The organism is Tardiphaga sp. OK245 (assembly GCF_900108575.1).
Classification (GTDB): domain Bacteria; phylum Pseudomonadota; class Alphaproteobacteria; order Rhizobiales; family Xanthobacteraceae; genus Tardiphaga; species Tardiphaga robiniae.
Genome location: NZ_FNWZ01000009.1, coordinates 1 through 53,336 on the forward strand (window position 1 = coordinate 1; position 53,336 = coordinate 53,336).

Annotated in this window: 66 protein-coding genes and 2 tRNA genes (1 of these 68 running past the window's edge); 35 read left to right on the forward strand and 33 right to left on the reverse strand. The window is 61.0% G+C overall.

Annotated features, from left to right (window positions below; translation table 11 throughout):
• Positions 1–211: hypothetical protein (locus BLW80_RS30655; RefSeq protein ID WP_210185362.1), on the forward strand; the 211-nt coding region annotated here is incomplete at its 5' end.
• Between the two features lie 459 nt (positions 212–670).
• Here BLW80_RS30655 and BLW80_RS28980 read toward each other — a convergent pair.
• Positions 671–1,378, reverse strand: coding sequence for a hypothetical protein (locus tag BLW80_RS28980; protein ID WP_093762013.1), 708 nt, complete (start codon positions 1,376–1,378; stop codon positions 671–673).
• A gap of 229 nt (positions 1,379–1,607) precedes the next feature.
• On the opposite strand from BLW80_RS28980, the gene BLW80_RS28985 reads away from it, so the two are divergent.
• Positions 1,608–1,937, forward strand: coding sequence for a DUF6949 family protein (locus BLW80_RS28985; RefSeq protein ID WP_093762015.1), 330 nt, complete (start codon positions 1,608–1,610; stop codon positions 1,935–1,937).
• A 48-nt stretch (positions 1,938–1,985) separates the two neighbouring features.
• Positions 1,986–2,516, forward strand: a complete 531-nt coding sequence (locus tag BLW80_RS28990; RefSeq protein ID WP_089264916.1) for a gamma carbonic anhydrase family protein — start codon at positions 1,986–1,988, stop codon at positions 2,514–2,516.
• 124 nt (positions 2,517–2,640) lie between these two features.
• On the opposite strand, the gene BLW80_RS30560 is transcribed toward BLW80_RS28990, so the two are convergent.
• The 3 genes from BLW80_RS30560 to BLW80_RS29000 are packed head-to-tail and all read right to left on the reverse strand — an operon-like array spanning position 2,641 to position 3,351.
• Complete coding sequence (locus BLW80_RS30560) at positions 2,641–2,814, reverse strand: hypothetical protein (RefSeq protein WP_170849843.1); 174 nt, start codon at positions 2,812–2,814, stop codon at positions 2,641–2,643.
• The gene (locus BLW80_RS28995) at positions 2,783–3,061 is read right to left on the reverse strand and encodes a hypothetical protein (RefSeq protein ID WP_093762017.1); all 279 of its coding nucleotides are present in this window, start codon (positions 3,059–3,061) and stop codon (positions 2,783–2,785) included. Before BLW80_RS28995 ends, BLW80_RS30560 begins: the two co-directional genes overlap by 32 nt.
• Positions 3,062–3,069: 8 nt before the next feature.
• The gene (locus tag BLW80_RS29000) at positions 3,070–3,351 is read right to left on the reverse strand and encodes a hypothetical protein (RefSeq protein ID WP_093762019.1); all 282 of its coding nucleotides are present in this window, start codon (positions 3,349–3,351) and stop codon (positions 3,070–3,072) included.
• A gap of 109 nt (positions 3,352–3,460) precedes the next feature.
• Between BLW80_RS29000 and BLW80_RS29005 the strand changes: the two genes are divergently transcribed.
• The 3 genes from BLW80_RS29005 (at position 3,461) to BLW80_RS29015 (ending at position 4,589) form a co-directional block, all read left to right on the forward strand.
• On the forward strand, positions 3,461–3,757 hold the full coding sequence (locus BLW80_RS29005; protein ID WP_093762021.1) for a hypothetical protein: 297 nt from the start codon (positions 3,461–3,463) through the stop codon (positions 3,755–3,757).
• Positions 3,758–3,912: 155 nt separating this feature from the next.
• Positions 3,913–4,284 (forward strand): hypothetical protein, encoded by a 372-nt coding sequence (locus BLW80_RS29010; RefSeq protein ID WP_089264912.1) that lies wholly within the window; start codon positions 3,913–3,915, stop codon positions 4,282–4,284.
• Positions 4,285–4,349: 65 nt separating this feature from the next.
• A complete protein-coding gene (locus tag BLW80_RS29015) occupies positions 4,350–4,589 on the forward strand; it encodes a hypothetical protein (RefSeq protein ID WP_093762023.1) in 240 nt (79 codons plus the stop codon).
• A gap of 249 nt (positions 4,590–4,838) precedes the next feature.
• On the opposite strand, the gene BLW80_RS29020 is transcribed toward BLW80_RS29015, so the two are convergent.
• The 3 genes from BLW80_RS29020 to BLW80_RS29030 all read right to left on the reverse strand — a co-directional run bounded on the left by BLW80_RS29020 (position 4,839) and on the right by BLW80_RS29030 (position 7,115).
• Entirely contained in the window at positions 4,839–5,462 is a 624-nt protein-coding gene (locus BLW80_RS29020) for a transglutaminase-like cysteine peptidase (RefSeq protein WP_093762025.1), read from the reverse strand.
• A 331-nt stretch (positions 5,463–5,793) separates the two neighbouring features.
• Positions 5,794–6,408, reverse strand: coding sequence for a PilZ domain-containing protein (locus BLW80_RS29025; RefSeq protein ID WP_093762168.1), 615 nt, complete (start codon positions 6,406–6,408; stop codon positions 5,794–5,796).
• A 149-nt stretch (positions 6,409–6,557) separates the two neighbouring features.
• Positions 6,558–7,115: a PAS domain-containing protein gene (locus BLW80_RS29030; protein ID WP_093762027.1), complete on the reverse strand. Its 558-nt coding sequence runs from the start codon at positions 7,113–7,115 to the stop codon at positions 6,558–6,560.
• A gap of 588 nt (positions 7,116–7,703) precedes the next feature.
• Here BLW80_RS29030 and BLW80_RS29035 point away from each other — a divergent pair.
• Together BLW80_RS29035 and BLW80_RS29040 are read left to right on the forward strand one after the other, a co-directional pair.
• On the forward strand, positions 7,704–8,477 hold the full coding sequence (locus tag BLW80_RS29035; RefSeq protein WP_231080204.1) for a rhomboid family intramembrane serine protease: 774 nt from the start codon (positions 7,704–7,706) through the stop codon (positions 8,475–8,477).
• 237 nt (positions 8,478–8,714) lie between these two features.
• Complete coding sequence (locus BLW80_RS29040; protein WP_093762031.1) at positions 8,715–9,143, forward strand: CBS domain-containing protein; 429 nt, start codon at positions 8,715–8,717, stop codon at positions 9,141–9,143.
• Between the two features lie 11 nt (positions 9,144–9,154).
• On the opposite strand, the gene BLW80_RS29045 is transcribed toward BLW80_RS29040, so the two are convergent.
• On the reverse strand, positions 9,155–10,207 hold the full coding sequence (locus tag BLW80_RS29045) for a patatin-like phospholipase family protein (protein WP_170849844.1): 1,053 nt from the start codon (positions 10,205–10,207) through the stop codon (positions 9,155–9,157).
• 226 nt (positions 10,208–10,433) lie between these two features.
• On the opposite strand from BLW80_RS29045, the gene BLW80_RS29050 reads away from it, so the two are divergent.
• Positions 10,434–11,504 (forward strand): RgsD C-terminal domain-containing protein, encoded by a 1,071-nt coding sequence (locus BLW80_RS29050; RefSeq protein WP_439072266.1) that lies wholly within the window; start codon positions 10,434–10,436, stop codon positions 11,502–11,504.
• A 239-nt stretch (positions 11,505–11,743) separates the two neighbouring features.
• Positions 11,744–14,212 carry a putative bifunctional diguanylate cyclase/phosphodiesterase gene (locus BLW80_RS29055; RefSeq protein ID WP_093762033.1) on the forward strand — a complete coding sequence of 823 codons (2,469 nt, stop codon included), beginning with the start codon at positions 11,744–11,746 and terminating at the stop codon, positions 14,210–14,212.
• Positions 14,213–14,219: 7 nt separating this feature from the next.
• On the opposite strand, the gene BLW80_RS29060 is transcribed toward BLW80_RS29055, so the two are convergent.
• The 3 genes from BLW80_RS29060 to thrS all read right to left on the reverse strand — a co-directional run bounded on the left by BLW80_RS29060 (position 14,220) and on the right by thrS (position 17,161).
• The gene (locus tag BLW80_RS29060) at positions 14,220–14,786 is read right to left on the reverse strand and encodes a nitroreductase family protein (protein ID WP_093762034.1); all 567 of its coding nucleotides are present in this window, start codon (positions 14,784–14,786) and stop codon (positions 14,220–14,222) included.
• 124 nt (positions 14,787–14,910) lie between these two features.
• Positions 14,911–15,123: a hypothetical protein gene (locus tag BLW80_RS29065; protein ID WP_093762036.1), complete on the reverse strand. Its 213-nt coding sequence runs from the start codon at positions 15,121–15,123 to the stop codon at positions 14,911–14,913.
• A 4-nt stretch (positions 15,124–15,127) separates the two neighbouring features.
• Positions 15,128–17,161 (reverse strand): threonine--tRNA ligase, encoded by a 2,034-nt coding sequence (gene thrS / locus BLW80_RS29070; RefSeq protein ID WP_093762038.1) that lies wholly within the window; start codon positions 17,159–17,161, stop codon positions 15,128–15,130.
• A gap of 197 nt (positions 17,162–17,358) precedes the next feature.
• Here thrS and BLW80_RS29075 point away from each other — a divergent pair, with 197 nt between their 5' ends.
• The gene (locus tag BLW80_RS29075) at positions 17,359–18,483 is read left to right on the forward strand and encodes an MFS transporter (protein WP_093762040.1); all 1,125 of its coding nucleotides are present in this window, start codon (positions 17,359–17,361) and stop codon (positions 18,481–18,483) included.
• Here the strand turns inward: BLW80_RS29075 and BLW80_RS29080 are convergent.
• Positions 18,480–18,806, reverse strand: a complete 327-nt coding sequence (locus tag BLW80_RS29080; protein ID WP_093762042.1) for a GrlR family regulatory protein — start codon at positions 18,804–18,806, stop codon at positions 18,480–18,482. The genes BLW80_RS29075 and BLW80_RS29080 overlap by 4 nt on opposite strands.
• 139 nt (positions 18,807–18,945) lie before the next feature.
• Here BLW80_RS29080 and BLW80_RS29085 point away from each other — a divergent pair, with 139 nt between their 5' ends.
• Positions 18,946–19,380, forward strand: coding sequence for a DUF3574 domain-containing protein (locus BLW80_RS29085; protein WP_244528491.1), 435 nt, complete (start codon positions 18,946–18,948; stop codon positions 19,378–19,380).
• Here the strand turns inward: BLW80_RS29085 and yidD are convergent.
• Positions 19,377–19,715: a membrane protein insertion efficiency factor YidD gene (yidD, locus tag BLW80_RS29090; RefSeq protein ID WP_093762046.1), complete on the reverse strand. Its 339-nt coding sequence runs from the start codon at positions 19,713–19,715 to the stop codon at positions 19,377–19,379. The genes BLW80_RS29085 and yidD overlap by 4 nt on opposite strands.
• Positions 19,716–19,952: 237 nt before the next feature.
• Here yidD and BLW80_RS29095 point away from each other — a divergent pair, with 237 nt between their 5' ends.
• Complete coding sequence (locus tag BLW80_RS29095) at positions 19,953–20,891, forward strand: COG3904 family protein (RefSeq protein ID WP_244528500.1); 939 nt, start codon at positions 19,953–19,955, stop codon at positions 20,889–20,891.
• An 11-nt stretch (positions 20,892–20,902) separates the two neighbouring features.
• Here the strand turns inward: BLW80_RS29095 and BLW80_RS29100 are convergent, their stop codons facing one another.
• Entirely contained in the window at positions 20,903–21,367 is a 465-nt protein-coding gene (locus BLW80_RS29100) for an iron-sulfur cluster assembly scaffold protein (RefSeq protein WP_093762048.1), read from the reverse strand.
• Positions 21,368–21,622: 255 nt separating this feature from the next.
• Positions 21,623–22,153, reverse strand: a complete 531-nt coding sequence (locus BLW80_RS29105; protein ID WP_093762174.1) for a hypothetical protein — start codon at positions 22,151–22,153, stop codon at positions 21,623–21,625.
• Positions 22,154–22,640: 487 nt separating this feature from the next.
• Between BLW80_RS29105 and folE the strand changes: the two genes are divergently transcribed.
• On the forward strand, positions 22,641–23,363 hold the full coding sequence (gene folE / locus BLW80_RS29110; RefSeq protein ID WP_089264896.1) for a GTP cyclohydrolase I FolE: 723 nt from the start codon (positions 22,641–22,643) through the stop codon (positions 23,361–23,363).
• Positions 23,364–23,466: 103 nt separating this feature from the next.
• On the forward strand, positions 23,467–23,907 hold the full coding sequence (hisI, locus tag BLW80_RS29115; RefSeq protein WP_093762050.1) for a phosphoribosyl-AMP cyclohydrolase: 441 nt from the start codon (positions 23,467–23,469) through the stop codon (positions 23,905–23,907).
• Positions 23,908–23,925: 18 nt separating this feature from the next.
• On the opposite strand, the gene BLW80_RS29120 is transcribed toward hisI, so the two are convergent.
• Positions 23,926–24,612, reverse strand: coding sequence for a hypothetical protein (locus BLW80_RS29120; RefSeq protein WP_093762176.1), 687 nt, complete (start codon positions 24,610–24,612; stop codon positions 23,926–23,928).
• 226 nt (positions 24,613–24,838) lie between these two features.
• On the opposite strand from BLW80_RS29120, the gene BLW80_RS29125 reads away from it, so the two are divergent.
• Positions 24,839–25,828, forward strand: a complete 990-nt coding sequence (locus tag BLW80_RS29125) for a transglycosylase SLT domain-containing protein (RefSeq protein ID WP_093762052.1) — start codon at positions 24,839–24,841, stop codon at positions 25,826–25,828.
• Positions 25,829–26,114: 286 nt separating this feature from the next.
• Complete coding sequence (locus tag BLW80_RS29130) at positions 26,115–27,287, forward strand: DUF2336 domain-containing protein (RefSeq protein WP_093762054.1); 1,173 nt, start codon at positions 26,115–26,117, stop codon at positions 27,285–27,287.
• 168 nt (positions 27,288–27,455) lie between these two features.
• On the opposite strand, the gene BLW80_RS29135 is transcribed toward BLW80_RS29130, so the two are convergent.
• From BLW80_RS29135 to BLW80_RS29160, 6 genes are all read right to left on the reverse strand, one after another.
• Positions 27,456–28,037: an Hpt domain-containing protein gene (locus BLW80_RS29135; RefSeq protein ID WP_093762056.1), complete on the reverse strand. Its 582-nt coding sequence runs from the start codon at positions 28,035–28,037 to the stop codon at positions 27,456–27,458.
• A gap of 22 nt (positions 28,038–28,059) precedes the next feature.
• Entirely contained in the window at positions 28,060–28,605 is a 546-nt protein-coding gene (locus BLW80_RS29140; protein ID WP_068731951.1) for a response regulator, read from the reverse strand.
• A gap of 58 nt (positions 28,606–28,663) precedes the next feature.
• Positions 28,664–29,407, reverse strand: coding sequence for an alpha/beta hydrolase (locus tag BLW80_RS29145; protein ID WP_093762058.1), 744 nt, complete (start codon positions 29,405–29,407; stop codon positions 28,664–28,666).
• 31 nt (positions 29,408–29,438) lie between these two features.
• Positions 29,439–30,218 (reverse strand): NAD kinase, encoded by a 780-nt coding sequence (locus tag BLW80_RS29150; protein WP_093762060.1) that lies wholly within the window; start codon positions 30,216–30,218, stop codon positions 29,439–29,441.
• Positions 30,219–30,340: 122 nt separating this feature from the next.
• The gene (locus BLW80_RS29155) at positions 30,341–31,729 is read right to left on the reverse strand and encodes a serine hydrolase domain-containing protein (protein WP_093762062.1); all 1,389 of its coding nucleotides are present in this window, start codon (positions 31,727–31,729) and stop codon (positions 30,341–30,343) included.
• Between the two features lie 115 nt (positions 31,730–31,844).
• A complete protein-coding gene (locus BLW80_RS29160) occupies positions 31,845–32,405 on the reverse strand; it encodes a tetratricopeptide repeat protein (protein WP_093762064.1) in 561 nt (186 codons plus the stop codon).
• Between the two features lie 104 nt (positions 32,406–32,509).
• Between BLW80_RS29160 and BLW80_RS30885 the strand changes: the two genes are divergently transcribed.
• From BLW80_RS30885 to BLW80_RS29185, 4 genes are all read left to right on the forward strand, one after another.
• Positions 32,510–32,983, forward strand: a complete 474-nt coding sequence (locus BLW80_RS30885; RefSeq protein WP_244528493.1) for a His-rich protein BRANT — start codon at positions 32,510–32,512, stop codon at positions 32,981–32,983.
• Positions 32,984–33,196: 213 nt separating this feature from the next.
• Positions 33,197–33,628 carry a hypothetical protein gene (locus BLW80_RS29170; protein WP_244528494.1) on the forward strand — a complete coding sequence of 144 codons (432 nt, stop codon included), beginning with the start codon at positions 33,197–33,199 and terminating at the stop codon, positions 33,626–33,628.
• Positions 33,629–33,950: 322 nt separating this feature from the next.
• Positions 33,951–34,670, forward strand: coding sequence for an outer membrane protein (locus tag BLW80_RS29175; protein WP_089264886.1), 720 nt, complete (start codon positions 33,951–33,953; stop codon positions 34,668–34,670).
• Positions 34,671–35,955: 1,285 nt separating this feature from the next.
• A tRNA-Thr gene (locus BLW80_RS29185) sits at positions 35,956–36,030 on the forward strand.
• Between the two features lie 60 nt (positions 36,031–36,090).
• Here the strand turns inward: BLW80_RS29185 and BLW80_RS29190 are convergent.
• Positions 36,091–36,402 (reverse strand): hypothetical protein, encoded by a 312-nt coding sequence (locus BLW80_RS29190; RefSeq protein WP_093762070.1) that lies wholly within the window; start codon positions 36,400–36,402, stop codon positions 36,091–36,093.
• A gap of 467 nt (positions 36,403–36,869) precedes the next feature.
• On the opposite strand from BLW80_RS29190, the gene BLW80_RS30125 reads away from it, so the two are divergent.
• The gene (locus BLW80_RS30125) at positions 36,870–37,091 is read left to right on the forward strand and encodes a hypothetical protein (RefSeq protein ID WP_139285969.1); all 222 of its coding nucleotides are present in this window, start codon (positions 36,870–36,872) and stop codon (positions 37,089–37,091) included.
• Between the two features lie 9 nt (positions 37,092–37,100).
• On the opposite strand, the gene BLW80_RS29200 is transcribed toward BLW80_RS30125, so the two are convergent.
• Together BLW80_RS29200 and BLW80_RS29205 are read right to left on the reverse strand one after the other, a co-directional pair.
• Positions 37,101–37,304 carry a hypothetical protein gene (locus tag BLW80_RS29200; protein ID WP_089264883.1) on the reverse strand — a complete coding sequence of 68 codons (204 nt, stop codon included), beginning with the start codon at positions 37,302–37,304 and terminating at the stop codon, positions 37,101–37,103.
• 93 nt (positions 37,305–37,397) lie between these two features.
• Positions 37,398–37,661: a hypothetical protein gene (locus BLW80_RS29205; RefSeq protein ID WP_093762074.1), complete on the reverse strand. Its 264-nt coding sequence runs from the start codon at positions 37,659–37,661 to the stop codon at positions 37,398–37,400.
• Positions 37,662–37,948: 287 nt separating this feature from the next.
• Between BLW80_RS29205 and BLW80_RS29210 the strand changes: the two genes are divergently transcribed.
• Positions 37,949–38,374, forward strand: coding sequence for a hypothetical protein (locus BLW80_RS29210; protein ID WP_093762178.1), 426 nt, complete (start codon positions 37,949–37,951; stop codon positions 38,372–38,374).
• Between the two features lie 50 nt (positions 38,375–38,424).
• Entirely contained in the window at positions 38,425–39,057 is a 633-nt protein-coding gene (locus tag BLW80_RS30890; protein WP_244528495.1) for a hypothetical protein, read from the forward strand.
• Positions 39,058–39,180: 123 nt separating this feature from the next.
• Here the strand turns inward: BLW80_RS30890 and rlmB are convergent, their stop codons facing one another.
• Entirely contained in the window at positions 39,181–40,044 is an 864-nt protein-coding gene (gene rlmB / locus BLW80_RS29220; RefSeq protein WP_139285970.1) for a 23S rRNA (guanosine(2251)-2'-O)-methyltransferase RlmB, read from the reverse strand.
• 245 nt (positions 40,045–40,289) lie between these two features.
• On the opposite strand from rlmB, the gene BLW80_RS29225 reads away from it, so the two are divergent.
• Positions 40,290–40,375: transfer RNA gene (locus BLW80_RS29225), tRNA-Tyr, on the forward strand.
• A gap of 484 nt (positions 40,376–40,859) precedes the next feature.
• Here BLW80_RS29225 and BLW80_RS29235 read toward each other — a convergent pair.
• A complete protein-coding gene (locus BLW80_RS29235) occupies positions 40,860–41,225 on the reverse strand; it encodes a hypothetical protein (RefSeq protein ID WP_093762078.1) in 366 nt (121 codons plus the stop codon).
• 471 nt (positions 41,226–41,696) lie between these two features.
• On the opposite strand from BLW80_RS29235, the gene BLW80_RS29240 reads away from it, so the two are divergent.
• The 3 genes from BLW80_RS29240 to BLW80_RS29250 all read left to right on the forward strand — a co-directional run bounded on the left by BLW80_RS29240 (position 41,697) and on the right by BLW80_RS29250 (position 43,791).
• The gene (locus BLW80_RS29240) at positions 41,697–42,746 is read left to right on the forward strand and encodes a YeeE/YedE family protein (RefSeq protein ID WP_093762080.1); all 1,050 of its coding nucleotides are present in this window, start codon (positions 41,697–41,699) and stop codon (positions 42,744–42,746) included.
• A gap of 133 nt (positions 42,747–42,879) precedes the next feature.
• Positions 42,880–43,308, forward strand: a complete 429-nt coding sequence (locus BLW80_RS29245) for a DsrE family protein (protein ID WP_244528496.1) — start codon at positions 42,880–42,882, stop codon at positions 43,306–43,308.
• Positions 43,309–43,338: 30 nt separating this feature from the next.
• Positions 43,339–43,791 (forward strand): DsrE family protein, encoded by a 453-nt coding sequence (locus tag BLW80_RS29250; RefSeq protein ID WP_093762084.1) that lies wholly within the window; start codon positions 43,339–43,341, stop codon positions 43,789–43,791.
• Positions 43,792–43,797: 6 nt separating this feature from the next.
• On the opposite strand, the gene BLW80_RS29255 is transcribed toward BLW80_RS29250, so the two are convergent.
• From BLW80_RS29255 to BLW80_RS29265, 3 genes are all read right to left on the reverse strand, one after another.
• Complete coding sequence (locus BLW80_RS29255) at positions 43,798–44,907, reverse strand: YeeE/YedE family protein (protein ID WP_093762086.1); 1,110 nt, start codon at positions 44,905–44,907, stop codon at positions 43,798–43,800.
• Between the two features lie 69 nt (positions 44,908–44,976).
• Positions 44,977–45,354 carry an ArsR/SmtB family transcription factor gene (locus tag BLW80_RS29260; protein WP_068731992.1) on the reverse strand — a complete coding sequence of 126 codons (378 nt, stop codon included), beginning with the start codon at positions 45,352–45,354 and terminating at the stop codon, positions 44,977–44,979.
• 35 nt (positions 45,355–45,389) lie between these two features.
• Positions 45,390–45,788: a thioredoxin fold domain-containing protein gene (locus tag BLW80_RS29265; protein ID WP_170849845.1), complete on the reverse strand. Its 399-nt coding sequence runs from the start codon at positions 45,786–45,788 to the stop codon at positions 45,390–45,392.
• 49 nt (positions 45,789–45,837) lie between these two features.
• On the opposite strand from BLW80_RS29265, the gene BLW80_RS29270 reads away from it, so the two are divergent.
• The gene (locus tag BLW80_RS29270; RefSeq protein WP_170849846.1) at positions 45,838–46,581 is read left to right on the forward strand and encodes a cytochrome c biogenesis CcdA family protein; all 744 of its coding nucleotides are present in this window, start codon (positions 45,838–45,840) and stop codon (positions 46,579–46,581) included.
• A gap of 21 nt (positions 46,582–46,602) precedes the next feature.
• Entirely contained in the window at positions 46,603–47,190 is a 588-nt protein-coding gene (locus BLW80_RS29275; RefSeq protein ID WP_093762088.1) for a SoxW family protein, read from the forward strand.
• A gap of 13 nt (positions 47,191–47,203) precedes the next feature.
• Here the strand turns inward: BLW80_RS29275 and BLW80_RS29280 are convergent, their stop codons facing one another.
• Genes BLW80_RS29280 through soxA form a run of 3 tightly spaced genes read right to left on the reverse strand, consistent with a single transcriptional unit; the run spans position 47,204 to position 49,185 of the window.
• Positions 47,204–47,704, reverse strand: coding sequence for a GlcG/HbpS family heme-binding protein (locus BLW80_RS29280; protein WP_093762090.1), 501 nt, complete (start codon positions 47,702–47,704; stop codon positions 47,204–47,206).
• Between the two features lie 22 nt (positions 47,705–47,726).
• On the reverse strand, positions 47,727–48,350 hold the full coding sequence (gene soxX, locus BLW80_RS29285) for a sulfur oxidation c-type cytochrome SoxX (protein ID WP_093762092.1): 624 nt from the start codon (positions 48,348–48,350) through the stop codon (positions 47,727–47,729).
• A 10-nt stretch (positions 48,351–48,360) separates the two neighbouring features.
• Positions 48,361–49,185, reverse strand: a complete 825-nt coding sequence (gene soxA, locus BLW80_RS29290) for a sulfur oxidation c-type cytochrome SoxA (protein WP_093762094.1) — start codon at positions 49,183–49,185, stop codon at positions 48,361–48,363.
• Between the two features lie 165 nt (positions 49,186–49,350).
• Between soxA and soxY the strand changes: the two genes are divergently transcribed.
• From soxY to BLW80_RS29315, 5 genes are all read left to right on the forward strand, one after another.
• Positions 49,351–49,815 (forward strand): thiosulfate oxidation carrier protein SoxY, encoded by a 465-nt coding sequence (soxY, locus tag BLW80_RS29295; protein WP_068732003.1) that lies wholly within the window; start codon positions 49,351–49,353, stop codon positions 49,813–49,815.
• A 48-nt stretch (positions 49,816–49,863) separates the two neighbouring features.
• Positions 49,864–50,193, forward strand: coding sequence for a thiosulfate oxidation carrier complex protein SoxZ (gene soxZ, locus BLW80_RS29300; protein WP_089264796.1), 330 nt, complete (start codon positions 49,864–49,866; stop codon positions 50,191–50,193).
• 102 nt (positions 50,194–50,295) lie between these two features.
• Positions 50,296–51,993 carry a thiosulfohydrolase SoxB gene (soxB, locus tag BLW80_RS29305; protein ID WP_093762096.1) on the forward strand — a complete coding sequence of 566 codons (1,698 nt, stop codon included), beginning with the start codon at positions 50,296–50,298 and terminating at the stop codon, positions 51,991–51,993.
• A 40-nt stretch (positions 51,994–52,033) separates the two neighbouring features.
• A complete protein-coding gene (gene soxC / locus BLW80_RS29310) occupies positions 52,034–53,314 on the forward strand; it encodes a sulfite dehydrogenase (protein ID WP_093762098.1) in 1,281 nt (426 codons plus the stop codon).
• Positions 53,298–53,336, forward strand: partial view of a c-type cytochrome gene (locus BLW80_RS29315; RefSeq protein WP_093762100.1) — the start only. Its footprint extends 663 nt past the window's final position; the window shows 39 of its 702 coding nt (coding positions 1–39); its start codon is at positions 53,298–53,300; the stop codon falls past the right edge of the window. Before soxC ends, BLW80_RS29315 begins: the two co-directional genes overlap by 17 nt.

The following is a 53,336-nucleotide window of genomic DNA, read 5'->3' on the forward strand; positions in this document are numbered from 1 at the left end:
GGCCGATCTTCGGATAGACAAACCCCTGGACAGTGTGACGGACGACCAAGTCAAAACGCGTTCGGCCAAGTGCTTTGCGGCTACCCTGTCCCTCCGCCCTGGGACATTAATTTTGGTGATGGGACCGTTCGCCATGGCAGATGTGCAAGCAACCGAAAAAACACCGCAGGCGGAACGTCGGGCACTTGCTCGGCGCCTCCGAAAGTCCTGATGCACACTACTCTGCGGAAGACCGCATTCGCATCAGGCCCAAGGGTGCAACGGGCACCCGGCGTTCCGCACGCCCTCTCACAGGGGGCAGGGAATGCAAAGACGACGGCGCCCCCGCGCCGCAAACAATGGGGGCGATGACGCATGTCTGAAGAACAGTGGCTGTTTGATAGTTGAATCTGTGATGGCGCGATGAAGGCGCCGCCCCCACAGGTGTCATCCCCGGGCTTGACCCGGGGATCCAGCTTGGCCCGCACACCGTCGCACAAGACAAGGTGGATGGCCGGGTCAAGCCCGGCCATGACGTGGGGAGAGGCCTGGGATTATTGCGAAGCTCGCTTCGCGCTATCCGGCCGATGACGACGGAGAGGGTTACGCAAGATCGTGGGATGAGCGAGCGCAGGCGCATCGCGCTGACGCTCACCCCATCCTACGATCAGCGTAATCACGACGAGGGCGTTTACCGCAGCCCGCTGAGCTGCATCGTCAGTCGATCCATCGCATTGCCCACGTCGCGCCATTGCGCAAGCCAGCTACGCGGAAAGCGGAAAATGAGATCGGCGCCGCCGATGCGGCGTTCGCTCATGCACATGCCTTCCGTGGCACCGTCGCGCGTGCAGCGCGCCAGCAGCGCCGGCGTTGTGCCGAGAAACAGATCTTCATTGCTGTAGGGCGAGTTGTCGCGGAATGGTTGCGTGGTCAAGCCGTCTTCGCTTGATGTCGCACGGTCGATATAGCGCGGATAGATCGTGCGCAAGCGGGTGTCCGGCGAGGTTGCATCGTGATGCGCCGAGATCGAGACGAAGATGCGATCGATCGGCTGTGCGTTCTCATCGAAATTCTCGACGCTGACATGCCTCGGCAGGTTGCTCGCTTCGAGCGAGGGATAGACATAGCTCAGATCGACGCGTTCCTGCGGCCCTGAATGTTTCTGCACCTTACGGCGAAACGCATGGGTCGGGACGTTGAACAGTGTGGCGCCCACGCTCACCGGGATGCGGTCGGGATCGCCGGGCTTCTGGCTCTGCCAGGTCGGCCACAACAGATAGGCCACCACTGCGATAGCGGGGGCTGCAAGCGCTGCACCGATCAGCATCGGTACGACGTGGTTGCGGCGGTGGCGGCGCCGCGGCCGCGTCGTCGGGTGGGTCGGAAACAGCAGAGACATGCGCACGCTAAATTGGAACTGGGACGGTGTACCGGGTGGGCGAATCAACCGCGAATATGCCAGCCGATGGTTAACGGCCTCGCGCACCTCGCCGCAGGCGGTATCCGGGAGCCATGCACCGCGCGCGGTTCCCGACCGTGCCGTTAACCCTTTATTAACGTTATGCTGGCGGGGAGCCTCGCGTTTTGCGATGCAGGGCGGTGTTTGTATGTGCCGTGAAAGAGCTTCGATGTCCCCCGATGCGTTGAATTCATTCTTCCAGCTATGCATTGGCTTCGCGCTCGCAGGCGCCATTGCAAGCGCCTATCAGGCATTTGCCAAACGTCCCCCGAGCTTCAGCCTGCTGCAGCAGGGGCCGTCCCCTGAAGCCTTCGCAGCCGTGCCGCTGCTGGTCTTCACGGCGCCTTTCATCATCATGCGCAACACGCTCCGAAACGGTGCAGCCGAGCAGCATCGCATTCAGTTCGTGATGATCGCGACGGTGCTGTCGGGCATCTGGAGCCTGATGTCGGGCACCTTGATCGTGATGACCCTGGAAGCGCTGGGCATACTGGCCTAAGCGCAAGAATCCGTGGCAGTGTCTCCCGCAAAGGGAGACCACTAAATCATGGCAATCTACGAACTCGACGGGCAGGGACCGGATCTTCCGGCTAGCGGAAATTACTTCATCGCCGACACGGCCGATGTGATCGGCAAGATTCGTTTGCTGGAGCAGGCGAGTGTCTGGTTCGGCGCGGTGCTGCGCGGCGACAACGAATGGATCGAGATCGGTGAAGGCTCCAATGTGCAGGACAACTGCACGTGCCATACCGACAAGGGCTTTCCCCTGACCATCGGCAAGAACTGCACCGTCGGCCACAATGTCATCCTGCACGGCTGCACGATTGAAGACGGCGCGCTGATCGGCATGGGCTCGATCGTGATGAACGGCGCAAAAATTGGCAAGAACAGCATCGTGGGCGCCGGCTCGGTGATCACCGAGGGCAAGGAATTTCCGGAGAATTCGCTGATCATCGGATCGCCGGCGCGCGTCATTCGCACGCTGTCGCCGGAGCAGGTGACGGCGATGGGCAGCGCCGCGCGATTCTATGCGGCGAACGGCCCGCGCTTTCAGAAAGGTCTCAAGAAGATCGGCTAGAGCGTTTTCGAGCGAACCGGGGACCGGTTTGCATCAAGAAAACGCGTCTCAACAAAAAGCCAGAGCCTCGGTTCTGTTTCTATCAGAACCGAAAAGGCTCTAGACGTGATCGTGCTGCGCGCGATCACGTCCCTTCGGACTCATTGGCTTCTGTTTCGCCGGCCACGCGCTCGTGGCCGGCGCTCCATAGCGAATGCTCCTCGGTGCCGTCCTGATAGGGATTGGCCTCGGCAGGAATGCCCTCGCTGGCGGCACGCTCGCCTTCCTCAAATGGATCTTTTTGCGGATCGTTTGGCATGGGCCTTCTTCCTTGCTGGACGTGACGAGGCGGGGCGCATCGCAGTGTTGCGGCTTGATGCGGATGATGGACCGGCGGCTTTCACGCTCTTGCGGAGTGCATCCTTGAGATCGATCGGAACGCCGTGCTTCTTCAGGAGGTCGGCGAAGGCTTCATCCGCAAGTTCTTGCGTCGTCGCCATGCGGTCGCGACCGAGCTGGATGAGCTTGTCGAGGGTCTCGTCGTCGAAGTCGATCAGCTTGCGCATGACATCTGCTAACTGAGGCCCGGCTTGCGCCAGCGCGATCGCTTGCGCGTCGGGTCGAATACTTTCTCCTGATGGCGATGCAGTGCCTGTGCAACGCCGAGCCGCGCGAAACTGATGGGGCCGCCGTAGTCGGCCGCCTCGATCAGGCAATGCATCGCGGTCTGCCACTCCTTTGCATCGTGTTCAGATGGTGACAGCTGTGTGATGTAAGCGCCGGCGTCGCGCAGCGACACCAGCGTGTTGCCGTCGGGCAATTCGATCGGTTCGCGAAACGGCTTGTCCCAGGACACGCAGGCTTCTCCTCGGCAATGTCAGGGGATTCAAGCCGCCGGCTCCAAATTCGTTCCCGCAACGGAACCCGTTTCCGCTGGTCTCGTTGAACGCCAAAGGAGATTTCCAATGGCGCATTCCTCGAAACTCATCGCGACTGTAACGGCTACCGTCCTGTTGTCTGCAGTCGCGGCGTTCGCCCAATCCGGCAGTGCAGGTGGCGGCGCGGCGGGCGGCGCTGCGGGCACCAATAGTGCAGGCACGGCGAATGCGAGTGGTGGACGCGCCGCGACCGGGATCACGGCAGGCGCGAGCGGGACCGGACAGGCGTCGCCGGATGGCAAGCCGGCGACAGGCGATGCAGCGGTCGATGCGCAGGATCGTGCCGTCGATCGCAAGGTGAAGAGCATCTGCAAGGGGTGCTAGCGCAACGTTGCGCGACAGGCTTTCAGCAACACACCGTAACCGACAGTCGCGAACAAGTGACGGCTATTGATCGTCACACCGTGGCGGTTCACGAACGAAAGAGCTACCTATCTGACAGGGGCGCGCTGTGAGTGACCCGTGACGGAGTGTAGTTGATGTTACGCAAATTGGTGTTTGGTCTGTTGACCCTTGCCGCAGTCGCGCTGGTCGCGCCGACAGCCGCATCGGCGCGCGGTGGCGGCGGGCATGGTGGCGGCGGATTCCACGGCGGTGGATTCCATGGTGGTGGTGGCTGGCATGGCGGCGGCTTCGGCCGTGGATTTCGCGGTGCTGGAATAGGATTGGGATTTGGCCTCGCCGGCGCCGGTCTTTATGGCGGCTACTACGGCTACGGCCCCTATGCGTATTACGGTGGGTACCCCTACGCTTATGGCGGTTATGATGACGAAGGCGGATGTTACATAACGCGTAAGCGCGTACGGACACCGGCTGGATATCGGGTGCGTCGTGTCGAGGTTTGTGACTGATTGGCCTTGAGCGACGCCACCTGATTACCTCGTCGACTCCAGCATAGCTGTGCTGGAGCCACATCATGGCTGGTCAGATTGTCTGGTACGCGTTTTGCAAAATCGAAACGATGACCATGAACCTCGACATTGCCAATCTCACGCTGCTGTTTGTCACCACCGTCTTTGCGCTGGTGATGGCTTTCGTCTGGATGTTCTGTGAGTTCGAACGCCGGTTCGGAAAGCGGTTGACAGCGATTGCACTCGTGCGCTTCGGCTATCGGCCCGACGGCACCATCGACCGAAACGCAAATCGCCGCGACTAGCGCGGCGATTTTCTTGTCTGTTCGTGTTTCTTGGACGTCAGTCCGGGATCAGCCAGGCACTTTGTAGTTCGTCAGCCAAGCCTGCATCCGTTTCCACCCATTGTCGGCCGCTTCCTGTCGGAAGCTGCGCGAGCATCACCCCCAAAAAGTTGCGGCCGAACCTTGGGGGAGGTTCGGCCGCGCGCGATCCGGTCTGGGACGGGGAGGGGTGGGGATGTGACCGGGTCGCGTGTCTCGAATTCGTGTTGTTTAGCGATCCCGCGCGCTGGCCGTAGCCACTGCAGGACGGTTGTCGCCGAGCGAGACCCACACATTCGGATCGCTCTGTGACTGACGTTTGACGAAGCGGTAACCGGTCTCGGTCCAGGCGAGGACGTTCTCATTCTGGTTGTCCAGAACGTATTCGCCCTTGTCCGTCTTCACCGTGAGCACGGCGTGGCCTTCGCCCTTCTTGTCACGCACAACGGTGATCAGCAGCGCCTCACGTGGCCAGCCTGCTTCGATCAGCATCTTGCGCTTAAGGAGCACATAGTCTTCGCAGTCACCGTAACCATCTGATGGCAGCGACCACTTTTCGATCACGCCCCAATGATCCATGTCGGTCATTGGCTTGATGGTCTCGTTGACCCAGCGATTGACCCGCACTAGATCCTTCCACGCAGTCTGCGTGATGACGATGTCACGTGCTTGCGTCGCACCGCCGCGGCAGTCGGTCGGATTGTCTGAACAGAATTCGACCCAGCCGATCGGTGCGCGCGTGCTGTCGCCCAGGCTTGCGTAGAGTTTTTCGTTGCCGGCACGTGCCGACGAAGTCACTCCAAGAAGGACTGCTAAAACGGCCAGTCCGAAGTATCGCCCCTTGTTACCAAACATTGTGGCCCCCGTTTTCTTGTTGGGACCATGTTTCGCACAAAGGATTTTCGTCGCCGCTAAATCGCTCAAGTACAATTGAAGCGATTACAAGTAAAAGGCGCGGCGAATTCGAACTATACTTGAATCGAATGTGATTCAAATTTTAGCTAATTGTATTTGATTCAAATTTTACGCGTTAATGGCTTGAATGCTGCAATTCAGGAACTTGCGTGCGCAAAGCGGCGTGAAATTAACTCGTCGCGACCGCCTGCAGATGACGAGCAACGGTATCCGCTGACGCGTATAGCGCCTTCAGAGCATTGAAAAACGAGGATCGGGGACGTTCGGCCGTTTACCGGGCGTTGACGCTGTCTTCGAGCGTCTCCGCCAACTGCTCGTGGAAGAACTCCAGCGCGAAGCCTTCTTCGAGATGGCGGACCACACGGGACTGGATTCGGCCGAGCATGACAATCGAGTTCAGCGGGGGACGCTTCTCTGCCGCAATGGCGGCGCCGGACAGCGACAGGTCGATAATGCGGCCGTTCATCTGGACGCCATCCTCGAGCGTGAGGAGCACCATCGGGTTGCGCGGCACGATACGGTCGTGGCGGCGGTCTTCCGGCAGATTGAGAATGTCGCGGTTGGCCAGCCAGGTCAGCTGGGCTGCCAGCTTGTCGCGTTTGCGCGGTGTCGCACCCACGGTCATGGCGAAGCCGTTGTCGATGATCCGGGTGATTTTACCTTCGACGCGGCCGATATGGTCGAGATAGGCGATGACGCGGTCGCCCACATTGCCGATACCGGGACCGAGCAGCGCGAGGCCGCCGGGCGACATATTGATGACCTGGCACGGAAATTCGCGGCGATCCGGCAGCATATAGCGGCCAAGCAGGTGCACTTTCACCCGCTGAAAGCGACGGCGTTCTTCTGCAGACGGAAGAATCGATTTTGTTTGCGCGAACGCCATCAGTGTCGTGCCGGTCATGCTGGTCGAGTTTCGACCGACCCTACGGCCCGTAGGGTTAACGCCGCGTTAGCAAATACCGAACTGGCGCAACCAGTTGGCGTGATTATTCTGCGCGACACTTATAATGAGCAGCGTACTTAGAAGGCTGCTCAGCGCAGCCCTTCATAGACCATCAGGCCGCGGGCAACCTGCAGTTTGCGCAGGGCGCGCGGCGCAAAGCGCTGCGGCTGGTGCGCGAGATAGCGAAACGACGTCAGCTGGAATGCGCCGAGCCGGCCGCGGACTTCGTACATGGGTGCCAGCAGGCCGGTCAGGCTGATAGGGGAATGCGCGCGCGTCGCGAATGGCAGCAACAGCAGTTCTAGATGCGCCTTCTGACCGAATTCGGTCATTGCGGACACGCCAGCGACGGCGACGAGCTGCTCCTCGGATACGACGGTGATCATGTCCCGGATCTCGTCGCGACACTCGGGCGCGAACAGCAACGGAAACGGCTGGTTCTTCAGGTCCCGGCCGAGCAGGGCACAAACTCTTGTGCCGGCCACGCGGAACGGGAATTCGACGGGCTTATCATAAGACAGTACGAAAATGTCGCCCAGCAACTCGCGAACGGGGCCGGGTTCCAGCTCACTCCGATCGGGAGCGCGCGCAAAACCGCGTTTGTCGTCCCAATAGGCGAAGAACGCGCGGCTGGATGGATGTTTCATTCGCCTGATCCTGACCCGGCTTGCAGTGGATCGGGGACATTTCTGTCCCGAATCCATCCATCGCTCGCCGCTACATGTTGTGCAGATCAGTCATTGCAGCGTCCATGCCGCAGGCGCGTTTTCCACCGCGTTCGGGCGGGTATCCGCCGTTAAGGTTAAGTTTACTATGATTGTTAGGATCTCATTAACCGTCCGGTTTCCGAGCGGGTGGACCGGTTCGCCGTTAACTCTAAGTTAAGCATGCGCTTGGCAACGCGGGGATTGCCGGTAGTCTCCTGCTCACTCCAGAGCGGAGCGGACTGTCTCCAGCAGTTCGTGACGCGCTTCGATAAACAGGTGGCTGAAAACAGAATTGATCGTCACGCGGGGAGGGGTGGGGATGTCGGCTCGTCCGGCACACCGGGACATCCATCCGCGGGAAAAGATCAAGACGGACCCGGGAGAGCCTTTCTCAGAGGCTCTCCCTTTTTCTTTTCAAGCGGGTTTGCTGTCCTGCGGCGATCCTGAGCTTGCGCGGTACCGGCAAAGCCGACTATCTGGGGCATCGCTCGCCAGAGCCGCTGACAGGCCGTTATCCCCTTGGACACCTTGGATTCCCCCGCTCCCCCGCGCGAACCGATCCTGACCCTGCCGGGGGCGCTGACGGCCTATGTCGGGTTGCTTGCCGTGATCCACATTATCCGCATGTTGCTGCCGGTGGATCTGGAATACTGGACCATTGAGGTCTTCGGTTTCATTCCGAAGCGCTACGATCAGACGCTGCTGTCGATGCCGTTTCCCGGCGGCAATGGCGCCAAGGTATGGAGTTTCGTCACTTACTCCCTGCTGCACGCCAATCTCAGCCATATCGGCTTCAACGTGTTGTGGCTGCTGCCGTTCGGCAGCGCGCTGGCGCGGCGCTTCGGCGCGGTCCGCTTCTTCATCTTCATGGCGGTGACGGCTGTGGCTGGTGCCGCCGCGCATCTGGTTACCCATGAACACGCACTCGCACCGATGATCGGCGCCTCGGCTTCGGTCTCCGGCGCCATGGCCGCGGCCATCCGTTTTGCCTTCGTGCGCGGCAGCTTCCTGTCGTTCAACCGCGGCGATGCCGATGAAGCGGCACGTGTGCCGGCGCTTCCTTTGTTGCGTTCGTTGCGCGATCCGCGCGTGATCGGATTTCTGGCGGTCTGGTTCGGCGTCAATATCATCTTCGGTGTCGGCTCGATTGCGATCGGCGCGGAAGGGGCGAGCGTTGCGTGGCAGGCGCATATCGGCGGCTTCTTCGCCGGGCTGCTGCTGTTCTCGCTGTTCGATCCTATTCCGAGGTTGCAACGCACGGGTTCGCAAACATCGTCTCCGGACATCTCCGACCTGCATTAAGCGCGTACCGGCTTCTTGCGAGGCCGACGCATTTGATCCATCTTATGTATTCGACAGGTGACTCACGTTGGCAGGTTCGGCCCTTGAGGTCGATCCCGTTCCCGGCGCGAACGGTGTTTCAGTGCGATCACCACATCTGAACGACTGTTGAACTGCGCTGATACACTGCATCTGTCTGACGACCCTAGAATGAAAGACCGCGCCCGACAAAGGGCATGGTCGACTTAGGAGGCGACAATGACGGTACGTGCAATTCTCGATTCCAAAGGCCACCAGATCATCAGCGTCTCGCCGAACGATAAGGTCTCGTCGGTGGTGCAGATGCTGTCACAGCGAAGAATAGGTGCCGTGCTGGTGATGAGCCATCACCACATCGATGGTATCCTGTCTGAGCGTGATATCGTGCGGGTGATCGGAGAACGCGGCGCCTCGGCGCTGGATGAAGACGTGAGCGCCGTAATGACGCGCAAGGTCATTGGCTGCAAACCGGCCGATACGGTCGGTGCAATCATGGAAAAGATGACGACCGGAAAATTCAGGCATCTGCCCGTTATCGAGGACGAGAAGGTCGTTGGTCTGATCTCGATCGGTGACGTCGTCAAATTTCGCTTGCGCGAATTCGAGCGCGAACAGGAAGCGCTGCGCGAATATATTGCGACGGCCTGAGCCCGCCGCGCTCAACTCTGCGAAGTGGTCGGCTTCTGCGCCACGACGGGCGCAGGCGAGTTTGCCACTTCAGGGGCGAGGATTTCGATCGCTTCTTGAATGGACTCGACAGCGCGTTCTGCGGCACGCGCGCCGAGCGTGATCATTTCTTCGGCGCGGTGGAAATCGAACCAGCCGATGCGGCCAACGCGGGGGGCGATCAGGAGATCCGGCGGATCGCCGGCAAGGCGCGCGCGGGTGATGCGATCCTGCATGATGTTGAAGGCATCGACCATTACGGTAGAGATGCCCGGCCGTCCGCCGCCACCGAAGAATTCGCGTTTCATGGTGCGCTCGGCCGAGAAGAACTTGCTGAAACCGCGCTTGGGCTCTTCGACTTCGATGATGGGCTCGGCCATTTCAGGTCCCGTGCCATGGTCGAAAATCGTGGTCGAATGGCCAAACACGTCATTGCTGAGATTGGCTGCGATGACAATCTCAGCGCCCAGCGCGCGCGCCGCCGATACCGGCACCGGATTGACCAGCGCGCCGTCGACCAGCCAGCGATCGCCGACCAGAACCGGAGAGAAGATGCCCGGCAGCGCATAGGACGCGCGCATTGCATCGACCAGGCGACCATGAGTCAGCCAGATTTCATGGCCGGTGCGCACCTCGGTGGCGACGCTGGCGAATTTCAGCGGGAGATCTTCGATCAGTGTATGGCCCAGCGACGCTTCGAGCTGTGCGGCCAGCTTGTTGCCGCCGATCAGGCCTGAGCCGTTCAGGCGAATGTCGAGATAGCTGAGAATATTGCGGGGCTGCAGACTGCGCGCCCATTCCTCGAGCGTATCGAGGTGGCCGGCGGCGTAGGATCCGCCAACTACGGCACCGATCGAGGTGCCCACCACGACGTTCGGGACGATGCCATGGGCGAGCAAAGTGCGGAGGATCCCGATATGGGCGAAACCGCGCGCCGCACCGCCGCCCAGCGCCAGACCGATGATCGGACGTCGAACGCTTCCCAAACCAGGCTTGTCGCGACCGTTCGCGCCATTCTGGCCGCGCCCCATCAAAATCTCCAGCACACTAAGCTCCTCGACGCCGCCGATATTAAATGCAGCTGCGCCATCATTCCAGACGGTAGCTAATTCATGATTTATGTCGCGTTTGCGAGGTTTAGGCACCAAATGTGACTGCAGAGCGACCCGTTACCGCACGGTGCACCGGTTCCTGGGGGCCTCACGCGATTGTGGGTCTGGCGGCGAGACATCCGCGTCAAGGCTTGAATTTGTCGCGTTTTGGGTGAAAAGCATGACCATGACTGCACGGGGCCATGATTTGCGAACATCCGGCCGGAGCGGACGGCTGGCCATGGTGCTGGCCCTCGCTCTGCTGCAGGCTGTTGCCTTGCCCCGGATAGCGTCCGCACAGTTCTTTTCGGACCGCCCGGCACCGGTTCCGCCGGGCTCGATCCCGGATGTCCCATCGGGGCCGGCCATCAGCCTCGCGCCGCCGTCCGGTCCTGCTTCCACCCCCTTGTTGCCGGCGCCGTTGACCCAGCCTCCGGTCGCCAATGTCGCACCGCCCGTGCCATCGCCGGTCCAGGCTGCTCCAACGGGGCCCGCACAGGGCGTGCTGGCGCTGACGGCGCGCTATGGCAAGGATATGCCGGTCATCAATAGCGGGCTGGTCTGGCGGGTCTATTCGGATCGGCCGGACGAGACCGGTGCCTTCAAGCTGATCCGCGAGGATCGCGGTGCCACGCCCAATATCGTGCTACCGCCGGGCAGTTATGTGGTGCATGTGGCGCTCGGCCTTGTGAGCGCCGTTCGTCCGGTGACCATCAAGTCCGAGACCGATCGTGAAGCGTTCGTGCTGCCCGCAGGCGGATTGCGGATCGAGGGCCGCGTCGGCACCACGAAGATTCCGCAGAACCAGATCTCGTTCTCGATCTACAAGGGCAGCCAGTTCGAAGGCGGCGAGCGCACGCCGCTGCTGCCGAGCGTTCCCGCCGGCGATGTCGTGCTGCTGCAGGAAGGCACCTACTACATCATCTCGAATTATGGTGATGCCAATTCGGTGGTGCGCTCCGACATCCGCGTGCAAGCGAGCAAGCTCACCGACGTGACCATCACGCATCGTGCGGCAGTCATCACCATGAAGCTGGTGAGCGACAAGGGCGGCGAGGCCCTGGCCAACACCGCATGGTCGGTGATCACGCCGGCAGGCGACGTCATCAAGGAATCGATCGGCGCCTTCCCGCGCGTCACGCTTGCGGAAGGCGAATATCGCGCCATTGCAAAGAATGAAGGCAAGGTGTTCGAGCGCCCCTTCAACGTCGTGAACGGTGTCGACGGCGAGATCGAAGTCGTCGCGCGCTAACCGCTGCTCGCAAGCTACTCAACAATCTTCCAGAACAAAGATCTCGTTGCAGACAACACGCTTCAAACGCGAATGAATTGTCATGCGCGTGTCATGGTCCTGAATCGCCAACTAACCATCGTGCCAGTTTGTCGCGTTACAACACGTCGTTGCCGTCCGCGGCCGCGGAACGTTTACATGACGTTAATCCCCATAGCCCGAATAGCACGTATCGCTACAAGTGTTCCGAAGGGGATGTCGTGATCGCGGCCAGACAGTTATCCGGAAGCCCGGACGTCAAGTTGTTCGACGACATTCCCGCCTTGCAACGCAAATGGCGGGCGGCCGTTCGTCCCGGCCAGATTCTGCCCGGCTATGAAGAAGTGATGCTCGGCAGTCTTGGGCGGATGGCCGATCACATCGTCCTGCTGAAAGTCGAAGGTGAGACGCTCGAAGTGTCACGCAGCGGCCGCTATGTGCAACAGTGGTTGGGTGACGATCGCTGGGGCATTCCGCTCGACGTGCTGGCACCTGATTGCGTGCGTGCGCTAACGGAAGCCGCAAACTGCGCGTTGCAGGCCAACAGGCCGCATCTGATGGTGGCGCATTGCGTGCGTGACGGTCTCGTCCACACCTATGACATTCTGGCGCTGCCGACAGCGTCACGCTGGGGTGGCCGGTTGGTCGGCGTCTATGTCAACGAGCAGGGCACCCGTTACAATCTGGTCGATGCGATCTTCTCGTCGACGGACGAAGGCATCGTGTCGCTTGCGGCAATCCGGGATTCCGCAAGCCAGGCTTTTGACTTCCAGATCGTGCATCATAATCAAGGCGCTTCGCGCCTGCTGAAAGTATCACCCGCCGACCTTCAGTGGCGCAAGCTGAGTGCAGGCGGTCACGCATTGTCGCTGCCGAGCGTGACGAAATGGCTGCTGTCCATGATCGCCAATGGCCAGAGCGGTCAGCTCGAAATCGACAGCGATGATCGCAACCTTCGGCTCAGCGCCACCGCTTTTGGCGACTTGGTGTCGCTGACTGTGTCTGACGTCACCGACATTAAGCGCCGTGAGGCCTCGTTCCGGCTGCTGTTCGACAGCAATCCGATGCCGATGTGGGTGTTCGATGCCGAGACGATGGATTTTCTCAGCGTCAATGACGCGGCTGTCGCGCATTACGGATACGATCGCGCCACGTTCCTCCGCATGCAGCTCAAGGAAATCTGGCCGCGTGACGAGTGGGAGCTTCATACGCGCGCGTTAATGCAACTCGGAGATATCTATCAGTCGGATCGCAACTGGCGCCACCTGAAGGCCGATGGAAGCGAAATCGAGGTGCTGACCTATGGCCGCCGCGTGATGTTCGAAGGTCGCGACGGCTTCCTCGTGGCTGTCGTCGACATTACCGAGCGTCGCAAGGCCGAGGCGCGTGTGGCGCATATGGCGCATCACGATGCGCTGACGGATTTGCCGAATCGTGTTTTTTATCAGGAGCGTCTGGCCCAGGCGCTCGATCACGACGATCCGAGCAAGCATGTCGCGGTGCTGTGCATCGATCTCGACCTGTTCAAGAACGTGAATGACTCATTCGGTCATCCGATGGGCGATCGGCTGTTGAAGATGGTCGCCGCGCGAATGCGCGCCGAGGTCCGTGGCAACAATCTTGCGGCCCGGCTCGGCGGCGACGAGTTCGCTGTGGTGCTGGCCGCCGATATCACGCCCAACGAAGCCAACGATTTTGCCGCGCGGCTGATCGAGATCATCAGCGCGCCCTATGACATGAACGGCGTCGAGGTCGTGATCGGCGCCAGCATTGGTATCGCCATGTCACCGGGCGATGGCGATACCAGCGAAGAGCTGATGCGCAATGCCGACATGGCATTGTACCGGGCCAAGTCCGAAGGCGGCGGCGTGCATCGCTTCTTCGAGCGCGAGATGGATCGTCAGGCGCAGAAGCGCCGCGACATGGAGCTCGATCTGCGCAGCGCTTTCGCTGACGGTGACTTTGAATTGCATTACCAGCCGCTGGTCGATCTGGCCGCCGATCGCATCACCGGATTCGAGGCGCTGTTGCGCTGGAAACATCCCGACAAGGGCATGATCTCACCGGCCGATTTCATCCCGGTCGCCGAGGATATCGGCCTCATCGTCACGCTCGGCGAGTGGGTGCTGCGCAAGGCCTGCGCCGAAGCTGCCAAGTGGCCGGACGATATCAAGGTCGCGGTCAATCTCTCGCCAGTGCAGTTCCGCAGCCGCAACCTGGTGCAGGTCGTGGTCGCTGCGCTGGCCTATTCCGGACTGTCACCGCATCGCCTGGAGCTGGAAATTACCGAGTCGGTCTTTCTTGCGGAAACCGAGGCCAACCTGGCTATCCTGCATCAGTTGCGTGCGCTGGGCGTCCGCATCTCGATGGATGATTTCGGCACCGGCTATTCCAGCCTGAGCTATCTGCGGAGTTTTCCGTTCGACAAGATCAAGATCGACCGGTCTTTCGTGAAGGATCTGATCGAGCGGCCGGATTGCGTTGCTATCGTGCGCGCGATCTCGGGGCTCGGTCGCAGCATGAACATCACCACGACGGCTGAGGGCGTCGAAACGATCGATCAGCTGGACTGGCTGCGCGCGGAAGGCTGCAACGAGGTGCAGGGCTTTCTGTTCAGCCCTGCGAAGCCAGCATCGGAAATTGAGAACCTGCTGCGCCGGTTTGGCAGCCAGGCGTCCCAGGCCGCGTAAACCCGGTTCAGAACCGGGTCACGACGTCCTTGAGTTCTGGCCGCGGCCGGTCCTCGATCACCTTGTCGGGTTTGCCGCCGATATGGATGAAGCCGGCCAGTTTTTCATTGGCGGCGAGGCCGAGGCCTTCGAGTACGTCGCGGTCATAGGCCATCCAGCCGGTCAGCCAGTTGGCGCCATAACCCATGGCTGTAGCGGCCGACACAATATTCAAGCAGCTCGCGCCTGCGGACAGTTCCTGCTCCCATGGCGGAATCTTCGGATGCGGCTTGATGGTGCTCACGACGCCGATCACCAGCGGCGCTTCCGTCAGCTTGTGTTTCTGCGCCTCGATCTCCTCGACAGGTGCATCGGGATTCTTCCGTGCGAATACGGTGGCGATGACGTTGCCCGCGCGTTTGCGGGCGTCACCCTCGAAAATGATGAAGCGCCATGGCGCCAGCTTGCCGTGATCCGGCACGCGTGCCCCGATGGTCAGGATGGTTTCGAGTTCGGCGGATGAGGGGCCGGAGCCGGTCATTTCGCGCGGCTTGACGGAGCGGCGGGTCTTCAGGAAGTCGATGATGTCGGGCACGGGCAGTTCTCACAGATGAGGATGCGCAGAATTCGCAGGAATTGAATGACCGCTTACCACGCGAAAAGGCCCGCCACGAGGCGGGCCTTGCTGATTTAGACGGATTGTGACCGCGCGCATCCGCTTAGCTGACCGTTTTGTGCTCTGGCATCTTGGAGGCACGGTCCAGCAGATCACGGCCCAGATCCTCCAGCACGGCCCGCGAGGCCAGATAGAGGCTATGGCCACGCTCAGTCTCGAATGCCAGCGCGACCACGTCCGGCCGGTTGGGATCGGCGATCACCTGATAGGACCGAAGCGGATAGGCTTCGATCTCGATCTCTTCATCGTCGCTCATCGGCTCAGCCCTCTGCCAGTGCGCGCTTCACGTCGGGCGGTGTCGCCTCGTCGACCAGTGCGGCGAGGGCTTCCTCGAGCGAACTGACCTTCTGGCCGTCGCTGCCGAGGCGTCGCACCGAGACCTGGCCGGTTTCGGCTTCCTTCTTGCCGACGACGAGCAGAGCAGGGATCTTGGCCAGCGAGTGTTCGCGGACCTTGTAGTTGATTTTTTCGTTGCGCAGATCGATCTCGACGCGGAGGCCAGCCTTGCGCGCGGCCGCGGCGACGACCTTGGCGTATTCATCGCCTTCCGAGGTGATCGTGGTGACCACCACCTGCACCGGCGACAGCCAGAGCGGGAAGTTGCCGGCGAAGTGCTCGATCAGGATACCGATGAAGCGCTCCATCGAACCGCAGATCGCGCGATGCACCATCACCGGCGCCTTCTTCGATCCGTCGGCGTCGATATAGAACGCGCCGAAGCGTTCCGGCAGGTTGAAGTCGACCTGCGTGGTGCCACACTGCCAGTCACGGCCGATGGCGTCGCGCAGCACGTATTCGAACTTCGGTCCGTAGAACGCGCCTTCGCCGGGGCTGATCTCGGTCTTGATGCGACCGCCGGACTGGCTCTCGATCACCGACAGCACGGTGGCCATCACGCGCTCGGCGTGATCCCACATCTCGTCAGTGCCGACGCGCTTCTCCGGCCGCGTCGACAGCTTGACCACGATGTCGCCGAAGCCGAAGTCGGAATAGGTCGACAGGATCAGATCGTTGATCTTGAGGCATTCCTCGGCGAGCTGCTGCTCGGTACAGAACACATGGGCGTCGTCCTGGGTGAAGCCGCGCACGCGCATCAAGCCGTGCATGGCGCCCGACGGCTCATAGCGATGCACCACGCCAAACTCGGCAAGGCGCAGTGGCAGGTCGCGATAGCTCTTCAACCCGTGCTTGAAGATCTGCACATGGCCAGGGCAGTTCATCGGCTTCAGCGCAAACCAGCGCTTGTCCTCGGCTTCGTCGCCGGCCGACTGCGCCGCGAACATGTTCTCGCGGTACCATTCCCAGTGGCCCGAAGTCTCCCACAATACCTTGTCGAGGATCTGCGGCGCATTGACTTCGCTGTAGTCGCCATTGAGGCGGCGGCGCATATAGGCGATCAGCGCCTGGAAGATGGTCCAGCCCTTGGGATGCCAGAACACGACGCCCGGGCCTTCTTCCTGGAAGTGGAAGAGGTCGAGTTCGCGACCCAGTTTACGGTGGTCGCGCTTCTCCGCTTCCTCGATCTGTTTCAGATAAGCGTCGAGGTCTTCCTGCTTGGCGAAGGCCGTGCCGTAGATGCGCGTCAGCATCGGGTTGTTGCTGTCGCCGCGCCAATAGGCGCCGGCCACCTTCATCAGTTTGAAGGCGTTGCCGACCTTGCCGACCGACGTCATATGCGGGCCGCGGCACAGGTCGAACCAGTCGCCCTGGTAGTAGATCTTGATCGGCTCGTTGCCGGGAATGGCGTCGACCAGCTCGACCTTGAAGGCTTCGCCCTTGTCGCGGAATACCTGCTTGGTCTTCTCGCGGTCCCAGACGTCCTTGGTGAACGGTTTGTCGCGCGCGATGATCTCGCGCATCTTCTTCTCAATCGCGCCGAAGTCCTCGGGCGTGAATGGCTCGTTGCGGAAGAAGTCGTAATAGAAACCGTTCTCGATCACCGGACCGATGGTCACCTGGGTGCCCGGCCACAGCGTCTGCACGGCTTCGGCGAGCACATGCGCCGCGTCATGCCGGATCAGCTCCAGCGCGCGGGGGTCGTCGCGGTTGATGAAATCGATCTTGGCGTCGGCGTCGATCGGATCGGAGAGATCCGAGACGGTGCCGTCCAGCGCCATGGCGACGGTGCGCTTGGCCAGCGACGGCGAGATGCCCTTGGCGATCTCGAAACCGGTCGTGCCCTTCGCAAATTCGCGCTTGGCGCCGTCAGGGAATGTAACGGTGATATTGTTGGTTTCGGCGGGGGTGAGGTTGGCGAGGCCGAACTTGAATCCCGAGCCTTCATTCTCTGTCATGTCTTCTCTCCTGTGGCTCACTCCTGCACACGGGCGCAGGTAAGCGGACGAGCGGTATAGCAGCCGATTCGGGCGTTGCAACACCAGTCTGGCTGACCTGATTTGCACGCTTGGCTTGCAGGTTTGACTTGCATGCAGTTGCATCCATAAGATGCGATATCTTGACAGTTTCCCGCCCTTACGCCCCCACCGCACTCATGATCGGCAATTTCGTCACCGGCATTGGCCTGCTGGGGCCGACGGCGATGCTCGGTGAATTGTCGGCCGGCCTCGGCGTCACCATCCGCGAGGCAGGACTGCTCATCACCTTCGGCGCAGTGATGCTGTGCATCTGCTCACCGCTGATGTCGTGGCTGACCAGCCGGATCGAGCGGCGGCACATGTTGATCGGCGTCATCGCGGTCGTGGCCGTGTGCAATCTCGCTTCGGCCCTTGCGCCCAACTATGCGGTGCTGCTCGCTATCCGCCTGGTGATGTGCATCGCGGCGGCACCGTATACTCCGCAGGCGGCAGGCGTGGTCGGCATGCTGGTGCCGCCGGAGAAGCGGGGTAGCAGCGTCGCTTACGTCTTTCTCGGCTGGACCCTCGCCGCTGCGGTCGGTCTGCCGCTGGTGACGTTCATCGCCAGCCGCTTCGGCTGGCGCGAGGTCTATGGCTGCGTCGGCGTAATGAGTTGCATCAGTCTCGTGTTGCTGGTGTGGCGGATTCCGCGCGGGCTGTTCGGCGCCACTGTCGATCTCAGCACATGGTCGTCGCTGGCGCGCAATCGGCTCGTGCTGTTGTTGCTGTCGATCACCATGCTGCAGATCGCCGGGCAGTTCTCGATCTTCACCTTCATGGCGCCGCTGCTCGAACGTCTCGCGGGCGCAGGGCACGATGCAGCGGCATCCGTCTTCGCGATCTACGGCGTCTGCGGTTTTCTCGGCATCATGACGGCTACGCGGATCGTCGATAGCTGGGGGCCGCTGAGGACCTCCATTCTATCGACATCGCTGGTGTTGGCTGGCATGACGGTCTGGACACTCGGCGCAGGCCATCTGCCCGTGATGGCGCTCGGCGTCGCGATCTGGGGGCTCGGCTTCGGCGCCATCACGTCGATGCAGCAGGTCCGCTTGATCATGGCGGCACCATCGGCCGGAGCGGCGTCGGTCTCGCTCAATACATCGATGCTCTATGTCGGCCAGGCGATTGGATCGGGCATCGGTGGCGCGCTGTTCGCCGGCGGATACTTCCACGCGTCGGGGTTTGTCGCCATGGCTTTCCTGACGACGGCACTGGTGGCCATCGCGTTCAGCCGTAAAATGTCGGGACGTGTCGCTTAGTCGCAGATGCGGGTCAGTTGCGCCTTGAACGGCACGCCGGGCAATTGCAGCGCACTGCCTTCGAAATCGAGCAGGTCGCCATTGACGCGGCCGGTCAATGCCAGTGTGACACCTTCAAAGCCGAACACCGACTTGAAGCTCTGATCCGGGTTGTAGCGTTTCGATGACACCTTGACAGAGATAGTCTCGCCTCTGTTTTGATAGTTGCCCATGAAGGCGAAAGCGGAGTTGCCGCCGCGCAGCTTTCCGCCGATTGCATAGACGACGCCGGTCCCGGTGCCATGAATAGTATGAAAATGTACTTCGTATAGGCCGTCTTCCACCTGAGTGCCCCGGGCAGTGATGTTAAGTGAAGATGAATTTGGCGAGATGAAGTGGCGGCACCCTATGGTATCAAATGTTATTCAACAATCCCACCAGTAGGCATTTTGTAAAAATAGCTTTGATAATTTGAGGTTCGGTGTGCCGCGACATATCCGCCAACTGTTCTCCGCATGCCTTGCTACATTAACAGTCAGTGTGCTGATGAGCGGCTGTGCATGGCTGCCGCCGCAAGCGTGTCTGCCGCCGTCGCGCATCATGGTGTCTGCGGAGATGATCTTCGGCCGCAACATTGGCGATCGGCCTGGTATCAGCGAATCTGCATTTGCAAATTTCGTCGCAAGGGAAATCACGCCCCGCTTTCCCGATGGTCTCACCGTCATCGATGGAGACGGGCAGTGGCGCGACGGCGTGCGTCATGTTGATGTCCGCGAAAGGGCAAAGGTCGTTCTGATCACTTTCGCCGACGACGCTCAGAAACGTGCCGACCTAGTTGCCATCGCGGACAGCTATAAGCGGCAGTTCAGTCAGCAGTCCGTGCTCACGAAGGTCGGCAATGCCTGCGTAAGCTTCTAGTTTGCGCCGTCATTGACACCGCGCCAGCGCGCGTAGCGCCACGGTGTGTACCAACGGGCATCGGGCGACAGCTTGACCGGCACGTTGTCGATACCCGACGTGCCCCATGGCTGGCAGCGGAGCAGCCGGGCCAGTGTCATCCAGCCGCCGGCCCACAATCCGTAGCGCTCGATCGCTTCGTCGCCATAGACCGAGCAGGTCGGGAGATGACGGCAATTGTATCCGACCAGCGGAGACAGCGTGTGGCGGTATATCCAGATCATGCCGCGACCGGCATTGCGCGGCAGCCGTTGAATAGTACCGACGCAGTTCGGGCACATGGATGAATGTTTCATGGTCGGATTGCTATCAGATCAGCCGGGTTTTGCCCGGTTCCTTTGCATGGAACCCATCTACTTATGCATTGGAGACACACCTGCCAATTTATCGCATGCAGTGCAGCAAAAGTAACTGGACGCTGCGGCGAAGCCCGTTAGGTTTTCACGTAACGCCCGTGTGACAGAATCATGAGCGTTGTTTGGGGCCGTTGCCATTGCTCATGAGAGTGCGGGGAAGGAACCGACTTGGGACGTATGAGGTCGCTTCGATCAGGTAGTTCGGCGCTGTTTCGCGCCGCGGCCTTTTGTATCGTTCTTCCCGGACTCGCGGCGGGCCTGCTGGCTTCGGCCGCGTCCTCTGCCCAAGCTGCAGCCGTTCTCGAAGAACGCAAACTCCCGATGCGCTTCACCTGGGTGGCCTGCGAGCCGAATTGCCGTGGCTGGATCGGCGCGGTGGGGATTGTCACCGGCGACACCGTCAGGGATTTCGACGAGTTTTCCAAAGGCCGCGATCTGACTGACGCGACAGTGGTGCTGGATTCCAGCGGCGGCTCGGTCAATGACGCCATCACCATGGGCCGGCGCTGGCGCAAGCTTGGTCTGCGCACCACAGTCGGTATCACGGTCGACCTGCAATCATCCTCGGGCGTCATGAAGCCGGCGGTCGTGCCGCAGGCCTATTGCGAATCTATGTGCGTTTTTCTGCTGCTGGCGGGCAAGACCCGCTATGTGGCCGAGGAATCCCTGGTGCGCGTCCATCAGATCTGGATGGGCGACCGCGCCGACGACCCGAAGGCTGCGAGCTATACGGCAAATGATCTGATGATCGTCGAGCGAGATATCGGCCGTCTCGCCAAATACACCTTCGACATGGGAGGCACGGGCGATCTCTTGTCGTTGTCGCTCAGCGTGCCGCCGTGGGACGATCTACATCGGCTTACGGAAGCCGAGTTGAAGCTGACCAATCTGGTCACCAGCCATAGTGTTGGTGATGTGTTGCCCGAGCCTCGCGAGCAGCAGGCGCCGGTCGCATCACTGGTGCCGAAGTCGGTACAGGATCGTTTCGTGAGCGGGCCGGAGAATGAAAACACCCCGGTCGCTTCGGCGCCGGTCGTGTCTTCGACGAAGTCGACCAAGACGGCCGAGGCCTCGGTGCCGACTGGCGGCGTCGCATCGGCACCGTCAGGGAAATAGCCCCGCTAGCGTTATGCCGGCGTCGGCTGGCTGGCCTTGGCGTTTGACTTGGCTTCAATCTGCCCGATGGCGTCCACGACCGCATCGAATGTGAGAAGCGTCGAGGCGTGGCGCGCCTTGTAGTCGCGGACCGGTTCGAGCAGGGCGATATCTGCCCACTTTCCATCCGATGGCGGTGCGCCGTTTTCCTTCAGCATCTTGCGCACGGTCTCGCGCAGCGCACGCAATTCTTCGGCGGTCGAGCCCACCACATGACGCGCCATAATCGACGACGAGGCCTGGCCAAGCGCGCAAGCCTTCACGTCATGGGCGAAGTCGGTGACCACATCGGCATCCATCGTGAGGTCGATCTTGACGGTCGATCCGCAGAGCTTGGAATGGGCGGTGGCTGACGCATCGGGGGCAGGGAGGCGGCCCAGCCGGGGAATGTTACCGGCGAGCTCGATGATGCGCTTGTTATAGATGTCGTTCAGCATCTGGTTCGGACCTTAACTGTGCCATCGGTCACCGGGATCACGTCCTTGGCGCGCGAGGAACTGGACTCTATATAGCGTCCATTCCATGAAATAAAAGATCAGCAGTTTCAATGGTCTGTGAGCAGTTATGTTTTTGGTGATGCACGGATTTTGCACGTCGCAGCCGTCCCGTTCATGTAGGGACACTCTAGCGACCGCCCAACATCTTCAGAAAGAAGGCACGCCGATAGAGAATTCCGGATCCCTCTGCGCCGCTCAATCGCTTCCGCGACTGACGTCTCGCCGAGCCTGCGCACGCTTGTTCGCCTGCGACACACTTCCAATCCGCGAAGGAGGGATCTTGATATTCCGGCGCCGACTCGGGATGGACCGCATTCCTTCACCAGGGCGAAGATCATTCTGAGGTCGAGAGAATTGCTGTGCCCGTCGCAGGGCCAATGCGCGTCTGGCGGCCTCTCCGAGTTCCTTTTTTGCTTCGAAGTTCTGCAGGCGCTTTAGCTCCTTGCTAACGCGTTTTATAGCAGCGACGAAGACTTGCTTGCGCTGAGTTGCATGCTCTGCTGTTCCGGAAAAGCTGCTGCCCCTCGGTTCGGCTTTTCCTCTTGCTTCGCGCTGTCGCTGCCGCGCTAGGGTGTGCTCCTTGCCATGAAAATCCCGTAGCCTCGAACGAAGGATCTCCAGCTTGTCGCGCGTTAATTCGCCAATGGCGGGATGATGAGTAGCAAGAATGATTTCTTGCTCGTCGTGTTTCAGAATGCTGATTTCATACTTGCAGGATGCCGCCATCGCCTTTTCCTCCAACCAATGCCTGGGTTACGGATCGTTCGCGCTGTTTCTCGCACCTCCCTCCGAACCAGCGTCCTCCAAAAGAGTCGCGCGGGGAGCTGTTTGACGCGATGCGCGCTGCCAAGATTGTTCCTCCGCGCCGTTCTGAAGTATCGGGTCATCACCCTAGGCTCACATGGGAACTGCCCGCATTGCCCTTGAATCGCGTGCTGGGAATAATAGGAAAAAGACCAACGATTTAAATGTGATGAGTGGGTAGCCTGATGGCTGGCAACAGTCGTAATGGTCCACTATATAGGGCGGAGCCCGGTGAACAGAGCGCCGGGCGTTCTCCAGATCGCCGGAATTTGAGAATTCAGTTCGGCGGCCTCGGTGTTATTGTCGCAAGACGATGTTTTATTGACGGACTCAGGCGTCCGGCGGCCTTGCCGCCCCGTCTGCCCGGTGACACTCCGGCCTCCCGTGGGGCCGGTCGAACGGAGTAAAGATGGACGCTGTGATCAAGCCGCTTCGCGGCAAATCCCCGGATGGCAAATCTTCTGAAGTTAGATCTGCCGAGAGCAAAGTGCAGGAATTCCGGCCGGCGGAGCTCGATCCCGCCGAATTTCTGGCTGCGGCGGTAAATCCCGACCAGCTGCGGCCCTCGCGCGCCGAGGCAGAGCAGGCCGTGCAGACGTTGCTCGCCTATATCGGCGAGAATCCGCAGCGCGAAGGCCTCATGGACACCCCGCGCCGCGTGGTCGAGGCCTATGACGAGCTGTTCCAAGGCTATCATCAGTGCCCGGCCGAGGTTCTGAACCGGACCTTCGGCGAGACCGCGGGCTATGACGATTTCGTGCTGATCCGCGACATGGCCTTCGTCTCCCATTGCGAGCATCACATGATGCCGTTCTACGGCAAGGCGCATATTGCCTATACGCCGGTGGAGCGCGTCGTCGGTCTCTCCAAGCTGGCGCGTCTCGTGGATATCTTCGGCCACCGGCTGCAGACCCAGGAGCATCTGACCGCGCAGCTTGCTGCTGCGGTCGATGAAGTGCTGAAGCCGCGCGGCGTTGCCGTGATGGTCGAGGCTGAGCACACCTGCATGTCGGCCCGCGGTATCCGCAAGGAAGGCTCACGCACTTTCACCACGCGTTTCACCGGCAATTTCCGTGACAATCCTGCCGAGCAGGCGCGGTTCATGTCGATGATCCAGTCCATGTCGCGCTAAACCCACGTCGCGCTGATCGCGCGACGATCGTGATTTGCTGCTAGAGTATCGGGCGCATCAGGCGCCCGATTTTCGTTTGACGACCACAGCGAGAGATTTTCCCGTGTCCAATACATCGCACGCGCACAGCCATGATCTCGAAGAAGGCCTCGCGCTCACGCCGAAATTCGACGCTGCCGGTCTCGTTACCGTCGTGACGACCGACGTGGCGAATGGCGACGTGTTGATGGTGGCGCATATGAATGAAGAGGCGCTGCGCAACACTATCGAAACCGGCGATGCCTGGTATTACAGCCGTTCGCGCAAGGCGCTATGGCGCAAGGGCGAGAGCTCGGGCAAGACCCAGCGCGTGGTGGAGATGCGGATGGATTGCGACCAGGATGCGATCTGGATCAAGGTCGAGCAGATCGGCGGAGCCGCCTGCCACACCGGCCGTCGCTCATGTTTCTACCGCGCGATCACCAAGGGCGAGGGTGGGGCGGCGAACGTCTCGTTCATCGATGCGGACAAGGTGTTCGATCCGGCGTCGGTCTACGGAAGCTGAACTGGCTCCGATCTTGGGTTACGCCAGCCGGCTGGCGAAATCCTGCCGGGATTTGGCGGCGCTGATGCCGGTTGGATCGGCGATCATGTCCATGTAATCGACGGCCGCGGACCGGAGCTTGCCGTCCTTCATGGTCATGACGCCAGACAGGGTCTGGATGTTCATCGAACGGATATTGTAGTTCTTCCAGGCTTCCGCCTGTTTCGCTTCACTATTGGTCGATTTTTTCTGCTCGTTATAGAGATCGAGCGAAGCTTGCGCCGCCTTCAGGGCATTCAGGCCCGAGACTTCCTTCATCTCCTTGGCGAGCGCCGGATCGTCGCTGAACATCTTCTCTATCTTGGCCTTCCAGGGGCCTTCGGCAGTCACGTTGCCGAATTTGTCGACCTTCATATGCGTCGCATATTCCGGCGGGATGTTCATTTTCTCGAACGCTTTGGAGAGGCGGTCGGCCAGGGCGTCGGTCCGCTTCGTCAGCATTTCGTCGAATGTATCGGTGAGTCCCTCGGTCGCGGCCTGATCGGCCTTGGCCTTTTCGATAATCGCCTTGGCGCGGTCTGACAGCGATACGAAGGCGGCAGGGGCTGTCGGCGCAGATGCAGGCTTGTCGGATGAGACGGATGGCTTGGCGGGCGCAACGGCGGCGGGGGCCGCTTTGTCCCACTGTTGGGTCGACGTCGAATTCGCGTTTGCGACCGCAACCATCGTGAGCTCCATTCCCGCTGCCGACGGAGCGAATCTCCGTCAGACACATACGGAAACACCCTCGCGTTAATGCTCTGTAAAATATTCAACCATGGATGGAGGTGTTGGGCGCCAAAACCGCCTTAGCGTTTCGTTAACCATGAATGTCCCACTGTGTCCGCGGCTTCCGCACGGCTGACAGGGCACGATTCCCGGTGGTCATGTCGCGGCAGCGGGGCACCACACTATGGCGGTCGACGCGACCAACCTCGCATCAGCACTCTCGTCAACGCGCAGTCAGGTGACCGGCGCGATCAAGAATGCTGCCGGCACCACGGGCACGAGCTTCGAATATCTGCTCGCCACCGCCAAGATGGAATCCAATTTCAATCCCTCGGCCACGGCTTCGACATCCTCGGCCAAGGGCCTGTTCCAGTTCATCGAGCAGACCTGGCTCGGCACCGTGAAGGAAGCCGGCACGCAGCTCGGCTACGGCAAATATGCCGACGCCATCACCAAGTCGCCGTCGGGAAGTTATTCGGTGAGCGATCCCGCTGCGAAGGCTGAGATCCTGAAACTGCGTGACGATCCCGTCGCGAGTTCAGCGATGGCCGGCGTGCTGACGCAGTCCAACAGTTTCAAACTCACTGGCGAGATCGGTCGTCGTCCCAGCGATGCCGAACTCTATATGGCGCATTTCATGGGCGTCAGTGGTGCATCGAAGCTGATCAACAATGCGGCGAACAATCCGAGCGCATCGGGCGCTGCGCTGTTCCCGAATGCCGCCGCAGCGAACCGGCCAATCTTCTACGATCAGAGCGGCAGCGCACGCAGCGTGTCGCAGGTCTATTCGGTGCTGTCGGCGCGCTATGACAGTGCTGCGAATTCCACGGCGACGCGGACGGCGATGGCATCCGCGGGTGTGGTGACGGCGCAGGCAGTCTCGCCACTGACGCCGTCCAGCAATGCGACGTTCCTGTCGCGCTTCCCGGATCTGAGCACGGCGCAGGTCGCAAGCTTTGCATCCGATCAGTCGTCGACGGCCGTGCAGGAACAGCCGATTTTCCGGTCGCTGTTCCAGGGCGGTGATCGTGCGCAACCTGTGTCGCCGGCCGTACAGGAATTGTGGGGCAACCGCACGTCACTGACGTCCACGTCGCTGCCGAAGGCACCTGAAGTCGGCGTGCCCAAGCCGCTCGATCTGTTCAGCGATCGCGCCGGGACTTTTAGTAGTTGAACAACATGTCATTCCGGGGCGCGTGCGTCTTCGCACGCGAACCCGGAATCCCGGCGTGAGAGTCTCCGAAGGCGCCTAGCCATTTCGGGATTCCGGGTTCGCGCAAGTGCGCGCCCCGGAATGACGAGCAACATGCTCATCCATTTCCCCGCGTGTCCGATCCCTTAATAAAACCTCAACAAACCCATAAGCTTATGGTGAACCGTTTGTTAAGTGGGATGGTTTATTTTCTCTGACAGTGGCATCGCGTTTCGGTGTTGATCTTGTTGCGTAGGCTGGCAGAACCATGATTGTTCGGCAGTTCATCAGTTGGGTACGGACCGCTCCAGCCAGCGAGCGGGCAGAGGCAACGCGCTCTTTGGCGCGGGCCTGGATTTTTTCTGATCTTTCAGACGACGACCGTGCCGCCGCCGAAGGCGCGCTGCTGATGCTGCTCGATGACGCATCGCCGCTGGTGCGCCAGGCCATGGCGCAGGTTTTTGCCCGTGCGCCGTCGGCGCCCCCGGCCATCGTGCAGGCGCTGTCGGTGGATCAGCCCTGTGTGTCGCTTCCAGTGCTCGAACATTCGCCGCTGCTGATCGATGCCGATCTGGTCGACATCGTCGCGACGGGGAACAGCGAACTGCAATGCGCGGTCGCGCGCCGCATCAATCTGCCGATTTCGATCTGCGCCGCCATTGCCGAAGTCGGCTCTGCCGCGGCTGCGCTCGAACTCATTGAAAATCCGTATGCCGAACTGGCGCAATTCTCCTGGGACCGTATCGTCGAGCGTCACGGTCATCTCGCCGCCATCCGCGAAGCGATGCTGGCCCTTGGCGACCTGCCGGCCACGACGCGTCTCGCGCTGGTGGCCAAGCTCTCCGAAACACTGACCCGCTTTGTCGTTGCACGGAACTGGCTGTCGCCGGATCGTGCCGAGCGCATTGCCGACGAGGCGATGGCGCGCTCCACGGTCAACATTGCGTCGCGTTCGCGCGGCGACGAGATGCGTGATCTCGTCCATCACCTGCGCGAAGCCGGGCAACTGACCGTCGGCCTGATCCTCCGTGCCCTGCTGTCCGGCAATCTCGACCTGTTCGACCAGGCGCTGGTGGAGCTGTCCGGCCTGCCGCAGAGCCGCGTGGCCGCGCTGGTCTATGACGGCGTCGGTGCCGGGCTGAACGCATTGCTTGCCCGCGCAGGTCTGCCGGAGTCGACATTCCCTGCCTTCCGCGCCGCGCTGGCTGCGCGCAACGAAATCGGTTTCATCGGTTCTGTCGGCGGCGCCGTGCGGCTGCGTCGTCGCATGGTCGAGCGGGTGTTGACGGTGTGCGAAACCGACGAGGCGGCGTCCGAGCCGCTGTTGATCCTGCTGCGGCGTTTCGCAACGGAATCGGCCCGCGAGGAAGCGCGGGTGTTCTGCGATGAACTGGCCGAACAGGCGAATGCGCGCGACGAGTATCAGCTGATCGCGGCGTAAGCTCACAGAGCGAGTCATTCCGGGGCGCGAGAAGACGCCGAAGGCGTCGGAACGCGAACCCGGAATCCCGATATGTTTGGCGCTGTCGGAGACTCCCACGCCGGGATTCCGGGTTCAGCTCAATCCGCTGCGCGGCTCGCGCTGCCCCGGAATGACGACTGAGAACGGCTATTCCTTCGGAACGATGCTCGGCGCCGAGATCATCTCGAGATGGTCCGGCCGATCGCGATTGACTAGCGTCAGATAGTCATCCGCAACAGCACGCAGGCGGGCGCTGAGTTCGTTGGCCACGCCGGCCTTCTCGATGGTGTTGTGCTCGCGCACGATGGCCTGGATCGCATCGATATGGTGCTGGATCAGATCCGGCGGCACCGCATCGAGATCGGGGGCGTGTTCGAGAATCCGGCACAGGCTTTCGGCGGCGACGCCGGCCGCGGGAAAGCCGAAGGTCGAGGCGTCGCCCTTGATGTCGTGCGCCGCACGAAACAGCTCGCCGCGGGTGTGCGTATCGAAGCCCTTTTTCAGGATCGTGGTATGTGCTGCGGCGAGGCGGTCGCATTCGCTGCGCATCCAGGTCTTGAACTCGCCGGAGAGATTGGCCAGCGCCTGTTCGGCGCGCGCCACGGGATCGTCGAGCTCGCGATCAATCACCCGGCGGATCGCATGCTTCAGCGTGTTCGGCGGCGTGATGACCTGGTGATCGGCGAAAGCCTGCACCTTCGGCGGTGCCGGCGCTTTGTTCTTGGCCATGGTCGTTTCTCCGAACATTGCGCTAGCCAGTGACACGGGCTTTATCCAGCAGCGATGGCTGCTGCAGAACCTCGGCTTCGCCGCCGTTGCGGCGTTCCGGTCCGATATAGGCGACGGTGGTGTTGCGGCGGCGGTCGGGCCCGAAATAGTTCTTCGTCTTGATGAAGGGGCGGGGATGCGCGACCACGCTCATGATGCGCAGATAGAGGCCCTTGGCCGAAATCGGCTTGGCCAGAAATTCGGTGACGCCGGCATCGCGCGCCATGGTGATGCGACGCTTCTCGGAGTGGCCGGTCAGCATGATGATCGGCGCGTAGGGATTGCCCTTGGAATCCGGCTGCCGGATCATCTGCGCCAGTTCCAGCCCGTCGAAAATGGGCATCGCCCAGTCGGCGATCACGATGTCAGGCACGTAGTGGCTGTACATTTCCAGCGCCGTGGCGCCGTCCTCGGCTTCATAGACTTCGCGGGCGCCGAACGAATGCAGCAGCGTGCGCAGGATGCGCCGCATGTGCGGATTGTCGTCGCAGACCAGAAAACGCAGCTTGTTGAAGTCGATACGGAACATGATGCGGCTCGAACCGGGCTGGGACCGTTACCCGATGTTAACCATACCGCGGCGCGTCTTAACGAATGGTTGAGGCACTGTAGGAGCCCAGTCCGGGGGACGTCCCAAGTCGACGCGATATTCCAAGAATCGCGTCCGCGGTCTCTGCGGGGCGGAGCATGGGATGCAAATGCGTACCATTTAGCCTCGTAACTGGCCAGGCGCGTCGCTGAGCTTCTGCGGCTGCATGATCGTAAATTGTTGAAGTCTGGATGAAGCCGGCAGGCACATGATCCCAGCGCAGGAGTTCGATCGTGTCATCGAACCAATCGACGTGCATTTTGGGAAGTTCACTTTCGAATTGCGCGAAGGCTACGGGATCTCTGGCCAAGATATCAATGCCAACCAGAGATGCGCGACGGGCATCCCCAAAAAACCATTGTGACCAAATCGGAAGCGTCCCGTCGGCACCGGCGAGGTTTTTCACGTGGTCGTGCAAGGCGGGTCTGACGGGTGAGGCTGCGCCATGCGATGGGGGCACATCGCCATCGACAATGATGACGCCACGCATGGGCAGCCTGGTCGCCAGATCGACAGCAAGATGACTTGCAGAACTATGTCCCACCACAATCAGTTGGCTGCTCGGTACGATATGATCGAGAAGACTTTGGGTCCATGCGCTCCATGCAGGTGGCGAGGCATGGTAAGCCAATATGTCCGGTACTTGGACATGGCATCCTGCCCCCCGCAGATGTTCGGCCGTCGACTCCCAACTTGATCCTCGGACCAAGGGGCCTGCCACAAGGACGAAATCGAACGGCATAAGTCCCTCGGCGGTATCAGTTGGATGAATTCTAGTATCCGAACTGTTCGCTCAGGATGCGTTCTTCCAGGCTGTGGCCGGGGTCGAACATCATGCGCATCGAGATCGACTTGTCGGAGATGATTTCGACCCGCCGGACGTCGCGGGCTTCCTCGTTGTCGGCGACGGCGGCCACCGGGCGCTTTTCACCTTCCAGCACCTCGATCGCGACGATCGCCGTATTGGGAAGCAGCGCACCGCGCCAGCGTCGCGGGCGGAACGCACTGATCGGCGTCAGGGCTAGCAGCGCGGCATTGATCGGCAGGATCGGACCCTGCGCCGACAGGTTATAGGCGGTCGAGCCGGCCGGCGTCGCCACGAGGATGCCATCGGCGGCAAGTTCGGCCATCCGTTCGCGTTCATCGATGAGGATGCGCAGGCGCGCCAGTTGATGCGTCTGGCGAAACAGCGAGACCTCGTTGATGGCGTGATGGATGTGCACGCCGCCATGGACGTCCGTGGCGCGCATCAGCAGCGGGTTGATCAGCGTCTCGCGCGCCGCGGTGAGGCGCGCATGCAGATCAAGCGTCGAGAACTCGTTCATCAGGAAACCGACGGTGCCGCGATGCATGCCGTAGATCGGTTTGCCCGTGCGCATGAAGTCGTGCAGCGTCTTCAGCATCAACCCGTCGCCGCCGAGGGCTACGATGATATCGGCGGTTTCCGGATCGGCATTGCCATAGAGCTGCGTCAGCTGGTCGAGCGCTGCCTGCGCTTCACCGCTGGTACTGGCCACGAAGGCGATCCGGTCATAGCGCTTGGACGGGTTCATCAGGGGATCGCCGGCTCATGCTGCGTGATTGTGCGGGGTCGTCTAGCCGACCTCGCTGGGGCTTGTCGAGCGAAAGGATAGCAGGTCTTTGAGACGGCCGGGCTGCAGGGAGCGCCGCATCGTTAACGGGGCGAGCGGCGCCCGGTTGCTCCATATTTGCGGGTCAACTCCTCCGCGACCGCCTTTTCGGGCCTTAATTTGCTGCCGGCGAGCCAAACCTCGGTCACTTTCCCGGTCTTGCTACGGACCCTCCGGACTGCTTCCCCATAACTGGAATAACCCGCGGCCGCGGCGATCGTGCCCTTGTCCTTGCCGGTCACCTCGATCTCGGCGACGTCCATGAAGGGATTGATCGCCTGAGGCGTGGCGACCAGCACCCGGTCTCCGATGGGCACCAGATCAAACGCGCTCCCTGAAGTCCACATGCGTCCCGTCCAGTCGCGAACGCGCTTCTGCGGCGCGCCGCGCTGGGCGAATGCGCGCAGGATATGCATGGCGCCATCAACCCAGATGGGCGCCCAGCCGTCGGTGGCATTGGTGAAAACCGAGATCGTCAGCTCGCAGGCCGGGATCACGGCGGTGCGCGAGATATAGCCATGAAATCCGCCATTGTGGCCGAACCAGTCCCAGCCGGCGGTGGTGCCGTTCATGGTGCCGAGGCCGTAATAGCTCTCGATAGTTGCGTGCGGATTGCGCCAGTGCCGCCGCGTCATCTCACGCCGGCCCGCCGCAGACAGCACGCTGTGCTTTGCATTGGGTGCAAGCTGCGCGAAAAACCGCGCGACGTCGGCTGCGGTGCTGACGAAGCCCGCAGCAGGCGTGATGGCGTGGCACGGCGTGTCGCCGGGAATGACCAGACGGCGGTCGAGCGGAAGCCGCGGCGTATGACCTTGCGCGAGGGGCGCGCCCTTTGTCAGCGGCATGTCGGGCTGGGTCTCGCGCAGGCCGACCGCATCAATGATCTCGCGCCTGATCCAGTCGCGATAGGGCTCGCCGGTGACAGCTTCGATGACGAGGCCGAGCAGGCCAAAGCCATGGTTGGAATATTTCAGCCGCGTGCCGGGCGCAATCGCGGGCGGTTGCTGCAGCTCGGACAATAGCTCCTTCTTGTCGAGATAGGGGCGGCTGTCGATGAACTGCCCGGCATCGACGCCGTCGCGCGTGAGGCCGGCGCTATGCGACAGTAATTGTCCGATCGTCGTTGCAGCGACCTGCGGATGCAGGCCTTTCACATGGTCGCCAACGGGATCGTCGAGGCGCAATTTGCGTTGCTCGCGGAGCTTCATCAGTCCGGCAGATGTGAAGCTTTTGGAATGCGAGGCGATCCGGAAGCGATGCCGCGGCGTCAGCTTCTCGCCGGTCGCGAGGTCGGCGTGACCGAAGGCATATTCAGCGACGATCTTGCCGCGATGCGCGATGGCCACGAGGCAGCCGGGTTGCTGCGTTGTTGCCATCTGGAATGAGAGCCAGTCGTGGATGTAGTCGAGCGCGGGCTTCAGCCAGGGATCCATCAGAGGTCTCAATGTGAGGAGAGCGTCGCAGCCGCGAATATGAACAGATCTCTCAGCCATAACAAAGCCGGCACAATCCGAAGGATTGCACCGGCTGACTGATCCGCGAATGGGATCAGTAGGTGGGACCGGAGCCGGGCGCCTTGTCAAGCGCAGCAGCGAGCGATTTATATTCGGCGGAGTCCTTGCCGCTCAGCATCGCGATCTTGTTGAGATGATATTGCGCCTGATCGCGGTTGCCCTGTTCGACCTGCCACAATCCGTAATACTGCCAGGTGCGGACATGGGCGGGGTCGGCCTTCAGCGCGCGCTCGTACCAGATCTGCGAGACCTTGTAGTCGCCGAGCTTGCGATAGGAGTAACCGATCAGATTGGCGACATCGGCGCGGTCGTCCTGGCCGAGCGCCTTGAGCTGCGCGATGGCGGCCGTGTAGTCCTGCTTGTCATAGACCGTGGCATAGGCGGCGCGATAGTTGGCGAGGAACGCGGTATTCTCGGTGTTCGGATTCCTGGTCTCGGTTTTCTTCTTCTTGTCCTTGGTGCCCTTGGTGTCGGACGCCGGCGGTGCGGAAGGCGTATCGCCGCCTGCGGCATAGGCCGAGGTCATGAAGGGCGTGGCGGCAACGGCCACGGAAAACATTGCCAGCGTCGTCAGCCTGATCGCGAGGTGGGTCATGCAGCGCTCCTGTTTGCAACAGCAATAATCTGACACGGAAGTCTCAGGTTGTGAACACCGGACGTGGGTGTTCATTCCCGCTTGTGCCGACATGGGGAGCAGACTTGTGGCAGCAGACTTGGGGCAGGACGCCTGACCCAGCCGATCGTGACGAGGATGTCACCGAGATGAACGAAGCCTGTCCGGCTTCCTCAGAGTGGGTTCAGCACAGCGTCGCTAGTTTGACTGCATTGATCGACAAGCCCGGCCAACCGACCGGTCAACTTCGTGATCGAGACCGACAGGAGACGACCATGTTGAAGAAAATTTCCACCGCGTTGATCGTAGTTTCCATGCTTGCCGCTCCCGCGATGGCTGCCGGTATCGCCAAGACCACGCCGGCGCCGATCACCAAGCCGGTGACGTCGGCCGATAACAAGGTGCAGGCCAAGCCCGGCGTGCTGAACGCAAATGCGAAAATGGTCCGCCATCATCACCGCCATGCCCGTCCTCATCATCGCTTCCACAAGAAGATGAGCGTTCACAAAGTTCACAAGCACACCGCTATCCAGACCACAGTCGCGCACAAGCGCGGCTGAGGGGGCTCCGCGGTCGCGGCCTCATATTGCCCAGCCGCGATCGCGGAGTTTCAACGGCCGGCCTGCTGCGCCTATCCCCTGGGATGCATAACATCCCTGAGGTGCAGCAGGCTGGTTCGTGTCCGTCACCGAGATGCGAATTCCAATTCCCGGGCGAACCGTCTAGGACAGGCATGACGGGGACACGCCTGCGTAATTGAGACGGCACGACGGATGAGACGGCATTTGGGGATATCGGCGAAACAGGCAGCAGCGGTGCTGTTGCCGCTGTGGCTTGCAGCATGCGGAGGAGGCGGCGCCGGTGGCATCAGCTTCACGGATGACCAGGGCGTTGCCGCGCAGCCATTTCCGACCAATTATCGCGTGGACCTTCTGGCGTTCTTCAAGACCTATCTGAACAATCCGGTCGGCGTTCGTGACGCCATGATGGCGGAGCCGGTGCAACGCACCGTGGGCGGCCGGCTGCGCTATGTCAGCTGCGTGCGCTACACGGCGAAGGATTTCGACGGCAAATACACCGCGCCGCAGGAGCGGGCGGTATCCTATGTCGACAAGCGCCTCGATCGCATTGTCGAGAATGTCACCGAAGCCTGCGCCGGCGCCACCTACGCGCCGTTCCCCGAAATGGAAAAGATGACGCGGTAGCGTTGTTGGCAGCTCTTTGAGATCTGCTGTCGGTGCTCGATGCGAGCACGCACGATGCCGGCGTTGGCGCCCTCAACTGACCGCAACGTCGCCACAAGATTGCCGCAGCCCGACGTGGGTATCTGGACACTGAAAAACCCGATCAAGTTCGCGTGAGCGCTGAACCAAAAGCCATTTCGCACCGCCTGAAAATGAATAAATCCAAAAGTGTTGCTGCTTTGTCGCAGTCGGCAAACATCGATGTGGCAACGCCTGCCGTGAAGCAACCAAACTGCCGCCACGTTGTTTTTCGATGGTCATTACGCAACACAGGGGAACAACCATGAAGAAGCTTTTGCTCAGCGCGTCGGCCATCGTTGCCGTGGCCGCGATCTCGTCTTCAGCCTTCGCTGCCGACCTTCCGGCGCGGACCTATACCAAGGCCCCGGCCTATACGGCGCCGGCTTTGGTCTACAATTGGACCGGTTTCTACATCGGCGGCCATCTCGGCGGCGCCTTCGGTGACGGCAATAGCCTCGTCGGCGATAGCGGCCGGTTCATGGGCGGTGTGCAGGGCGGCTTCGACTATCAGTTCGCCACCAACTGGGTGGTCGGTGTCGAAGCCCAGTACAGCTGGCTGGCGAGCAGCAATACCAGCCTCGTCTTCCCGAATGGCACGACCATCACGGGCGGCGGTAACGATCAGCTCGGCTCGGTCACCGGTCGTCTCGGTTACACCTGGGGTCCGGCACTGCTCTACGCCAAGGGCGGTTACGCCTGGAAGGATAACAACAACCTGACCATCGCCGCTGTGGCTCCCGCGGTTGCTGTGATCGATGGCAACAAGAAGGACGGCTACACGGTCGGTGGCGGTCTCGAATACATGTTCTCGCCGAACTGGTCGGGCAAGGTCGAATATCAGTACTATAACTTCGGCAACACCACGATCACCTCGACGGCCATTCCCGGCGGCTCGACCAGCTTCAACAACGACGAGCACACCATCAAGGCCGGTCTGAACTATCGCTTCGGCTGGGGTGGCCCGGTGGTGGCCAAGTACTGAGCAAGTACGACATCGATTCGATCTTCGACGGAAAGGCCGGCATCACGCCGGCCTTTTTTGTTTGTGGGGGTGTCGTCCTGCCGCTGCGTGTGTGGCGCTGATAGCGCGTTACGTCGTCACGGATTCAAATTTCAAACAGCCACTGCTCTTCAGACATGCGTCATCACCCCTGTTGTTTGCGGCGCGGGGGCGCCGTCGTCTGTCGCATTCCCACCCTCCTGAGAGAGGGCGTGCGGAACGCCAGGTGCCCGTTGCACCCGTGGGCCTGATGCGAATGCGGTCTTCCGCAATTGAGAGTGCATCAGGACTTTCGGAGGCGCCGAGCAAGTGCCCGACGTTCCGCCTGCGGTGTTTTTTCGGTTGCCTGCATATCTGCCATGGCGAACGGTCCCATCACCAAAATTAATGTCCCAGGGCGGGGGGACAGGGTAGCCTCAAGCGACTGGGCCGAACGCGTTTCGATTTGGTCGTCCGTCACGCTGTCCAGGGCTCTTTCCATCCCAAGGCCGGCCGTCTCCTTGCCAGTGGCAGTGCTGGCGCAGATCCGTCCTGCCCGAAGACAGACGTCACCCCCAAACCGCGTGACGCCGCATCTCCGGCGTCCACCGCATCCCACCCCGCGAACGTGACGATCGCGATCGCCCCTCTCGATGGGGCAGGACGGAGGGGAATATAATCAAGTTAGGGATACTGTCAACGGGAGATAGGAAAAAATGTTTAAGGCGCTGTCTTCCCGCCCCACACTGTCATTCCGGGGCGGGACCGGCGCCGAAGGCGACGGGACTGAACCCGGAATCTACGTTGGAGTCTCCGTAGAGCCAAACACTCCGGGATTCCGGGTTCGCGTCCGGCAAGTGCCGGCCGCGCCCCGGAATGACAGCGGGGAAGTCAGCCCCCGGAATGACGAGCGTGAGACGGCAGCGCTTTAAGGCGGTTTGCCACCACCCCCGCACCAGGAATCGAAAGTAAACGAGTCCTGAATCCCGGGAAAAATAAGGTTCGAGACTCCCTTGCCAGAATCGCTTGATGGTTGTCGGGCGATGAGAATGATCGACAATATCCGCAGCGACGGGGTGCAGGTGGCACTGACGGTCGCCCTGATGGCCGCCTGTGCGGTCAATCTGCTGCTGCTTTACGCGTGGCTGTAAGCGCATGCGCCGGTTTGGCGCGCGCGGGAGTAGCCCTTGCCGGACAACTCTGATATCTGACTGCGCGACGCGGGCAGGCGACTGATCCTGATGTCCTGTTTCGATCTCGGGTAATCAATTAACCCATTGATCTTGTTGCCGGTTTAGCTCAGCGGTAGAGCAGCGGTTTTGTAAACCGAAGGTCGGGAGTTCAATCCTCTCAACCGGCACCACCATTCCAATAACTTGTCAAAACGGTCTTTTCGCACCGGCTCGCCATCGGTGGGTTCAACCTATGAACGTTGTTCCAAGGTAGCCCGGACTTTTGCGATGACCTCCTGATAATCGGCCTCCCGCTTGTCCTGCATGTCCTGCTGCCGTGCCTTGAATGATGCCACGCGATTGCGGATGTCTTCCCGGAGATCAGTCAGCTTCATCGGCTGCGCAGGTTCCGGGACGATCTGCTCCGGATTTTCAGCGGCTTTCATCTCGGCGTCTACCGCAACGGTCAACTTCGCGGCCAGCTCGGGCTGGTTGCCCGAGACCTCTTTTACAAACGCCAATGTCTCCGCGATTAAACGATCGCGCTCTTCAACCCAACTCATGGCATCATCATTTAGATTGAGCGACGTTAGTGCAAGCGCGTCAGCGGGTTAAGCCTAACGGGGGCAGTGCAAAATCCGGCTCCGTTGTCGTGTCAGCGCCAATGCGTCTCCAAGCGGCCTGCTGACGCCTTTGGGCGGCTGGCTGTGGGAGGTTCGCCGACGGCGAACGGGCGTCAAATAAACAGACAGGCTGCGAACGAGGCCGTCAGGCCGAAGAGTAGGGCGCCTGCGCAGAGGGCGCGCTCCCAAACCTCGCGTGCCTGATGTCGCTCGAAGCACTGCCGGCTGAAATACTGGTGAGTGAAGTGGTCTTCCATCTCCGCCTCCCTGAACGGGGATAGAGAATCCTTCATGTGATTCGCCGTCAAGCGGCGTGTGTGCTAAACTGTTAAATAAGCCCCGCGGCGAGTTGAACCAATTTGCCGTTCGCGCGACCAAAGCGCGTCTCAATGAGTAAGGGGAATCGCATGACTTTTCGCGAATCCATCACCCGGCTTTTCGGCAGCACCTCAACGCCCGAATCTGAAGAGCGTGCCAGGCGACTGAACGCGTCCATGGATGAGTTTGTGCGGCTACTGCATACCAATGGCTACGACAGCAAAAGCCCCACCACCCCTGGAGAGGTGGCAGGACTTTCGGAACGTCCATCCTGCGCTCAGGACGCTCAGTCTTCCAACCAAGGATTTTGAGAGTCGTTCCTAGGTCACTGCTGGCGGTACCGCGATCGGCTTGCCCGTGTCCTCTTCGGTGCTGCACGGCTGAATAGTGTAGCCGTCCTCCAGCACCGTCTTGCCGTCCACAACATCAACGAGCCCGGCTTCGTCGGCATGTTGCCAGACGTCCTCCTCGGTCGGGAATTCCTGGCTGAGCTTCTGGTCGTCTTCGAATAGCGCGTAGGGCATGTGCCACCTCCGACGCGGCAACGCGGCGGAGGTTGAGTAGTTCGATCGCAGTGGCCAATCTGCCCACCCGTCAACCGGCCTGTGGAACCTTAATCAGAAGCAGGGATACGCCCGGCCGTCCTGGCCGCGATAGGCCGCGGCCGATTGCTTGCAGCGGGCGGCGAGGGGACCGTCGTAATAGGCGAAGGTGCCCGGCTGCAGACCCGGACCGTAATTGTGCCCGAACTGGATCCGGTAGGGCTGGCCGGGTGCGGCAAAGACGAAGGTTTCGGCGCTGTGATGATGCTTCCAGTGGCGCGCGAAAGCAGGGGTCGCGACCAGCGTCGACAGGATGATGGCTGCACTGAGGAACTTCATCGGGGCTCTCCGGACATGACGACTGCAGATGTCTGCGACAACGGCTGAAGGGATCAGATCACGTTGCGACGGCGATGCGCAAGATGTGCGCGGCGCGCGTGCGGCGGCGTTCAACCGGGATCAGATCGCCGTGCGGGCGCGTTGCGTTAACGAATCCACGCTGCGATCCCGCGCATTTGAACTTCGCCTGATGCTTGCGCGTTAGGCTTACCGGCAGTTTAGACCGCGCCCTTAACCCATCCTGCCAGGCGTTCGAATATCGTACCGCCGAGATGCAGGACATGGCCATGCGAACCCTTTCAGCACTGCTTTTTGTGATTGCGACCACGCTTCCGGCTGCAGCCGCCGATGGTTTCAACATCGTCGTGCCCGGTCGTCCCGGCGTGCCGATCATCATCAACGGCGTCGATGCGTCCTATCGCGTGATCGAAGGCGATTGGGGCTTGCAGCGCGGCATTCATATTCAACCGACAGTCTATGGCGGTCGTTACGTCGATCCGGTGCCGAATGTCGGCCACTACTATCCGAGCCTAGGCCACAAGCCCGGCTACGGGCGTTTGGAAATCGAGCCGCCGGCCAATCGCAAATTGCCGCAGCCGGCCGAGAGCTTCCACGAGCACTGGTCGGCGAAATCCGCGCCGATGGAGCGGCATAATGAAGTGCCGTTCAATCCACCTGAGGTCATCGTCGCACCGCCGGAATTCCGACGCTGACCGACCAATCACCAACACCAAAAAAAGACACCCGACAGGAGAGAGTATTCATGCGTAACGTGATTTCAAAATGGATTGCGGCATTTGCCGTTGTCACCGCCACTGCCGGCGCAGCGCCTGCAATGGCCTGCGGCGGCGGCCTGTTCACCTCAAACGGCTGCTCGCCTTGCGGCCAGGCCTATGTCAGCCCCTGCGGCTATGGCGCCGGTTATGAGCGGCTGCCCGATCCGACCCCGGTGACGCGTCAGTATTATTACGCCAACCAGGGCCCGACCTTCAGCGGCCCGGGCATGTTCGCGCCGGTCCCGACCTATCAGGAGACTGCGATCGGCTGGCGCGGCTATGGCCAGGGTTACGGTCAAGGTTACGGTTACGGCTATCGTCGCGGCTATTACGGCGGCCCCTATGCCAATCCGGTGAACTACTCCTATGGTCCGGCGTATCGTTCGCCCGCGATCTACAGCTATCCGTCGCGCAGCCAGTATCGTGCGCGCCCGAGCTATCGTTACGGCTACAGCATGCAGCCGCGCACGCGTTACGGCACTACGCAGCGCAGCTACGTGTCGCGCACCGGTTATCATCAGGCGCATCGCTATGGCGCGCCGAAGGTGATGTATGCGCCGCGCGCCGCAGGACAGCAGCGTGGTTATCACCAGTCGCAGCAGCATCGCCGCGCGTACTGATCTGATCGAACGAAGAACGCCCGCTCGCAGCAATGCGGGCGGGCGTTTTCGTTTGGATAGAGGGATTCTTGTTTTGACGCGTTTTCTTGACGCGAACCGGGACCCACTTCGCTCGAAAACGCTCTAGCCCATCAGGCCGAGCTTGCTGGCGCCGACATAGAGCGCGAGCACGGCGGCGTTCGACACGTTGAGGCTCTTGATCTCGCCGGGCATGTCGAGCCGCGCGACGACGCTGCAGGTCTCGCGCGTCAGCCGTCGCAATCCGCTGCCTTCGGCGCCAAGCACCAGCGCCAGCGGTTGCTGCAGCGGGATCGCGCTGATGTTCTCGCTGCCCTCGCTGTCGAGACCGACGGTCATGAAACCGAGATCGTTCAATTCGTTCAGCGCCCGCGCCAGATTCGGCACCGTGATCATCGGCACCAGTTCCAGTGCGCCCGAGGCGGATTTCGCGAGAACGCCGGTGGCCTCCGGGCTGTGCCGGGCCGTGGTGATGATCGCCTTGACCGCAAAGGCCGCGGCCGAGCGCAGGATGGCGCCGACATTATGCGGATCAGTGATCTGGTCGAGCACCAGCACGATGCCGTCCTGGGGCAGGCTGTCCAGATCCGGCGATTCCAGCGGTTCGACCTCGGCCAGGAGGCCCTGATGCACGGCATCGGGCCCCAACCGGCGATCGATCTCGTCCGGACGGACCAGGACCGGTGCCACGCGGGTGTCGATCTTCTCCTCGGCGAGGCGCCGGGCGGCGTTCTCGGTCAGAATCAGCTTGCGAATGATCCGCTGCGGATTGGCCAGCGCCATGGTGACGGTATGCCATCCATAGAGGATGGCCGGGCCATCGCCGCCGGATTCCCGGCCCCGCCGGGGCGGGCGCCTGCCGTGATCCCGGCCCTGATCGCGCGGTTTGTCCCGGTTTTGACTGCTTTGGCCGTCGCGTCCCTTGTCAGGTCCACGCTGGAATCGCTGTTTTCGTTCTCGATCGCTCATGGCTGGCTTGTCTCACGCATGCCGAATAATGGCAATTTGGGGCCCCCGGAAAGAGGTCGGGAAGGGCGGATATTCCGGCCAGGGTCGGTTGACTTTGCCCCATGGCTTCCGTCATAAACGCGCCAACCGGGAGCCCGTTTACGGGCGCGCGTTTTAACGTCATCCATGGCCGTCCAGCCACTTATTCGGTGGGACTGCCGTGTTGGGCCAAGGTCTTGTTGGGCTTGGTTCCGATGGCGTCAGGCGGGGGAGTGTCCCGAGTGGCAAAGGGAGCTGACTGTAAATCAGCCGTCTTATGACTTCGAAGGTTCGAGTCCTTCTTCCCCCACCATTTTCACATCATTGACGAATTGGCCCTGCGGGGCGGCGGGTTGCAGGCAATCCTGTAAGCAATTGTATTTTAGGTATTTGTTCGCTTCAGGCAGCGCGTATTTGCCTGGTTCCGAACGCGTCAGCCTAATTCGATTTGGGGTCCGACGGCGGCTTCCGCAGGTTGGCGGTCTCGGGATCGAAGCCAATAGCGTAGACGTCCAAGACGCCAGCTTCACGCAGCTTCCGTAGCTCGCTCGCCGTCTGATCAAGGGTCTGTACGGTTCCGTAGCAGACCTTCTCCGGCTGCCCGTGAGGGGTCCCGTAGATACTGTAGGCCACGACTGAAGCACACCCCGTGATTGCTGCGAAAGGTTTGCAAACGCTACCGCAGTCATTGGCTTGTTGTCTATAAAAATAGACAACTTGTTGGCGGGCGGCTGCATCAACACGTGTGGCCGAAGACTTGCGCAGATGGGTCATGACCGTGGTGGTGCTAAGCTCGCTCACGCATGCACGCTTCTCATTGGTTCGTCTGACAGCCACGAACACACCGCGGCTGGAACTGCTCCGGCTATCGCAACGGACACATCGAAATGTGGTTGGCCCATGTAGCGTGCGACAAGCTCGGCCAGGATAGCCGCTACCGGCATCGTCGCGATGAGCCGCACGTAAAGCGGCTGGCCGGAAAGCGCCCAGTCCACTCCTGCCGTCAACCAAGCAGGAATGACGGCGAGCACATACGCAATTCCCACCAGCCACGCCAGGAACCCGATGTCGGGAAAACCATCGCGCAACAACTGATCGGCGGCGATGTAGACGAACAGCACGAGTGGCGGAAACAACATCGTGAAAACGAGCAGTCGCTTCATAAAATCATCTCCAAGATCCGTTGGTCGGTCTTGGCGGCGATTTCGTTCAACTTTCCAAGTCGCATGAACTCAGCGTTGCACGGCCGTGCGGCCGGTGGCGTGCACCCTTCGCCGAGCCCCGCCGTCCTTATTCGAGAGCGCGGGAGCCTAGCCCTTGGTGTTGCTTTGATCGATGAAGCTTCAGATACGCTTGCCGCGTCCTCCAAAGAACTGAGCGCTATGCCCCGTGTTGAGCCGGCAAGATCGAAAATGCCGTTTCGAAAATTGGGTGCGAAACACGCGTCCGGCGATCTCTGCCGCTCCCAGAGCGATAGTTATTCTGCATCGCATTTCGGGGTCTGATGGAATTATGTTTCCTGTTTTTCAGAATCCGTAGAACTTCCTCCTTAAATCATGCGTCAACTGGACCGCTTCTGAAACTGCCAGTAGTAATCCAGCGTCATCACCTCAAAATCACGTTCGGATCATTCGATGTTTGCGCTCCCGGTTATCGCGGGTTTTGCGATTGGCGCCGTTTTCGGCGTGGTCGGTCTGCTGAGTGGCTTCTGCCTCATGAGCAGCCTGCGCGACTGGTGGGCGCATGACGACGGACGAAAGATTCGGAGTTATGCGCTGGCGGTTGCCGTGGCGATTGTCGGCACACAATTCATTGCCGGCGCTGGGATCGTCGAGATCGCCAAGTCGCTCTACCTGCAGCCGTCATTCTCGGCGCCGTTGATCTTCGTCGGCGGGCTGCTGTTCGGCTTGGGCATGGTGTTGTCGAACGGCTGCGCGTCGCGCGCGCTGGTGTTGCTGGGCAAAGGTAATCTGCGCTCGCTGGTCGTGATCGCGATCATTGGCGTTACCGCGCAGATGACATTGAAGGGCCTGCTCGCGCCGATGCGGCTGTCGATCCTGCAATGGACGCAGACGACGCCTGGGGTGAATTCTCTCCCGTCGCTGTTCGGAACGCTCGGCCTGTCTGACGCAACGGCGCGCGTCGTAGCAACTTTGATTGTCGGCGTTGCGCTGTTGGTATTTGCGCTGTCGCATCGTGCGTTCCGCCGTTCGCCGGGGCAGCTCGTGGCGGGGTTGGTGATGGGCCTCCTAGTGATCGCCGGCTGGCTGACGACCGGTTGGCTTGGTGCCGATGAGTTCGATCCGATTCCGGTGGCGTCGCTGACATTCGTGTCGCCGGCTGCCGATACGCTGCAATTCATCATGCTGTCGACCGGCATGACGCTGAATTTCGGCATCGCGCTGGTAGCGGGTGTGTTCGTCGGCAGTCTTCTCACGGCCTTGCTGACCGGACGCTTTGAGCTTGAGGGCTATACGTCGGCGCGTCATACCGGACGTTCGATGGCAGGTGCCGCGCTGATGGGGATCGGTGGTGCGATGGCTTATGGCTGTTCGATCGGGCAGGGGCTGACAGGTGTGTCCACGCTCGCACTGCCATCCTTCGTTGCGGCTGCGGGTATCTTTGCGGGCGCTGCAGTTGCGATCCGCGGCCTGGCACTGCGTCCTGTGTTTGCGACGCAATAAGTCCTCTCTAGTCCGCTTCGTTAGTTTGGTTGCGCCGGCGCAGGGCGATTGCTAATCAATCCTCTGATCGTCAGAGGTTTTGTGCGCAATGAAAAAGCGAGGACTGTTTTTCTGTTTGTCGGTCCTTGCGCTGATGTCATTTGCAACGGGCCCGGTCACTGCGCAGACACGGCCCGCGAAGCAGGACGCCGCGCCGGACAAGCCGTTCGCCGAGCATTTCATCGCCTTGCAGCTGTCCGATTCCGATCCGAAGAAAGAACGCCTCGTTCTCAGCGTCGCCAGCAATCTCCTGAAAGCCTATGGACCGGACAAGGTGGCGGTTGAAGTCGTCACCTTCGGTCCCGGCATCGATCTGTTGCGCGACACCAACGAACACCGCGCACTGGTCGATAGTCTGGGCACCCAAGGCGTGCGCTTCAGCGTCTGTGGCAACACGCTGGATACGATTGAGCGGGACACCGGCAAGCGGCCGGCGATCAATCCGCATGCGGTGGAAGTGCTGGTCGGCGTCGGCCATCTGCTGGATCTGACTGAGCGCGGTTTTACGATCGTGCGTCCCTGAAATTGTATGTCCCTGAAAAGGAATTTTGAGATGCGATCATTGTTGAGATCGATTGCCGGAGCCGTCCTGTTGTCGCTGATCGCGTTGTCCGCTTATGCAGCAGGCGCGAAGGAGCATCGCGTCGCCATTCAGGTCAATCAGAACGATCCGACTCTGATGAATCTGGCTTTGAACAACGCGACAAACGTCATGGAATTCTACAAGGCGAAGAATGAGGATGTTCAGATCGAGATCGTCACTTATGGTCCGGGTTTGCACATGCTGCGCGACGACACCTCGCCGGTGAAGGACCGCATCAAGCAGATTGTCGATGCCAGCTTCCCGTCCAGCGTCAAATTCATCGCCTGCGGAAATACCAAAGAGGGCATGGAGAAGCGTGAGGGCAAGGCGATCAACGTCGTGTCCGAGGCGACGGTGGTGCCATCGGGCGCTGTCAGGCTGATTGAGTTGCAGGAAGCCGGCTGGAGTTATCTCAAGCCTTGAGTTTGATCACTTGGACGGCGGCGCCTTCCGCGCCAGCAGCATCCAGTTGCGCTGGATGAGGTCGCGCGGCGAGCCGTCGACCAGGATTGCAATGCCGATGCGCGCGCCAAGTATCATGCCGCCGACGGCAATCGGCCAGGACAGCGCCAGCATCGATCCCGCGGTGATGCCCTGACCGATGGTGCAACCACCCGCCAGAATGCCGCCGATACCCATCAGGCAGGCGCCGATGAGATGACGGCGCATTTCGTGATCGTCGTCGAAGGCTTCCCAGCGCAGTTCGGCCGCGAACCATGCTGCAGCCCATGCACCGGCAATGACGCCGAACACGCTGCCGACGCCGAAATCGGCGAAGTTCGCGACATTCAGAACCCCGGCATACAGTGCTTTTCCGATGGTGGACACGAATGTCAGGCTTTGCGGGCGGGGCGGACCAGCGAAGTCATCGCTCAGCCCGACCGTGACGAGCCAGCCGGCAATCGTGAGCAATCCGAGTGCGACGCCGGCAGTGAGCAGGCGCGGCGCGCGGCGCAGGCGTTTGTCGCTGAGCGCCAGCCAACAGAGGCCGCTGCCGACAATGATGGCGAGCGGCACGCGCAGATCGCGGCCGGTCGCTTGCGTCAGCAGCGATGCAAAGTCGGAGCGTATGCCGTCCGGCATCCCGATCGATAGCTGCTCAAGCACGCCAATGCGAAGATCGGCGAACAGTCCGCGCAGAGTGGCATAGGCCGTCGCACCCAGCACGAGGATCACGATCAGGCTCCTGAGATCGCCGGTGCCGAGCCGGACCAGCGAGCCGAAGCCGCAAGTGCCGACCATCGCCATGCCGGTGCCGAACATGATGCTGCCGATGACGATCGCAATGAGGGGCAATGCGGTGGGAACGTAAGCGGTGTGTTCCGGTGCAAGAAAGCCGGACAGGATCAGGGCCTGGGTGCCGAGCATGGCAACGCCAAGCGCCAGACCGAAAATCTTGAGGCGACGGTTGTCGCCGCCCATCAACGCATCTTCAATCGCGCCAAATGTGCAGAGGCGTGCGCGTCGTACGGCAAACCCTGCAGCAGCGCCGATGGCAAAGCCAGCCAGCGCCGATAACCAGGCAGACATGTTCTGCATGGGTTTCCTCCTGATGTGAGGTGCGCTGACCTTACGGGCCGCGCGCCTCCGCCTGCCGATTTGGCGGCGTTATTTTTTCTTGGTCGGCGCCGGCGTGGCGCAGAAGATATCGTAGATGACCGAGATGACGCTTCGCACATCGTCATTGGCCAGGCTGTAATAGATCGTCTTGCCGTCGCGTCGGGTCTCCACCATGCCGTCGTAGCGCAGACGCGCGAGTTGCTGCGACACGGCTGACTGCCGCAGCGACAGGATGTTTTCCAGTTCGGACACCGACCGTTCCCGCTCCGCCAGCAGACACAACAGCAGCAGGCGGTTTTCGTGCGAGATCGCTTTCAGGAAATTGCTGGCCTTGCGGGCCTTGCGCATCAACTGGTCGAGTTCGGGGGAATACTCCGCGCCGTCGCGCAGTTCGTCTTCGAGTTCGGATGGGATGATAGAAGCCATGGCAGCGTGCGTGTCCCGCGAATGTTTGAAGAGGATCAGGAACGATTGGCGTTGGGCTGTGAGGTGGTCAGTCTGGCAGCATACTTCCCGAGCAGGCTCCAGAAAGATTCGTCGTTCATGTAGCCGGTGATGCGGCCAATCTCGCGGCCGTTGTCGACGATCAGAAAGGTCGGTGTGAAACGCACGGGCGACGCCAGCACGACGCCCGGCGATTTGTCGCGATCCATATCGATGCGGCGCAGCGGAAGAAGTTTGGCTTCGTCGGTCTTGTCGTAAACCGGAGCGATTTCGCGATTCCAGCGCGCGCACCAGACGCAGCCATCGCGCTCGAACATCAGTAGTTCGGACGCATCAGCGATGCGCGGCGACAGCGCCGCAGTCATCACCAACAAAGTCGCGATCAACGAGGTTTTCAGAGGCAATTTCCACGTCATGTGTTACACATACACGAATTCGAATATTTATGCCAGAACCGGATCCGCCGTGGTGTCCTCAATCTCGTTCCTTGGTGCGCTGGGCGCAGGGCTGTTGTCGTTCCTGTCGCCATGCGTTCTGCCGCTGGTGCCGCCCTATCTCTGCTTTCTGGCAGGCGTCAGCCTGGACGAACTCGATGATCGCGGTGGTCAGGCCGGCTGGCGCCCGAACGGACGCGTGGTCGCATTGTCCTTCGCGTTCGTATTGGGGTTTGCGACGGTCTTCGTCGCCTTGGGCGCATCGGCGTCGCTGATCGGCAAGGCGATCACGGCGCATTTCGAGACACTGGGCATCATCGCCGGAGTGTTAATCGTCATTCTCGGACTTCACTTTCTCGGCGTCTTCCGGATCGGGCTGTTATTTCGCGAAGCGCGCTTTCAGGCGGTCCGCAAGCCGGCGGGGTTTCTTGGCGCCTATCTTGTCGGGCTTGCCTTCGCTTTCGGATGGACGCCCTGCGTCGGGCCGGTGCTGGCCGCCATTTTGATGGTCGCAGGCGCGGAAGGTGCGCCGGCGCAGGGTACACTTCTGCTTGCGGCCTATGCGATGGGGATCGGCATTCCCTTCATGCTGGCTTCGCTGTTTTCGGGGCCTTTCATGCGGCTGATGGCGCGGCTGCGTCAGCATATGCTGGCTATCGAGAAGGTGATCGGCGCCGGCCTTGTCCTGACAGGCGTTCTGTTTTTGACTGGTGCCATGCCGCGGATTTCAGGTTGGATGCTGGAGACCTTTCCGGCCTTCGGCACGATCGGATGATGTGTGGCTCGGGAGGATCGAATGTCTGAGGTAACTGGCGTGATCACCAGACGGCATGCGCTCGCGGCCATCGGTTTCGGCGTGGTCGGGTTACGCGCTGCACCGGCGTCGGCAAAGGCGACGCTCGGTGATGACGGGCTCTATCAGATGGACTGGTATCTTGAGAGCTTTCTCGATCTCTCCGAAGATCTGGCGGGCGCGAGTGCCAAGGGCAAGCGCTTCGCCATCATGTGGGGGCTCAAGGGCTGTCCGGCCTGCAAGCGCATGCATGAGAGCTACATGACCGATCCGAAGATCGAGAGCTACATCCGCGACAATTTCGAGATCCTGCATCTCAATCATATCGGTTCACGTGAGGTCACGGATTTCGACGGCCGTAAGCGCGGCGAGAAGGCCTTTGGCGAAGCCTATGGCATTCGCTTCACGCCGACGATCCAGTTCTTTCCGGAGACCGTCGCGGGACTGGCGTCGAAAAGCGGACAGGCGCGGGAAGTCGCGCGCATGCCCGGACTTTTGGAACCGACAGAATTTCTGGCGATGTTCCGCTATGTGCGTCAGAAGGGCTACGAGACGGCGACGTTCCCGGAGTGGCTGAAGAAGCAGGCGTAGGCGCGCGGTCGAATTAGAAATCCAGTTTGTCCTGGATCGCGGCAATGCCCGCCTTGGCACAGGCCTCGTCTGCATCGCCGCCCGGTGCGCCGGAGACGCCGATGGCGCCCAGCATCGCGCCGCCGCCTTCGATCATCATGCCACCGCCGATAATCACGACACCAGGCAGATTGCGCAGCCCGGCCTGCATCATGCCGGGCTGGCTGATCGCATTGAGTTCGGTCGTGCTGTTGCGGAAGGTCGCGGAGGTCCATGCCTTGCCGGTCGCCGTTGGCGGCGTGTGCGGCCCGGCAAAGCGATCGCGCAGCAGGACTTGCGGCGTGCCGAAGCGGTCGACCACGGCAACGGCGACTTGATAGCCGCGCTTCTGGCACTCCTTCAACGCCGCACGCGCGGCGTCGAGCGCCAGCTCAAGTCCGAGGGACTTGTAGCTGACGACGGCTTCTTCCGCCTTTACTGCAGATGACGCGAGCATCGACAGGACGATGGCAATCCATGCGTTTCGCATCGTCATGGCAATCCACTCTCAGCTTCGGTTACTTGTTGATCGGCGATTCCGGATCGAACAGGAAGGCCACGATATCCTTGATCTGCTGCTCGCTCAGCACCTTGTTGACGCCGAAGCGTGGCATGTTGGAGCAGGCGAACATGGCTTGCGAGTCGTAAACCTTGGTGAAGGCGTTCTTGATTTCCTGCGGATCGTATTTGCGGTCCTTGCCGTAATTGGTCAGGCTCGGTCCGAGCGTGCCGTAGCTGACTTCCTTCTGCTCCATCTGGTGACAGGCATAGCAGTTGCCGCCGGCAACGGTGTCAGGCGGATCCGAGAACTGGCCGCCGCGACCGTTATTCGCGATCTTGGCGCCTTCCTTCCAGTTGCCGAGGAATTTGCCGTCGGCGGGATAGACCACCCGCGCCATTTCACTCGCGGTGATCTTGTCAGCCTCGGCGCTGGGCACCTCGTTGTGATAGGCATTGCAGGTCTTCAGCGTCTCATCCGGCTCGATGCGCGCCTGCCACTCTGGCGGGGCCTTGCCGAAGGTCGATTTCATATAGGCGTCGACGAGAGCGGGATCCGGCGTCTTGGCGGCGGTCTGCGCGTATGCGGATGTCGTGAGCGAGCCTGCGAGAACGAGCGCGGCGAGTGTTAAAACGCGTTTCATCCCGGGCTCCTTATCGCTTGATCGACGGAACGTTGAGTTCGCCGGCCGCCGCTTGTTTCTGCAGGAAAGAGGTGAGGGCGGTCAGTACGTCCGAGCCGTATTCCGGCACGGGCCAGCGCTGCTGGCGGAAGCAATCCCACAGGCGGTGCTGCATGGTGCGCAGCGCGCCCTGCGAGACGCGGTAGGTCGGCCAGCCGCCCATGGTTTCCTGCGCCGGCTTGCCGGGCTTGGAGAAGTTCGGCAGTCCCTGCAGCCGGATGCGCTTGCCGTCGTCGGCGTGGCAGGTGGCGCAGGAGAAATCGTTGACGCCGCCGCGGCGATAAAACAGCGCTTCGCCGACCGCCGCCATCTCCTGCTCCTTGGGATGGCTCAGCGGAATGTCGATCTTCATGCCGTTCGATTTGTTGGCGATGTAGGCGACGAGGTCTTCCATGTCGGACGCACGGCCCGGGCCGGAAAAGCGCCGTGCGACGACATCCTTGGTGTCGAGCCCCTGAATGTTCTGCATGCACCACAACAGGCGCTGTTCGAGATCCATGACCTTGTCGGCATCTGCGAAGTAGCGCGGCAATTGCGCGAAGGCGCCTTCGAGCTTGCCGGCGCCGAGACCGAGATTGCAGGTTTCCAGTGAGACGTTCTTGGTGCCGCGGGCTTCGCTCCACAGCGCTTCGCCACGATCGACGGCGAGATAGCCGGGGTTGGACATCGGGTCCGAGATCATCTCGCGATAGCGTTCGATCTCTTTTTCGCTGGCGTCCTGCGCATGACTGCCGAAGCTCCCCGCGCAGAGTACCAGAATGGCCGCTGCCGCTGACCGAATGACGGTCTTCCTCATCTGTCCCCTCCCACATCGCCGTCTGTGCGGCACTTGTGCATTTCAGATCTTTACATTCAAGAAAAAGAATATAATGATATGTCCCAGATAAGATAGATCAGACTTGGAATCGTCAAGCGATACTATTGTAAAGGGATTGCTTAAATCCCGCAGGAGGAAGCACTCATGATTTTGAAGTCGGTCGAGAAGACCCGTCGCGAAACGCTGGCCATGGCCGCGATCGCCGGTCTCGCAGCAATCCTTGCTCCCAGACTATCGCTGGCCGATGAGCAGGCCGTCGCTGCCGAAATCAAGAAGCTGTATGGCGACAAGAAATTCGAGAGCGGCAAGATCAAGCTTGACGTACCCGAGATCGCCGAGAACGGCCTCGTGGTCCCGGTCAATGTCGATATCGAAAGCCCGATGACCGATGCCGACTACGTCAAGTCGGTGCATGTGTTCGCCGAAGGCAATCCGTTGCCGGCCGTCGTCAGCTACCGTTTCACGCCGGCTTGCGGCAAGGCCTCGGCCTCGACGCGCATGCGCCTTGCGGAAACCCAGAACATCGTCTGCATCGCCGAAATGTCCAACGGCAAGCTGCACATGGCGAAGGCCAATGTGAAAGTCACGATCGGCGGCTGCGGCGGCTAGTCGCGCGGCTTCGTTCACAGAACAGATTTATCAGGCGAGGACTTTCCCATGGCAACCAAACCAACCCCGCGCGTTCGCGTTCCGACCCAGGCCAAGCCGGGCGAACTGATCGAGATCAAGACGCTGATCTCTCACGAAATGGAATCCGGCCAGCGCAAGGATGCAGCCGGCAAGGTCGTGCCGCGCAAGATCATCAACAAGTTCACCGCAGCCTTCAACGGCAAGACGGTGTTCGAGGCCGACTGGAATCCCGCGATCTCGGCCAATCCCTATCAGTCGTTTTTCTACAAGGCTGCCGAGTCCGGCGAATTCACCTTCACCTGGAAGGATGACGACGGCTCCGATTATGTCGCGACCAACAAGCTGACCGTGGCCTGACGGATTGCAGACTTTGAATTGCAGATCCTGAATTGAAGATCCTGGATCTGACGTTCTTCTGAACATTCACCCTTCCATAGCGGAAGGGATCATAGGTGGATCATGATATCGAGGCGGGATTTCCTGCAAGCGACGGCGGCTGCGTCTGCGCTGACGATCGGAAGCGGCCTTGGTCCGCTGGGTCGGGCTGCGGCACAGCAGCGCCTGACACAGGCCGATATTCTGCGGTTCGATCCGCTGGGCACGGTGACGATCCTCTATGTCGCAGATAGCCACGCGCAACTGATGCCGCTGCACTTCCGCGAACCGTCGGTCAATCTCGGCGTCGGCGAAGTGAAGGGCATGCCGCCACATCTCACGGATGCCGAGTTTCGCAACTACTTCAAGATTGCAGCCGGCTCAGCCGATGCCTTCGCGCTGACCGCCGATGACTTCGTCGCGCTTGCGAAGAACTATGGCCGCATGGGCGGCATGGACCGTATCGCGACATTGATCGGCGCCGTGCGCGCCGAGCGCGGCGACGACAAGGTGCTGCTGCTGGATGGCGGCGATAGCTGGCAGGGTAGCTGGACGTCACTGCAGACCAAGGCGCAGGACATGGTCGACGTCATGTCGGCCCTGAAGCTCGACGCCATGGTCGGCCATTGGGAATTCACTTACGGCGCCGAACGCGTCAAGCAGATCGCCGATAGCGCGCCCTTCGCCTTCCTGGCGCAGAACGTTCGCGACAACGAATGGCAGGAGCCGGTGTTCGAGGCGCGCAAGATGTTCGAACGCGGCGGCGCCACCGTCGCCGTGATCGGTCAGGCACTGCCACGTACGGCCGTCGCCAATCCGCGCTGGATGTTTCCGAACTGGGAATTCGGCATTCGCGAGGAAGACATCCAGAAGCAGGTGGATGAAGCCCGCGCTGCCGGTGCGTCCATCGTGGTGCTGCTGTCGCACAATGGCTTTGACGTCGATCGCAAGCTGGCGGGCCGCGTGAAGGGCCTCGACGTTATCCTGACGGCGCATACCCATGATGCCATGCCCGGCCTGGTCAAGGTTGGCAATACGGTGCTGGTCGCCACCGGCTCGCACGGCAAGTTCGTGTCGCGCCTCGATATCGAGGTGAAGGACAAGAAGGTCTCCGATATCCGCTTCAAGCTGATGCCGGTGTTTGCCGATGCCATCAAACCCGATCCGGCAATGACCGCGCTGGTGGAAAAGGTGAGGGCACCTTTCGCGGGGGATCTGGCGCGCGAGATCGGCAAGACGGATTCGCTGCTGTATCGCCGCGGCAATTTCAACGGCACTTTCGACGATCTGATCTGCAACGCCATGATGTCCGAGCGCGATGCGGAGATCGTGCTGTCGCCCGGCTTCCGCTGGGGCGGCACGCTGATCCCCGGTGATGCGATCACCTGGGAGCAGATCACCAACGCCACCGCGATCACCTATCCGAACTGTTATCGCAACCAGATGACCGGCACCCAGATCAAGGAAGTGCTGGAAGACGTCGCCGACAATATCTTCCACCCCGATCCTTATTTCCAGGGCGGTGGCGACATGGTCCGCATGGGCGGCATGGGCTACGCGATCGATATTTCCAAACCGATGGGATCGCGCATTTCCGCGATGACTCATTTGAAGTCCGGCAAGCCGATCGAGGCCAGCAAGACCTACACGGTCTCGGGCTGGGCCAGCATCAACGAGAACACGCAGGGACCGCCGATCTGGGACGTGGTCGCGGCGCATGTGGCGAAAGTCTCAACCGTCAGGATCGAACCCAACACCGCGGTCAAGGTGACTGGTTCCTGATCGCAGGCCCTTGCATTGCAGAGATACGAAAGCTGGTCGCATGACTGATCGAACCTCAGCGGAAACGCTCAATCGCCGCCGCTTTCTTGGCGCAGCGGGTCTGGCAGGTGCCGGTGCAGCATTGTCGGCGATTCCTGCGCTTGCGGCAGAGAACGCGAAACCTGAAGCACTCATTACCGAGGTGCAGGACTGGCAGCGCTATCTCGGCGATGGCGTGGACAAGCATCCCTACGGCACTCCCTCGAAGTTCGAGAAGAACGTGATCCGCCGCGACGTACCGTGGCTGACGGCTTCTGCTGAATCGTCGGTGAACTTTACGCCGTTGCACGACCTCGACGGCATCATCACGCCATCCGGTCTGTGCTTTGAGCGGCATCATGGCGGCGTCGCCGAGATCAATCCGGCAGATCATCGCCTGATGATCAATGGGCTGGTCGACAAGCCGCTGGTGTTCACCATGGATGACATCAAGCGGATGCCGCGCGTCAACAAGGTGTACTTCCTCGAATGCGCCGCCAATTCCGGCATGGAATGGCGCGGCAGCCAGCTCAATGGCTGTCAGTTCACGCACGGCATGATCCACAACGTGATGTATACCGGCGTGCCGCTGAAAGTGTTGCTGGATGAGGCCGGGCTGAAGCCGAATGCCAAGTGGCTGATGCTGGAAGGCGCCGATTCCGCCGGCATGAACCGTTCGCTGCCGATCGAGAAGGCGCTGAGCGATGTCATGATCGCTTTCGCGATGAACGGCGAGGCGCTGCGTCCGGAACAGGGCTATCCGCTGCGCGCGGTCATTCCCGGCTGGGAAGGCAATCTGTGGGTCAAGTGGTTGCGCCGCATCGAGGCTGGCGATCAGCCGTGGCAGACCCGCGAGGAGACGTCGAAATATACGGATCTGCTGGCCGACGGAAATTCCCGCAAGCATACATTCGTGATGGATGCGAAGTCGGTGGTGACCAATCCGTCGCCGCAGGCGCCATTGAAGCACAAGGGCCGCAATGTGCTGAGCGGGCTCGCGTGGTCCGGGCGCGGCACCGTGAAGCGCGTTGATGTTTCGATGGATGGCGGCCGCAACTGGCAGACCGCGCGCATCGACGGCCCGGTCTTCGACAAGTCCGTGGCGCGCTTCTATGTGGATTTCGACTGGAACGGACAGGAGCTGATGATCCAGTCCCGCGCCATCGACTCCACCGGCTACGTGCAGCCGTCGAAGGACGATCTGCGCAAGGTGCGCGGCGTCAATTCGATCTACCACAATAACGGCATTCAGACCTGGCTGGTGCGTTCGGGCGGGGAGACTGAAAATGTTGAAATCGGCTAACGCCCTGACACTGGTGCTGGCG

Excerpts from the sequence above, each read along its gene's own strand:
- BLW80_RS28980 (WP_093762013.1), bottom strand. The coding sequence starts at position 1,378 with ATGTCTCTGCTGTTTCCGACCCACCCGACGACGCGGCCGCGGCGCCGC.
- BLW80_RS28985 (WP_093762015.1), top strand. The coding sequence starts at position 1,608 with ATGTCCCCCGATGCGTTGAATTCATTCTTCCAGCTATGCATTGGCTTC.
- BLW80_RS28990 (WP_089264916.1), top strand. The coding sequence starts at position 1,986 with ATGGCAATCTACGAACTCGACGGGCAGGGACCGGATCTTCCGGCTAGC.
- BLW80_RS30560 (WP_170849843.1), bottom strand. The coding sequence starts at position 2,814 with ATGCCAAACGATCCGCAAAAAGATCCATTTGAGGAAGGCGAGCGTGCC.
- BLW80_RS28995 (WP_093762017.1), bottom strand. The coding sequence starts at position 3,061 with ATGCGCAAGCTGATCGACTTCGACGACGAGACCCTCGACAAGCTCATC.
- BLW80_RS29005 (WP_093762021.1), top strand. The coding sequence starts at position 3,461 with ATGGCGCATTCCTCGAAACTCATCGCGACTGTAACGGCTACCGTCCTG.
- BLW80_RS29010 (WP_089264912.1), top strand. The coding sequence starts at position 3,913 with ATGTTACGCAAATTGGTGTTTGGTCTGTTGACCCTTGCCGCAGTCGCG.
- BLW80_RS29015 (WP_093762023.1), top strand. The coding sequence starts at position 4,350 with ATGGCTGGTCAGATTGTCTGGTACGCGTTTTGCAAAATCGAAACGATG.
- BLW80_RS29020 (WP_093762025.1), bottom strand. The coding sequence starts at position 5,462 with ATGTTTGGTAACAAGGGGCGATACTTCGGACTGGCCGTTTTAGCAGTC.
- BLW80_RS29025 (WP_093762168.1), bottom strand. The coding sequence starts at position 6,408 with ATGGCGTTCGCGCAAACAAAATCGATTCTTCCGTCTGCAGAAGAACGC.
- BLW80_RS29030 (WP_093762027.1), bottom strand. The coding sequence starts at position 7,115 with ATGAAACATCCATCCAGCCGCGCGTTCTTCGCCTATTGGGACGACAAA.
- BLW80_RS29040 (WP_093762031.1), top strand. The coding sequence starts at position 8,715 with ATGACGGTACGTGCAATTCTCGATTCCAAAGGCCACCAGATCATCAGC.
- BLW80_RS29050 (WP_439072266.1), top strand. The coding sequence starts at position 10,434 with ATGACCATGACTGCACGGGGCCATGATTTGCGAACATCCGGCCGGAGC.
- BLW80_RS29065 (WP_093762036.1), bottom strand. The coding sequence starts at position 15,123 with ATGAGCGACGATGAAGAGATCGAGATCGAAGCCTATCCGCTTCGGTCC.
- thrS (WP_093762038.1), bottom strand. The coding sequence starts at position 17,161 with ATGACAGAGAATGAAGGCTCGGGATTCAAGTTCGGCCTCGCCAACCTC.
- BLW80_RS29075 (WP_093762040.1), top strand. The coding sequence starts at position 17,359 with ATGATCGGCAATTTCGTCACCGGCATTGGCCTGCTGGGGCCGACGGCG.
- yidD (WP_093762046.1), bottom strand. The coding sequence starts at position 19,715 with ATGAAACATTCATCCATGTGCCCGAACTGCGTCGGTACTATTCAACGG.
- BLW80_RS29095 (WP_244528500.1), top strand. The coding sequence starts at position 19,953 with ATGAGGTCGCTTCGATCAGGTAGTTCGGCGCTGTTTCGCGCCGCGGCC.
- BLW80_RS29100 (WP_093762048.1), bottom strand. The coding sequence starts at position 21,367 with ATGCTGAACGACATCTATAACAAGCGCATCATCGAGCTCGCCGGTAAC.
- BLW80_RS29105 (WP_093762174.1), bottom strand. The coding sequence starts at position 22,153 with ATGGCGGCATCCTGCAAGTATGAAATCAGCATTCTGAAACACGACGAG.
- folE (WP_089264896.1), top strand. The coding sequence starts at position 22,641 with ATGGACGCTGTGATCAAGCCGCTTCGCGGCAAATCCCCGGATGGCAAA.
- BLW80_RS29120 (WP_093762176.1), bottom strand. The coding sequence starts at position 24,612 with ATGGTTGCGGTCGCAAACGCGAATTCGACGTCGACCCAACAGTGGGAC.
- BLW80_RS29125 (WP_093762052.1), top strand. The coding sequence starts at position 24,839 with ATGGCGGTCGACGCGACCAACCTCGCATCAGCACTCTCGTCAACGCGC.
- BLW80_RS29130 (WP_093762054.1), top strand. The coding sequence starts at position 26,115 with ATGATTGTTCGGCAGTTCATCAGTTGGGTACGGACCGCTCCAGCCAGC.
- BLW80_RS29135 (WP_093762056.1), bottom strand. The coding sequence starts at position 28,037 with ATGGCCAAGAACAAAGCGCCGGCACCGCCGAAGGTGCAGGCTTTCGCC.
- BLW80_RS29140 (WP_068731951.1), bottom strand. The coding sequence starts at position 28,605 with ATGTTCCGTATCGACTTCAACAAGCTGCGTTTTCTGGTCTGCGACGAC.
- BLW80_RS29145 (WP_093762058.1), bottom strand. The coding sequence starts at position 29,407 with ATGCCGTTCGATTTCGTCCTTGTGGCAGGCCCCTTGGTCCGAGGATCA.
- BLW80_RS29150 (WP_093762060.1), bottom strand. The coding sequence starts at position 30,218 with ATGAACCCGTCCAAGCGCTATGACCGGATCGCCTTCGTGGCCAGTACC.
- BLW80_RS29155 (WP_093762062.1), bottom strand. The coding sequence starts at position 31,729 with ATGGATCCCTGGCTGAAGCCCGCGCTCGACTACATCCACGACTGGCTC.
- BLW80_RS29160 (WP_093762064.1), bottom strand. The coding sequence starts at position 32,405 with ATGACCCACCTCGCGATCAGGCTGACGACGCTGGCAATGTTTTCCGTG.
- BLW80_RS29170 (WP_244528494.1), top strand. The coding sequence starts at position 33,197 with ATGAGACGGCATTTGGGGATATCGGCGAAACAGGCAGCAGCGGTGCTG.
- BLW80_RS29175 (WP_089264886.1), top strand. The coding sequence starts at position 33,951 with ATGAAGAAGCTTTTGCTCAGCGCGTCGGCCATCGTTGCCGTGGCCGCG.
- BLW80_RS29190 (WP_093762070.1), bottom strand. The coding sequence starts at position 36,402 with ATGAGTTGGGTTGAAGAGCGCGATCGTTTAATCGCGGAGACATTGGCG.
- BLW80_RS30125 (WP_139285969.1), top strand. The coding sequence starts at position 36,870 with ATGACTTTTCGCGAATCCATCACCCGGCTTTTCGGCAGCACCTCAACG.
- BLW80_RS29200 (WP_089264883.1), bottom strand. The coding sequence starts at position 37,304 with ATGCCCTACGCGCTATTCGAAGACGACCAGAAGCTCAGCCAGGAATTC.
- BLW80_RS29205 (WP_093762074.1), bottom strand. The coding sequence starts at position 37,661 with ATGAAGTTCCTCAGTGCAGCCATCATCCTGTCGACGCTGGTCGCGACC.
- BLW80_RS29210 (WP_093762178.1), top strand. The coding sequence starts at position 37,949 with ATGCGAACCCTTTCAGCACTGCTTTTTGTGATTGCGACCACGCTTCCG.
- BLW80_RS30890 (WP_244528495.1), top strand. The coding sequence starts at position 38,425 with ATGCGTAACGTGATTTCAAAATGGATTGCGGCATTTGCCGTTGTCACC.
- rlmB (WP_139285970.1), bottom strand. The coding sequence starts at position 40,044 with ATGAGCGATCGAGAACGAAAACAGCGATTCCAGCGTGGACCTGACAAG.
- BLW80_RS29235 (WP_093762078.1), bottom strand. The coding sequence starts at position 41,225 with ATGAAGCGACTGCTCGTTTTCACGATGTTGTTTCCGCCACTCGTGCTG.
- BLW80_RS29240 (WP_093762080.1), top strand. The coding sequence starts at position 41,697 with ATGTTTGCGCTCCCGGTTATCGCGGGTTTTGCGATTGGCGCCGTTTTC.
- BLW80_RS29245 (WP_244528496.1), top strand. The coding sequence starts at position 42,880 with ATGTCATTTGCAACGGGCCCGGTCACTGCGCAGACACGGCCCGCGAAG.
- BLW80_RS29250 (WP_093762084.1), top strand. The coding sequence starts at position 43,339 with ATGCGATCATTGTTGAGATCGATTGCCGGAGCCGTCCTGTTGTCGCTG.
- BLW80_RS29255 (WP_093762086.1), bottom strand. The coding sequence starts at position 44,907 with ATGCAGAACATGTCTGCCTGGTTATCGGCGCTGGCTGGCTTTGCCATC.
- BLW80_RS29260 (WP_068731992.1), bottom strand. The coding sequence starts at position 45,354 with ATGGCTTCTATCATCCCATCCGAACTCGAAGACGAACTGCGCGACGGC.
- BLW80_RS29265 (WP_170849845.1), bottom strand. The coding sequence starts at position 45,788 with ATGACGTGGAAATTGCCTCTGAAAACCTCGTTGATCGCGACTTTGTTG.
- BLW80_RS29275 (WP_093762088.1), top strand. The coding sequence starts at position 46,603 with ATGTCTGAGGTAACTGGCGTGATCACCAGACGGCATGCGCTCGCGGCC.
- BLW80_RS29280 (WP_093762090.1), bottom strand. The coding sequence starts at position 47,704 with ATGACGATGCGAAACGCATGGATTGCCATCGTCCTGTCGATGCTCGCG.
- soxX (WP_093762092.1), bottom strand. The coding sequence starts at position 48,350 with ATGAAACGCGTTTTAACACTCGCCGCGCTCGTTCTCGCAGGCTCGCTC.
- soxA (WP_093762094.1), bottom strand. The coding sequence starts at position 49,185 with ATGAGGAAGACCGTCATTCGGTCAGCGGCAGCGGCCATTCTGGTACTC.
- soxY (WP_068732003.1), top strand. The coding sequence starts at position 49,351 with ATGATTTTGAAGTCGGTCGAGAAGACCCGTCGCGAAACGCTGGCCATG.
- soxZ (WP_089264796.1), top strand. The coding sequence starts at position 49,864 with ATGGCAACCAAACCAACCCCGCGCGTTCGCGTTCCGACCCAGGCCAAG.
- soxB (WP_093762096.1), top strand. The coding sequence starts at position 50,296 with ATGATATCGAGGCGGGATTTCCTGCAAGCGACGGCGGCTGCGTCTGCG.
- soxC (WP_093762098.1), top strand. The coding sequence starts at position 52,034 with ATGACTGATCGAACCTCAGCGGAAACGCTCAATCGCCGCCGCTTTCTT.